At 61.5% G+C, this 56,273-nt stretch carries 58 protein-coding genes (1 of these 58 only partly in view); 11 read left to right on the top strand and 47 right to left on the bottom strand.

Translation table 11 applies throughout. The features are described from left to right. A protein-coding gene (locus tag FHS54_RS01995) for a glycosyltransferase family 2 protein (RefSeq protein WP_167302110.1) crosses the window boundary here: on the bottom strand, positions 1-822 show its start. The gene continues 828 nt to the left of window position 1, outside the view; only the first 822 of its 1,650 coding nucleotides appear in the window; its start codon is at positions 820-822; its stop codon lies beyond the left edge, outside the window. A 572-nt stretch (positions 823-1,394) separates the two neighbouring features. On the opposite strand from FHS54_RS01995, the gene FHS54_RS02000 reads away from it, so the two are divergent. Both FHS54_RS02000 and FHS54_RS02005 read left to right on the top strand, forming a co-directional pair. Beyond that, the gene (locus tag FHS54_RS02000; RefSeq protein ID WP_167302111.1) at positions 1,395-2,408 is read left to right on the top strand and encodes a right-handed parallel beta-helix repeat-containing protein; all 1,014 of its coding nucleotides are present in this window, start codon (positions 1,395-1,397) and stop codon (positions 2,406-2,408) included. Between the two features lie 502 nt (positions 2,409-2,910). Then, the gene (locus FHS54_RS02005; RefSeq protein ID WP_167302112.1) at positions 2,911-4,842 is read left to right on the top strand and encodes an FkbM family methyltransferase; all 1,932 of its coding nucleotides are present in this window, start codon (positions 2,911-2,913) and stop codon (positions 4,840-4,842) included. Between the two features lie 117 nt (positions 4,843-4,959). Here the strand turns inward: FHS54_RS02005 and FHS54_RS02010 are convergent, their stop codons facing one another. The 12 genes from FHS54_RS02010 to petA form a co-directional block, all read right to left on the bottom strand. Continuing rightward, a complete protein-coding gene (locus FHS54_RS02010; RefSeq protein ID WP_167302113.1) occupies positions 4,960-6,780 on the bottom strand; it encodes a glycosyltransferase family 2 protein in 1,821 nt (606 codons plus the stop codon). A gap of 1 nt (position 6,781) precedes the next feature. Next, complete coding sequence (locus tag FHS54_RS02015) at positions 6,782-7,942, bottom strand: polysaccharide biosynthesis/export family protein (protein ID WP_167302114.1); 1,161 nt, start codon at positions 7,940-7,942, stop codon at positions 6,782-6,784. Then, complete coding sequence (locus FHS54_RS02020; RefSeq protein ID WP_167302115.1) at positions 7,915-9,594, bottom strand: glycosyltransferase family 2 protein; 1,680 nt, start codon at positions 9,592-9,594, stop codon at positions 7,915-7,917. Before FHS54_RS02020 ends, FHS54_RS02015 begins: the two co-directional genes overlap by 28 nt. A gap of 20 nt (positions 9,595-9,614) precedes the next feature. Beyond that, complete coding sequence (gene glf / locus FHS54_RS02025) at positions 9,615-10,733, bottom strand: UDP-galactopyranose mutase (protein ID WP_167302116.1); 1,119 nt, start codon at positions 10,731-10,733, stop codon at positions 9,615-9,617. Positions 10,734-10,750: 17 nt separating this feature from the next. After that, on the bottom strand, positions 10,751-11,404 hold the full coding sequence (locus tag FHS54_RS02030; protein ID WP_167302117.1) for an ABC transporter ATP-binding protein: 654 nt from the start codon (positions 11,402-11,404) through the stop codon (positions 10,751-10,753). Next, positions 11,404-12,213, bottom strand: coding sequence for an ABC transporter permease (locus FHS54_RS02035; RefSeq protein WP_167302118.1), 810 nt, complete (start codon positions 12,211-12,213; stop codon positions 11,404-11,406). The genes FHS54_RS02030 and FHS54_RS02035 overlap by 1 nt, the downstream gene beginning before the upstream one ends. After that, complete coding sequence (locus FHS54_RS02040) at positions 12,213-13,355, bottom strand: KpsE/RkpR family capsule polysaccharide export protein (RefSeq protein WP_341785921.1); 1,143 nt, start codon at positions 13,353-13,355, stop codon at positions 12,213-12,215. The genes FHS54_RS02035 and FHS54_RS02040 overlap by 1 nt, the downstream gene beginning before the upstream one ends. 535 nt (positions 13,356-13,890) lie before the next feature. Further along, a complete protein-coding gene (locus FHS54_RS02045; RefSeq protein WP_167302119.1) occupies positions 13,891-14,541 on the bottom strand; it encodes a 5'-methylthioadenosine/S-adenosylhomocysteine nucleosidase in 651 nt (216 codons plus the stop codon). A gap of 8 nt (positions 14,542-14,549) precedes the next feature. Continuing rightward, complete coding sequence (locus tag FHS54_RS02050) at positions 14,550-15,086, bottom strand: adenine phosphoribosyltransferase (RefSeq protein WP_167302120.1); 537 nt, start codon at positions 15,084-15,086, stop codon at positions 14,550-14,552. An 85-nt stretch (positions 15,087-15,171) separates the two neighbouring features. Then, the gene (locus FHS54_RS02055; RefSeq protein WP_167302121.1) at positions 15,172-16,020 is read right to left on the bottom strand and encodes a cytochrome c1; all 849 of its coding nucleotides are present in this window, start codon (positions 16,018-16,020) and stop codon (positions 15,172-15,174) included. An 18-nt stretch (positions 16,021-16,038) separates the two neighbouring features. Continuing rightward, positions 16,039-17,358 (bottom strand): cytochrome b, encoded by a 1,320-nt coding sequence (locus FHS54_RS02060; RefSeq protein ID WP_167302122.1) that lies wholly within the window; start codon positions 17,356-17,358, stop codon positions 16,039-16,041. Between the two features lie 11 nt (positions 17,359-17,369). After that, positions 17,370-17,936, bottom strand: a complete 567-nt coding sequence (petA, locus tag FHS54_RS02065) for a ubiquinol-cytochrome c reductase iron-sulfur subunit (RefSeq protein ID WP_167302123.1) — start codon at positions 17,934-17,936, stop codon at positions 17,370-17,372. 204 nt (positions 17,937-18,140) lie between these two features. Here petA and FHS54_RS02070 point away from each other — a divergent pair, with 204 nt between their 5' ends. Genes FHS54_RS02070 through FHS54_RS02080 form a run of 3 tightly spaced genes read left to right on the top strand, consistent with a single transcriptional unit; the run spans position 18,141 to position 20,052 of the window. Continuing rightward, positions 18,141-18,599 (top strand): tRNA (cytidine(34)-2'-O)-methyltransferase, encoded by a 459-nt coding sequence (locus tag FHS54_RS02070; RefSeq protein WP_167302124.1) that lies wholly within the window; start codon positions 18,141-18,143, stop codon positions 18,597-18,599. Then, positions 18,596-19,447: an oxygen-dependent coproporphyrinogen oxidase gene (gene hemF / locus FHS54_RS02075; protein ID WP_167302125.1), complete on the top strand. Its 852-nt coding sequence runs from the start codon at positions 18,596-18,598 to the stop codon at positions 19,445-19,447. The genes FHS54_RS02070 and hemF overlap by 4 nt, the downstream gene beginning before the upstream one ends. A 5-nt stretch (positions 19,448-19,452) precedes the next feature. Beyond that, the gene (locus FHS54_RS02080; RefSeq protein WP_167302126.1) at positions 19,453-20,052 is read left to right on the top strand and encodes a GNAT family N-acetyltransferase; all 600 of its coding nucleotides are present in this window, start codon (positions 19,453-19,455) and stop codon (positions 20,050-20,052) included. Here the strand turns inward: FHS54_RS02080 and FHS54_RS02085 are convergent. Further along, positions 20,034-20,819: a DUF7847 domain-containing protein gene (locus FHS54_RS02085; protein ID WP_167302127.1), complete on the bottom strand. Its 786-nt coding sequence runs from the start codon at positions 20,817-20,819 to the stop codon at positions 20,034-20,036. The genes FHS54_RS02080 and FHS54_RS02085 overlap by 19 nt on opposite strands. A 77-nt stretch (positions 20,820-20,896) precedes the next feature. On the opposite strand from FHS54_RS02085, the gene lipB reads away from it, so the two are divergent. The 3 genes from lipB to FHS54_RS02100 all read left to right on the top strand — a co-directional run bounded on the left by lipB (position 20,897) and on the right by FHS54_RS02100 (position 22,748). After that, on the top strand, positions 20,897-21,607 hold the full coding sequence (lipB, locus tag FHS54_RS02090) for a lipoyl(octanoyl) transferase LipB (protein WP_167302128.1): 711 nt from the start codon (positions 20,897-20,899) through the stop codon (positions 21,605-21,607). Between the two features lie 58 nt (positions 21,608-21,665). Then, entirely contained in the window at positions 21,666-21,956 is a 291-nt protein-coding gene (locus FHS54_RS02095) for a hypothetical protein (RefSeq protein ID WP_167302129.1), read from the top strand. A gap of 102 nt (positions 21,957-22,058) precedes the next feature. Continuing rightward, positions 22,059-22,748, top strand: coding sequence for a hypothetical protein (locus FHS54_RS02100; protein WP_167302130.1), 690 nt, complete (start codon positions 22,059-22,061; stop codon positions 22,746-22,748). Positions 22,749-22,781: 33 nt separating this feature from the next. On the opposite strand, the gene queE is transcribed toward FHS54_RS02100, so the two are convergent. The 25 genes from queE to FHS54_RS02225 all read right to left on the bottom strand — a co-directional run bounded on the left by queE (position 22,782) and on the right by FHS54_RS02225 (position 44,725). Next, positions 22,782-23,429 carry a 7-carboxy-7-deazaguanine synthase gene (gene queE / locus FHS54_RS02105; protein ID WP_167302131.1) on the bottom strand — a complete coding sequence of 216 codons (648 nt, stop codon included), beginning with the start codon at positions 23,427-23,429 and terminating at the stop codon, positions 22,782-22,784. 4 nt (positions 23,430-23,433) lie between these two features. Then, positions 23,434-24,126: a 7-cyano-7-deazaguanine synthase QueC gene (queC, locus tag FHS54_RS02110; protein ID WP_167302132.1), complete on the bottom strand. Its 693-nt coding sequence runs from the start codon at positions 24,124-24,126 to the stop codon at positions 23,434-23,436. A gap of 39 nt (positions 24,127-24,165) precedes the next feature. Next, a complete protein-coding gene (locus tag FHS54_RS02115) occupies positions 24,166-24,576 on the bottom strand; it encodes a DUF3617 domain-containing protein (RefSeq protein WP_167302133.1) in 411 nt (136 codons plus the stop codon). A 158-nt stretch (positions 24,577-24,734) separates the two neighbouring features. Further along, positions 24,735-25,643, bottom strand: coding sequence for an Hsp33 family molecular chaperone HslO (gene hslO / locus FHS54_RS02120; protein ID WP_167302134.1), 909 nt, complete (start codon positions 25,641-25,643; stop codon positions 24,735-24,737). Between the two features lie 266 nt (positions 25,644-25,909). Beyond that, a complete protein-coding gene (argF, locus tag FHS54_RS02125) occupies positions 25,910-26,839 on the bottom strand; it encodes an ornithine carbamoyltransferase (RefSeq protein ID WP_167302135.1) in 930 nt (309 codons plus the stop codon). 98 nt (positions 26,840-26,937) lie between these two features. Next, positions 26,938-28,131, bottom strand: coding sequence for an aspartate aminotransferase family protein (locus tag FHS54_RS02130; RefSeq protein WP_167302136.1), 1,194 nt, complete (start codon positions 28,129-28,131; stop codon positions 26,938-26,940). 130 nt (positions 28,132-28,261) lie between these two features. Continuing rightward, on the bottom strand, positions 28,262-28,657 hold the full coding sequence (locus FHS54_RS02135; protein WP_167302137.1) for a flagellar export chaperone FliS: 396 nt from the start codon (positions 28,655-28,657) through the stop codon (positions 28,262-28,264). Positions 28,658-28,675: 18 nt separating this feature from the next. After that, positions 28,676-30,076 (bottom strand): flagellar filament capping protein FliD, encoded by a 1,401-nt coding sequence (gene fliD, locus FHS54_RS02140; protein WP_167302138.1) that lies wholly within the window; start codon positions 30,074-30,076, stop codon positions 28,676-28,678. Positions 30,077-30,186: 110 nt separating this feature from the next. Beyond that, positions 30,187-30,546, bottom strand: coding sequence for a hypothetical protein (locus FHS54_RS02145; RefSeq protein WP_243855570.1), 360 nt, complete (start codon positions 30,544-30,546; stop codon positions 30,187-30,189). Between the two features lie 186 nt (positions 30,547-30,732). Beyond that, the gene (gene flhB, locus FHS54_RS02150) at positions 30,733-31,872 is read right to left on the bottom strand and encodes a flagellar type III secretion system protein FlhB (RefSeq protein ID WP_167302140.1); all 1,140 of its coding nucleotides are present in this window, start codon (positions 31,870-31,872) and stop codon (positions 30,733-30,735) included. 1 nt (position 31,873) lies between these two features. After that, entirely contained in the window at positions 31,874-32,656 is a 783-nt protein-coding gene (gene fliR, locus FHS54_RS02155) for a flagellar biosynthetic protein FliR (protein ID WP_167302141.1), read from the bottom strand. Continuing rightward, on the bottom strand, positions 32,653-32,925 hold the full coding sequence (fliQ, locus tag FHS54_RS02160) for a flagellar biosynthesis protein FliQ (protein WP_167302142.1): 273 nt from the start codon (positions 32,923-32,925) through the stop codon (positions 32,653-32,655). The genes fliR and fliQ overlap by 4 nt, the downstream gene beginning before the upstream one ends. A gap of 106 nt (positions 32,926-33,031) precedes the next feature. Then, entirely contained in the window at positions 33,032-33,826 is a 795-nt protein-coding gene (fliP, locus tag FHS54_RS02165; RefSeq protein ID WP_167302143.1) for a flagellar type III secretion system pore protein FliP, read from the bottom strand. After that, positions 33,816-34,079, bottom strand: a complete 264-nt coding sequence (locus FHS54_RS02170) for a FliO/MopB family protein (protein ID WP_167302144.1) — start codon at positions 34,077-34,079, stop codon at positions 33,816-33,818. Before FHS54_RS02170 ends, fliP begins: the two co-directional genes overlap by 11 nt. An 84-nt stretch (positions 34,080-34,163) precedes the next feature. Beyond that, entirely contained in the window at positions 34,164-34,502 is a 339-nt protein-coding gene (gene fliN / locus FHS54_RS02175) for a flagellar motor switch protein FliN (RefSeq protein ID WP_167302145.1), read from the bottom strand. Beyond that, positions 34,499-35,383, bottom strand: a complete 885-nt coding sequence (locus tag FHS54_RS02180; protein ID WP_167302146.1) for a flagellar motor switch protein FliM — start codon at positions 35,381-35,383, stop codon at positions 34,499-34,501. Before FHS54_RS02180 ends, fliN begins: the two co-directional genes overlap by 4 nt. 51 nt (positions 35,384-35,434) lie before the next feature. Then, positions 35,435-36,073, bottom strand: a complete 639-nt coding sequence (locus FHS54_RS02185; RefSeq protein WP_167302147.1) for a flagellar basal body-associated FliL family protein — start codon at positions 36,071-36,073, stop codon at positions 35,435-35,437. 27 nt (positions 36,074-36,100) lie between these two features. Further along, on the bottom strand, positions 36,101-37,972 hold the full coding sequence (gene fliK, locus FHS54_RS02190) for a flagellar hook-length control protein FliK (protein WP_243855572.1): 1,872 nt from the start codon (positions 37,970-37,972) through the stop codon (positions 36,101-36,103). 1 nt (position 37,973) lies between these two features. Next, positions 37,974-38,399, bottom strand: a complete 426-nt coding sequence (locus FHS54_RS02195) for a hypothetical protein (protein ID WP_167302149.1) — start codon at positions 38,397-38,399, stop codon at positions 37,974-37,976. Continuing rightward, the gene (locus FHS54_RS02200) at positions 38,396-39,724 is read right to left on the bottom strand and encodes a FliI/YscN family ATPase (protein ID WP_167302150.1); all 1,329 of its coding nucleotides are present in this window, start codon (positions 39,722-39,724) and stop codon (positions 38,396-38,398) included. Before FHS54_RS02200 ends, FHS54_RS02195 begins: the two co-directional genes overlap by 4 nt. A gap of 13 nt (positions 39,725-39,737) precedes the next feature. Then, the gene (locus tag FHS54_RS02205) at positions 39,738-40,316 is read right to left on the bottom strand and encodes a FliH/SctL family protein (protein WP_167302665.1); all 579 of its coding nucleotides are present in this window, start codon (positions 40,314-40,316) and stop codon (positions 39,738-39,740) included. 52 nt (positions 40,317-40,368) lie between these two features. Then, the gene (gene fliG, locus FHS54_RS02210) at positions 40,369-41,382 is read right to left on the bottom strand and encodes a flagellar motor switch protein FliG (protein WP_167302151.1); all 1,014 of its coding nucleotides are present in this window, start codon (positions 41,380-41,382) and stop codon (positions 40,369-40,371) included. Continuing rightward, positions 41,375-43,108 (bottom strand): flagellar basal-body MS-ring/collar protein FliF, encoded by a 1,734-nt coding sequence (fliF, locus tag FHS54_RS02215; RefSeq protein ID WP_167302152.1) that lies wholly within the window; start codon positions 43,106-43,108, stop codon positions 41,375-41,377. The genes fliG and fliF overlap by 8 nt, the downstream gene beginning before the upstream one ends. 3 nt (positions 43,109-43,111) lie before the next feature. Further along, positions 43,112-43,471, bottom strand: a complete 360-nt coding sequence (gene fliE, locus FHS54_RS02220) for a flagellar hook-basal body complex protein FliE (RefSeq protein ID WP_066526982.1) — start codon at positions 43,469-43,471, stop codon at positions 43,112-43,114. Between the two features lie 12 nt (positions 43,472-43,483). Continuing rightward, on the bottom strand, positions 43,484-44,725 hold the full coding sequence (locus tag FHS54_RS02225) for a sigma-54 interaction domain-containing protein (protein WP_167302153.1): 1,242 nt from the start codon (positions 44,723-44,725) through the stop codon (positions 43,484-43,486). A 330-nt stretch (positions 44,726-45,055) separates the two neighbouring features. Between FHS54_RS02225 and FHS54_RS02230 the strand changes: the two genes are divergently transcribed. The 3 genes from FHS54_RS02230 to mdoH all read left to right on the top strand — a co-directional run bounded on the left by FHS54_RS02230 (position 45,056) and on the right by mdoH (position 49,532). Next, positions 45,056-45,877, top strand: a complete 822-nt coding sequence (locus FHS54_RS02230) for a flagellin N-terminal helical domain-containing protein (RefSeq protein ID WP_167302154.1) — start codon at positions 45,056-45,058, stop codon at positions 45,875-45,877. Between the two features lie 212 nt (positions 45,878-46,089). After that, complete coding sequence (locus tag FHS54_RS02235) at positions 46,090-47,577, top strand: OpgD/OpgG family glucan biosynthesis protein (protein ID WP_167302155.1); 1,488 nt, start codon at positions 46,090-46,092, stop codon at positions 47,575-47,577. A gap of 56 nt (positions 47,578-47,633) precedes the next feature. Continuing rightward, positions 47,634-49,532: a glucans biosynthesis glucosyltransferase MdoH gene (mdoH, locus tag FHS54_RS02240; protein WP_167302156.1), complete on the top strand. Its 1,899-nt coding sequence runs from the start codon at positions 47,634-47,636 to the stop codon at positions 49,530-49,532. A gap of 65 nt (positions 49,533-49,597) precedes the next feature. Here the strand turns inward: mdoH and FHS54_RS02245 are convergent, their stop codons facing one another. From FHS54_RS02245 to FHS54_RS02280, 8 genes are all read right to left on the bottom strand, one after another. After that, positions 49,598-50,329 (bottom strand): FliA/WhiG family RNA polymerase sigma factor, encoded by a 732-nt coding sequence (locus FHS54_RS02245; protein ID WP_167302157.1) that lies wholly within the window; start codon positions 50,327-50,329, stop codon positions 49,598-49,600. Between the two features lie 102 nt (positions 50,330-50,431). Further along, positions 50,432-52,567: a flagellar biosynthesis protein FlhA gene (gene flhA, locus FHS54_RS02250; RefSeq protein ID WP_167302158.1), complete on the bottom strand. Its 2,136-nt coding sequence runs from the start codon at positions 52,565-52,567 to the stop codon at positions 50,432-50,434. 9 nt (positions 52,568-52,576) lie between these two features. Beyond that, the gene (locus FHS54_RS02255) at positions 52,577-53,410 is read right to left on the bottom strand and encodes a lytic transglycosylase domain-containing protein (RefSeq protein ID WP_167302159.1); all 834 of its coding nucleotides are present in this window, start codon (positions 53,408-53,410) and stop codon (positions 52,577-52,579) included. 238 nt (positions 53,411-53,648) lie between these two features. Next, positions 53,649-53,957, bottom strand: coding sequence for a hypothetical protein (locus FHS54_RS02260; RefSeq protein WP_167302160.1), 309 nt, complete (start codon positions 53,955-53,957; stop codon positions 53,649-53,651). Between the two features lie 8 nt (positions 53,958-53,965). Next, positions 53,966-54,244, bottom strand: a complete 279-nt coding sequence (gene flgM, locus FHS54_RS02265) for a flagellar biosynthesis anti-sigma factor FlgM (RefSeq protein WP_167302161.1) — start codon at positions 54,242-54,244, stop codon at positions 53,966-53,968. Between the two features lie 46 nt (positions 54,245-54,290). Next, positions 54,291-54,833, bottom strand: coding sequence for a flagella basal body P-ring formation protein FlgA (locus FHS54_RS02270; protein WP_341785922.1), 543 nt, complete (start codon positions 54,831-54,833; stop codon positions 54,291-54,293). A gap of 65 nt (positions 54,834-54,898) precedes the next feature. Further along, positions 54,899-55,390, bottom strand: coding sequence for a flagellar motor protein MotB (locus FHS54_RS02275; RefSeq protein WP_167302162.1), 492 nt, complete (start codon positions 55,388-55,390; stop codon positions 54,899-54,901). After that, positions 55,387-56,055 (bottom strand): MotA/TolQ/ExbB proton channel family protein, encoded by a 669-nt coding sequence (locus FHS54_RS02280; protein WP_167302163.1) that lies wholly within the window; start codon positions 56,053-56,055, stop codon positions 55,387-55,389. The genes FHS54_RS02275 and FHS54_RS02280 overlap by 4 nt, the downstream gene beginning before the upstream one ends. Positions 56,056-56,273 lie beyond the last annotated feature (218 nt).

The raw sequence follows: 56,273 nt of genomic DNA on the forward strand, positions 1-56,273 counted from the left end.
GGGGGTCGCCAGCATATCCAGATGATCGAACAGCTTGAAATTCAGATTATGGCGAAGGAGACGCGGCGCAAGGTTTGTTCGGCGCGACCGCTTTTCCGCATCCAGAAAACGGCCCCAAAAGGCACCATCTTCCCACATCTTGCGGGGGTCGCTCTTTGTGAAGACCGGCAGCGTGAAAATAGTCCTGTCGGTGCGGAAAAGCGTCGATGCCCAGTGACGGTAAAGCGACTCCATCGACAGATGAAGGTCATCGTCCAGCAGCAACAACTCGTCCGGCTCCACGCCCGAATCTTGGGACGCCGCCTCCAATAGCCGCATGATCTGGCTCATATTGCCGCCGCCGCCCAGATTTGCGCCCCTGATGACGTGGAACTGAATGTCGGGAAACCGCTTCAATAGGTCGTAATCGTCATCTTCCAGCCCGGCACTGGTGTCGAGGATGAGGAAGAAAGTGTTTTTCAACATCCGCGCATAATGGGACTGGCCGGATTTTGACGCGCTGTCCTGAAACTGTTCGATCAGCGTCAATATATCCTGCGTTCGGCCGAACGTGCGAAGCGCCACCATCATTTTGGCATCGACCTTTTTGGGCGCATATGTGCCCCAGGCCGCGTTGTTCAGGTCGACGCCGTCCGAAAGGGCGCGAGCAACCCAGAATAGCCGCGAAGATTCCCCCACCACGCTACGGAAGTTGACCGGAATTTCTACCTCGCGGACTTGGTCAGCTTGGTCGGCCTCCGATAAAAGTTCCTTTTCCACCAGCAATTTGACGGGCTCGCCTTGGCGTCCGACGCCGACCTGCAAAGCCAACGGCCCCTTCACCGACATCCTCAGCGCCAGCTTGTTGATCGCGCTGTGCTGCAGAAATAGTTCCGGATAAAGGGAATTTCTCAGCGTTCCGCTGTTCACCTGACTGTAGCAGTCCAGATTGGAAAACCCGCCATCGAACCGATGTGCGTGCCCTGGCAGATCTGCAAAGAAGAGGTCAGTGATAGAGCTGTCATCAGCATTGCTATCTAACCCGGAAAGAACGACCCATTCGCCTTTTTTTACCGGCGTGGCATTCTTCCCCCAATTCGCCAAGGATTGTGACAGCTGCAATATAATGCTTTCCACCAAGACCACCTGTTTACCGTAACTTAAGTTGCACCTGCCCCTAACGAAGGAGAGAATGGTTCGCAAGTGCGGCAAGGCGTGCCTGAGGCGATCCGTCATCTCGATCTGAAGGAGCAAATTGACGCACACTGACTGACAGCAACGAGGTGATCGCATCCTCGAGCGTAGGAATAGTGCTATCTGCCATCTTCTTCCTTACCAATCCCAGGTCGAGACTAGCTTGACGTCTTGTCAAAAAGCCGGCGCCGCTTCAGGCGCAAAAGCCATGATGCTAATGAATGATTTTCATTTCAGTCTGGTGGAGGTCGCCGATGAAAAAATTTTGCCTTTATGCTGTAGCCGTCGTTTTGATCCCGGTGCAGGCCAACGCTGCTCCAGCATTCCAGTGTGATGGCGCGACTGACATTTCTCCCCAACTGAATCAGGCGATCAATAGCCTACCGAGCGGCGGATCGGTCTTGCTTCCTCGCGGTAAGGTTTGTGCTCTGCGATCACGAGTGAATGTGAAGAGATCTGGAATCAAATTGCGCGGGGCCAGCACGACATTCTTGCGTTTAGGTGAGTCATCGGGGCTAATGGTGACCGGCAACAATAACAGCTTTTCTGGTTTCACTATCGACGGGGCGAAAGCATGCAATATTCCGGAGAAAGCATGCAAAGGTTCAGGGATCGCCGTTCTGGGTAGTGGCAATCAATTCGATAATGTCGCAGCCATCAACAATCAGGGCCATGGCATTATGTTCGATGGCCAGCGATCGCGATGTTCACACAACGTACTGCGCAGCAGTCGTTTCTCGAACAATAGATTGATCGGCATTTCCCAGCATACGTGTACTTATAACCGCATTCTCAACAATCGCTCCACCGGCAACGGGGCGGAGGGAATAACGGCAGATCACAAGTCTGATCATGCGACCATCAGCGGTAACATCCTTTCGGGCAACGTCACGCGGGGTGGCGTCGGTGCAATCGGCATTGACTATGTCGACGGCGTAACAGTGACGGGGAATAGGATCGGTCCAAATGTGAAAGCCGTTCCTGCCATTCGCACCCAGAACAACGAAGGGCCTTCGCGCAATTTGCGGATTGAGGGCAATGTGGCAGATGCCAATCCGGCGGGCTGTATCGATTTGAAGACCGGGCGTGGCGGACCAACGTCTAAGTCCCAGATCTTAAACAACCGCTGCTCAGGCAGCAGAATAACATTGGGTTCTGGCAGCCAGGGAAACATCGTAAAAGGCAATGACGGTCCGACATTGCATATGGATACAGGACCAGCCAAGCGGCATTAAGGTGCTTGTTCGAAAGGTTGAAGCGACCGATGGCGAGCTATTCCAGGAGTTTGCGGATATCTCAGAGACAAGCAGGCGGTCCCGGTCTCTCGGTGGGCATCCGGGTTTGCCTCCGACGCTGAATCAACTGACCTCGCCCGCAGCGAAGGCCAGCGCGCTTGAGTAGGTGCGACGCCTTTGACAGAAGCGATATCTTCATCATGCTGAACGGGATGGCCGGATTCAGAAACGGCTCACGCATCAGCCCCAGCTATATTCGCATATCTATTTCGTTCACTCTTATCGACCGTTGGAAGCGACGAGCGACGATACGCTTCACCCCGGCCTTCGCCGCGAGGACCGTGCTGCCGCCGCACCCATATTCGAGGTAGGATTAACACTTTAAAAGATGCTCTGTCAGCCTCTAGCCCTTCCGGATCAGATTGACGATATCGCCATCTCTAGATTAGCTGGCCGTCGCTAGACATGCGGATTGACCCGCAAGCGAAAGGCTAAACAAAATATGAGACCAATAGACACCGTAAGAAGATTTTTCGCACGCGACGAAGAGGCTGATTCTCCAGCGCGAACACCAAGGGATTATCTGACAGGCGCCCAGTACGAAACCATCAACGTCATGACCTCCTGCTCCAATGAGCGCGCGGAAGTCATTCAGGTGCTGATTTGCTCGCTTTCGGAAACACATCGAAATCAGCGCATCAATTTCTGGTTGTTTCATACCTCAATAAATGACGAAAAGCTGTCTGAGTTCGACCGATATTGCCGGTCTTTACCTAACGTGGATTTCTTCGAGGTGCGGGTTGGCGACAAGCACCTGCCACATTTCGAGGAGATGAAGCGGATTGGTGGAAAGCCGGATAGCGAGCGGTTCCTCTGGTTTGTGGCCCACGAATATCTGCCGCAAGACCTTGACCGGGTTGTATACCTCGACGCACTCGATACCGCCGTTGTGGATGATCTGACCGCGTTCTACCAGGCGGACTTTGATGGCAAATATCTGCTCGTCTGTCGCGAGTTAAACAAATGGACGAATGAGCCGCAACTCTACGTGGAACCTGCGCGGGAGTTTTTCGATCGGACACAGGATAAGGAAACCGTTGTCCGTATTTCGCAGGGCATCTTCAATAGCGGTTCGATCGTAATCAACCTGAATAAATTCAGGGCGGAATCGCTGAGCCTGACCCATTATTGCGAGGTTGCTCAATGGGCGAAGGATACCGTGGGCGCGGGATTTGGCGATCAGGGGCTTTGGTCTCTGACCCATGGCAGCAATTTCAAGTTGATGGACGATCGCTACAACTATCGCTTCTTTAGCTATGGCCCGAAAAGCGAGGTGAGTAACCCGAGTGTGATTCACTTTGCCGGGTTCGCAAAGAAGCCATTTCATCTGTTCTTTACGCCGAAGCAGACCAAGGATCTGATCGAACATATCGCCAAGGCGGGCAAAGGGCCGATCATGATGGGCAACTTCCACCGGCTAGATTCTCACTATTTCGCGCATTATGAAAAATGGTGGGATTACTGCAAGAAGACGCCGGTCTTCTCCCGCATCATCTCTTCTGCGATCGATGAGACGAACGACAAAGTGATTGCGCCCTTGTGGGGGGCCAACCATGGAGATGTGGTGCTTTCTCCCGCAGGCACCGGGGCGGCAGCAAAGCCCAAGGGGAAATCGCTGGATAATGTCGTTAATCCTCAGGGCATCCGCGTCTATGTCGATGAGAACGACACGCGCGGGCAAAAGCTGGTGGCGGCGGGCGGACACCTCAACCCGGAAACAATGCGGGCATGGAAGCTCTTGATACTGGAGAAGCGCTGGACCCACCTTCTCGATGTCGGCGCCAACTATGGTGAGATGCTGGTTCACACCCCTCTCCCGATCGGAGCCAAGGTGTTTGCCTTCGAGCCCAACCCCACCATCCTGCGCCGCCTGCGCCGAACCATTCGTGAGTCAGGCTTGGCAAATATCAACATCATCGGTTCGGCAATGTCAGACCATGAAGGGGTTCAGACATTATATGTCGATCCTAAATGGTCTGGGACAACCCGGTTCTCGCGCGATGGCGACACGCCAAAAAACTACAAACCTGTGGAGGTCAACACAACCACGCTTGGCACGGTACTTTCGCGCATCGCCGATCGGCCGCAGGACATTTCCCTGCTGCTTAAGATTGACGTAGAAGGACATGAGGTGCCCGTCTTGAAGGGGCTGATTCCGGTCCTGCCATCGCTCGCTGATTTTGAATGCTTGATCGAGGTGGTGCACCTGCCTGATGGTGATCTAGATTTCCTCATTCAGCATTTCGCCTTGCGCGGATACAACAAGGCGCAAAAGAAGCTGGTGCCGCTTTCTGCTCGAAATGCAAAGGAGCTGCGAGAGGCGATGAAGGCGCCCGAGATTTACGGGCAAGATGCGGTACTGAGTCGTAAGTGAAATCGGGCGGGCGGGGCTTAGGCCCTGCCCCTCATCCTTGTCCGGATATTTTTATTAGGCCTAGATCAAAAAGTGTAACCCCAGCCGCCGTCTTTCTCGAAAGCACTGATCCATCCGTTATCTGCGACGGTGAACGAGGCCCAACCGCCTTTCCCAAGCGTCGCGCGTCGTCATCGTCTCCCCGTGATGGCGATAGGCCGTCTTGAGCGCATCATAGTTGTCCAGCAGCCGACGCATCGCCACCCTGAACCGCCGACGATTGACAAAGTAGCGGTCCTTGTCGATGCGGCAAATATAGCCGGTGCGCGTACTCGCATCGAATGTCACCGTCCAACGCCGACGGAAGGTGTCCCGTGCGTTCGCCCGCACATCGAGCGGGAACAGCACGCCCTTCGAATAGAAGAAGCGGTCCGGCAGCAAATGCCCGTTGAAGCTGAGCTTGCGCCACAAGGCACGCCACTTTCCACGGTGCCGTTTGGACGAATGAGCGGCAGTCTCGCCACTGGCGAACTGCAGGGGCGTTATCAGCTTTTCATTCACGGTCAGTCGGCTCAAGTCAGACCGGCGCTGCGCCATGTCCAAGTTGCCTTCCCAAAAGCGCTCTCCTTCCATCACATCATCCATCGCCATCAGCAGAGCTTCAGCCGATTCATAATGATAGGAATCGTTGAACCGATCGAAATAGCTTCGCATCATCGCCTTGATGCCGGGCCGATCCAGTTCCAGTCGCTCAAACATAAGATGAGCAGCCAGATGATAACGCATATCGAGATAGACCGTCATGGGCGACTGCTTAGCGAAGAAATCGTCCTGATGGCTCGCAATGCCTGGGACATTCAGAATGTTGAATGCGTTCGCCAACGAAAAACAGATGTCATCACCCCGTACGAAGAAAGGGAAAGGCCAAGTCTTCACCGCCGCAATAGGGAAACAGAAATACCACCATCCACCGTAGCGATTCCAACTCGAATCGATTTGGATAGTTGCGACCACCTCGTCGAATTTGCGCAGGTCACGCCCGTTGTGCAGCGGCCGACAACGCTCATTGAAGGTTGCGCTAGCTTCCCACAGACGCCATTTGCGCGACTCCGTGATCATCGAACCGCTGATCGCCAGCGCCGGGTCAGCGGAATAGCGCAGTATCGCCATGGTTCGTCTTAAGGTTTCAGGAAAGAAGACTGCGTCATCATCCATGAACAACACGTGGGAGGATGTCCCATCTCTCACCGTTTCCAGTAATCCGCGCGTAAAACCACCCGCGCCACCATAATTGCTGCTCTTGATCACCCGACCCCTGGCGAAAGCGCTTCTGTCGGTCTCCCCCCCATTGTCGATCACCAACAACTCGAAATCGCCGCTTATATCGGGATTAGCCGTGAAATAATCCTGTAACCGTTCCATTGTCTTCTGCACGGCAGCATCGCGCCTAAACGTCGTGATGACCCCTGTCAGCCGCACATGGTTCCGCACTGCCCCCGCGACCACGTAATCAACTGCGTGAATCGTTAGATCGTCTATCGCCACGAACCGTGCGAATATCATCCCATTGAGCGAAATTTGCGGGATCTCGATGACCCTGGTCACGCCATCACCGTCAATAACGGTGTGATAGAGATTTTGATGACTCTTGTCTGGGCGAACCAAAACCAGTTCGAAAATAAATCGCCCCTTTGCCGTGACATGCACTTCCAATCGGTTGGCTGATGCGAAGTCGAAGGCGTAGGCTGGGAACGAGTTGAAATAGCTATCGAATTTAAGCCTCGCTCCCTTAAAAGCGTAGAATGTGGCGGAACTCAAATCGTAGCCCGCCAAACCAATGCTGTGAAAAAATAGCGCCTGCTCGCAATTGACTTCTTGGTTTGGAGCTATCAACCGCTGGACGATCGGGCTGTGCTGAGCCAAAACAGCGGGGCATTCGGAATTAATTTTACCCACCATGTTATAGCGCTCGGTTAACTGCCAAAACCGGAAGCACGGTCGATGCGATTATACCAAAAAAGCGCTGGAATTCGGCCACAGGAGAGTTGGAGACGTAGAGCACGTCCTTGTCCTGCATTGTAAAGCTCTGCATGGCGAAATAGGTCGCTGGATCCTTCATGTCGATGCGGTAGATGACGGGGACGCGGCCCTGCCCGTCTTGTCCGGCGTTCATCGCGCCGCCTGGAATCGCGCGTGGGTCGGCCCAGCGGAACAGGAACACGCCCTTTGGATCGGCGCGCCGGTCTTCTAGTCCTACAACGCGGCCCAACGCTTGCGATAGGGTGATGCCTCGCGCCTCGAAATTGACTTCCTGATTGCGGCCGATCGCCCCTAGCGCGGTGAAGCTGAACGGCTGGAACAAGGCGGTCACGATATCGCCCGCTTGCATGACAATATTTTCTTGAGGATTGGCAATGATATCCGACAGCGGCATGCTTTCCACGCGATCTCCGCGGGTGAGCTGGATCATCATCTTATCTACCGGCTGTCGGGTGCCGCCAGCACGAGCAATAGCGTCCAGAAGCCTTTCACCCTTGGGTGTCAAAGGCACCAGCGCATTCGAAGCCACTTCTCCGACAACCGTAACCTGGGAGGATGCGTTGTGTATGAGGCGCACGGCAACCTGCGGCAAATGCGCCTTGCCAGACAAACGGCGAACGATCTCACGCTCAATCTCGGGTAGACTACGCCCTTGAACGAGGATGCGTCCCGCATAGGGCACTGTAATGTCCCCGGCAGGCCCAACCTGCATCTCGGGAAGTGCGGTAGTATTCGCCGCTCCCATAACCGTGGTACTTCCCAGACTAGAGCCGCCGAACAGCGCAGCTGGCGGCGCTTCCCAAATCAGCACGGACAGCACATCGCCTTTCCCGATCCTCTGGCCGGTGGGCTGCGCCTGAGGCAGATCTTTTGCGAAACTCGCGTGCATCTCCTGAGCTTGGATCTGTCGCGCCACCTGATCGGTGACGTCGATTACGCGCACCCCCTGGACAGTGCCGGCACGTTCGATTCTAGAAATATGCCCCTTGCTGGGGCCAACCGAGGTGTCGAAACCCCCGCAGCCCGACAGCACCGCTATCGATGCGGTGGCTGTCAGGACTTTGGAATATTGGGATCGCATGAATTCACACTCTTGGTTTTGACCGATAAAGAAGGAGCAATGCCGTCATCGGGGCAATTTGCAAAGCCCTTGTTGCATGACGATGAGGCATTAGCTGTTTTAGCGGGCAAATATACCCGCCAGAAATCCGTTGTTGTTAGGCGTAACACGGTCCGAGGGTCAGGGCGCGGCTGTAAACGCAGCCGAATGAGGGATGAAACTGCGCGCAACCACAACGACGCGACGCGGACCCAGCCGAACCGTACATGGTGCTGTGCTGCACGCTTCACCAGTGCGTCGTGGTTAGCTCCCGACCAATGTTCGAGTTGCACCACCCCACCGTTGAAGGCCTGCACGCCGGCAATGACAGCATCCGCGCGGGCATAGTCGCGGACCTTGAGTGCGTTGCGAAAGCTACCCCAAGCGGACCGAACTTCACGACGGCGGGGATAAAGCCGATGCAACGCATTCAGAAACAGCATGTTTCGGCGGTCGTAAAAGGCCTGCCAAGCCCGGGCCTTTAGGTAAAACGGGGCATGCCACACCGCGATACCCGGCCAAGGCAGGGTCGAGAATCCGGCGTGGGTCAAACGTAGTCCGAATTCGACGTCGTCGCCCCGGATAAAGAGCGGCAAAGGCAGGCCGCATCGCCGGACTGCCGCCACGGGAAAGGCGAAGCACCACCACCCGTTGAAGTCAACTCTATGCTGCCGCGCCACGAAATCGCGCCCCGCATTGGTCGCTATATCATCATCATCTTTGTCCGGCGCGATATTGATGATGGTAGGGCGGGTCGGATGCATTTGGTCGCCACAAGTGAACAGCCTGCCGGGCTCTTGGATGTCCAACATCGCGCCGCCAACACAATGTCGTTCTGCTGCATACGCGAGGACGGCGACGATCCGGGCCAACAGTGCCGGCTGAGCGTCGATGTCATCGTCCATCAACAGGAAGTGCGTCGCCTCCGGGTCATCCAGCCCTTCAACTATCCCTCGGGTAAATCCGCCGGCACCACCCAGATTGGGTTGGTCGACAAACATGATCGGCGTTGACGACTTGTCCAATACCGTCATGCGGTCAGCTATACCCGGGTCGCCCTGATTAACGACGATCAACCGATGTAAAAAAGCTACTTCTGCCGCAAATTGCGCCAGATTGCCGGCTAGCATTTCCTCACGATTGAAGGTGCATATGATGCCCGTTAAACGCACGTCCCGCACTGGCGGAACTGCGGCACACCAGCGCAGTTCGCTCAACACACTGCCCTCGGCCAGATGCAGCTTCGCGAACAAGCAGCTTGCATGCTCCTCATCGCAAGCCAGGTGCAAGGTAACAGACGCCGCAAAAGCCTGCCCGTTTCCTTCCATTTGGATAGAGACTACAGCTTCCTCCAACCCACTCAGAGAATCTCGGCGCCATATTTCGATTTGCGCCCTGCCCATTAGCCTACCGGTCAGCGCGACTTCAGTAAGTCCCGCATGCCGAGTCCAGTAGCTTTCGAAGAAGATATCGAACAGACGGTCCAGTCGTACGGTGGACGCGCCATGTGCGACCACCTGTCCGCGGTCGACCTTGGCATCACCCGTGGGTCCGGCAGGGAGCTTTTCTAACCCCTCCAGCAAAGTAAAGAGGGTAAAGGCGAAGCGGCCAGTCGTGAGCAGCGGCGCGTTCATTCCGACTCTTTTGCTGCCTGTCAGTGTGCGGCACGTTGTTTCAGATAAGCTTGGGCAACATCCAGCGCACGATCAATGGTCACGTCCATGTCGAGATACTGAAATGTTCCGAGTCGTCCGACGAAAGTCACATCCTTCAACTCCGATGCTCGGTCCTGATAGGTTTTCAGCAAATCGACGCCTCCTACCAGATTTACAGGATAATAGGGAATGTCATCTGGGCCGCAAGCACGGCTATATTCCCGGAAGGCGACAGTTTCTTCGAGGTGGCCAGCTTCCCACGGTGCAAAATGCTTGTGCTCGGCGATGCGAGTGAAAGGCACGTCGCTGTCAGGATAGTTCATCACGGCCGTGCCTTGAAAATCCCCTTCAGCACGAATCATCTGAAAATCCAGCGTGCGATAGGCAAGGCGGCCGAGGTCGAAGTTGAAGTAGCGGTCAATCGGCCCAGAATAGAAAAGATGCTGGAAAGATTCATCCAAATCCTCGAAACGGACTTGTCTGCGCAACTCGATCAGCGGGTGATCGAGAATGGTTTCTACGATCTTGCTGTATCCTTCCCGAGGCATGCCTTGGAACCGATGGTTGAAATAATTATCGTCGTAGTTGAAGCGCAAGGGCAAGCGCTTGAGGATTGAGGCCGGCAGTTCGGACGGCTCTATGCCCCATTGTTTACGGGTATAGCCTGCGAAAAAAGCCTCATATAACTCTTCGCCGACGAATTTCATCCCCTGTTCCTCGAAGGTCTGGGGATCCTGTATGTCATTCCGCGCTTTTGAAGCTATGAATGCGCGGGCTTCGGCCGGCGACATGGAAGTGCCAAAAAACTGATTAATGGTATGCAGGTTGACGGGCAAAGAATAAATTTTGCCTTTAACAGTCGCCTTGACTCGGTTCACATACGGCTCGAATTCCCCGAAGCAGCGGATATAATTCCATACACGCTCGCTGTCGGTATGGAAGATATGAGGGCCATAGCGGTGGATCATCACCCCTGACTCGGCATCCCGTTCCGTATGGCAATTGCCCGCGACATGGGGCCGTTCGTCGATAATCAGCGAAGGAATGCCGGCCTCAGCCAGTTCGCGACCGATCACGGCGCCGGTAAAGCCCGCACCTACTATGCATAATCTAGACAAAGCTGTTCTCCGGTCCTTTACGCCATCATTGCCTTGTGGGTGGCGATCGCTTCCTCCACGTCGTCAAAACGCTGGAGCTTACCATCGTTCATTAAATAGGCACGGCTGCAATTTTGTTGTATATATTTCATATTGTGCGACACGATAATCATCGCCTTATGAGCGCGCTTGACGAACAGTTCCTCACGACTCTTGGCATTGAACTTCGCATCTCCGACGGCCATGACCTCATCGATCAAAAGACAATCAAAGTCGATCGCCATTGAAATAGCAAATGCCAAACGCGCCTTCATTCCCGACGAGTAAATGCGGATGGGCTGATCCAAAAATTCGCCCAGTTCAGAAAATTCCTGAACAAAAGACAGTTTCTCAGCCGGATCCTGTCCATAGATACGGCAGATGAATCGCAGATTATCACGTCCAGTCAATCCTGACTGGAACCCTCCCGAAAAGGCGATTGGCCAAGAGATACTCATAGTCCGGCTGATGTCGCCCGTGGTAGGCTTCTCCCCCCCTCCGATCAGGCGGATCAAAGTCGATTTACCTGCACCGTTGCGGCCGATGACGCCAACCTTCTCCCCCATTTCGACAGTCATATCGACACCCTTGAGGACCTGCACTGGCCCCCTTAACGTGGGATATCTTTTCGTCACCTGGTCTAGGACGATCATCAGCTCAGCCTGTGCTCCACGGTCATACGACTAAGGCCCAGGCCAAACACGCAAAGACCCAAGCACCAGCCGATAAGATAGGATATGTCGTAATGAGCCGTGAAATGAGATCCGAAAAAGCCGTGACGCAACATCTCATTAGCATGGACCATGGGGATGTACGCGACGAACTCGCGCATCCCGTGCGGCAATATATCGACCAGAAACATCGCGCCCGACAACGGATAAAAGATATAAATGAAGGGCGGCCAGAATTTGTTCACCAACGGCGTCAGTTCCGAAAGGGCGCCCAATGATATTGACATGCCCATCGAGAACCATGCGAACAGCCCCCAGGCATAAGCCACCTCCAATATGTCCTCAGGCGGTGTGATCTGGTCGGAAAACATAAGGAACATGACGCACAGCAGGGCAAAGGAAGTGGTCGTACCCGCGACCTCCAGCAACATGCGGGCCAGATAGATATCAAGCATCTTGACCGGGCGATGACGCAGCAGCGCTCTGTTCGGTTCGATAGCGTCAATGCATCGCCGTGACATGTTGCGCCACAGCTGGATCCCGGAATAACCAGTGATCGCGAAAGCCGCGATCGGGATATCGGAATATTGGTGAAGCCCGCGCGTTGTCCACAACGCCGTAACAATCAGCGTCACCATCATAGGCTCAGCGAACAACCAAAGGAAACCGATGTTGCGCCGACCATAGCGCGTCAACATCTCGCGCATCAGCAGCGCGCCGATCACGCGCCGCTGAACGAGCAACTGCTCGAAGAAGGTGTGACCCAGACCCGGTGGAGCAGGGACAGCCATCAGCTCTGATGTTCCCTGACGCCGGCAAGCAGCAACGAGAGGATGCCCCAAGCGATTAGCCCAACTACGAAGGTTGCGAAGATGCCGCGTAGCCGCCGTGGCTCCAGTGCGGTATCAGGCCGATTGGGATTGACAATCCGCTCGACATACACCTGCTTGCGACGCGCCTCGTTCTGCGCTTCCTGCAAGGATGCCATCGCCCCGGCGAGCTGCCGTTCGGCAAAGCCATTCTCCAGCTGCAGCCGCTGAAATTCAACCGTCGCCGCGGCTAACGACTTGTTCGCGTCACCCGCGACCAGTCCGGTCTGCTCGTCTATTTCCTGACTCAGAATACGCACCCGCTTTTCCAGAACCGGGATTTGCGGGTTTTCCGGTGTAAAGGCGCGCAGTTGGATCAGCTGGCTTTTCACGGTGATCAGTTCGTCCTGCAACTTTGAAACCATCTGCAGCTGGATTGCGGCCTGCTGCTGTGGATCAACCACCCCCCACCTGTTGCGATAGGCCGCAAGCGCCTGCGATGCCACGCGCGCTTGCTGCTTGGCGTGCTCCACTTCGGCACGCGCATATTTGATCAGGTCCTCCCGTCCGCGCGCATTCAAACGGTTCACCATGTCCTCCGCGAGTTCAAGCAATCGACTGTTGAGCTTCACAGCGTCTTGGCTGCTATAGGCACGGACCACCAAAGTGCTGATCGCAGAGCGAGAATCCGAGGTAATTGCGATTCGACCAGAATAATATTTGAATAATCTTTCGAACGACCCATTCCCGCCCAGCGGATTAAACCGATCGAAAATAGAAATGCCCGGCGCCGTATAGGCCGACGTAACCGCCCCATCCCTGTTCAGCTGCTGCAGCGCCGATCGCGAAATTATATAATCGTTAGTGGCGTAGACTTCTTCATTGGCATTGTTGAAACCTGCCGACTGAAGCAGCAGTCCTACACCATCGCTTACACTCTGTTTAGTAGCCTTCACCACAAAACGCGATTCCGATATATAAACATCAGACGCGAATATGCCGAAATAAAGAATTGATATTATCGTAGGGAGAACCACTACTGCAAGAAACAAAGAATTTTTCTTGCGGAGCACATTACGCATAATTTCTACTTGCTTTGCATCTTTGGTGGCACGCCGCTTCACGTAAAGCTGCGCTCATACGCTGTCTACTGATATTTTTTCATGAACCGACGCGGCGGATGCGGCTTGAGGGCAGGGAACCGCCGCATCAGTTTATCGCGCTCTTGCCGTCTGACGCGAAGTAGCTGTGCCGTAGCTCTCGCGCAGTGACTATAGAAGAAGTGCCGTCTCCCACCCAACTCGCCTTTGCTTATCAGAGACGACAGAGAGCAACGCATCGCGGCTCCATCAGGTTTGATGCGGCAGAGATGTCATCCACCGCCTTACGCATCAGATCGCGGCGAAGTGGAATTAGTGGCCCACATCTACTATCTTCCTAGCTGACACATTTTGTTGCCGCACGTACGGACCCTATGAGAATTGAAGCTGATGCTGCATTTTCGCAAATGTTGGGCGATCAGCTCGGATGGACTTCATAAGATTATATACAACAACAAAATTAAATCATCTCGCCGCCTTGACGTCGCAGGGGTCGCAAGTTCAATCCTTGCCACGCCCACCATGATAAGGCCTTGGAGATCTTCGGATTTCTGAGGCCTTATTTGTTTTGGGCCGACAGCGCCGTGGGTCGGGCCAGCAGGTCCACCGCTTCGGCCAATCGTTCGTCGAGATGGGCGAGCAGGCCGGTCCACCCCAGCATGTCGACCAGATCGCCGGGGCCGTCGGATATGCCGCGAAGGCCCATCAGCGGTACGCCGAACCGCTGGCAGGCGCGGGCGATAGCGAAGGTTTCCATATCGACCATGTCGGCGTCGATCATCGCATAGTCATCGCCGCCGACGATGTTCGCGCCGGTCGATAGCCGCGCCGTCGGGAGCGTAAGGGGCGCGTGGAGCGGAATGTCGACGGGGTGGTCTGTGAAAGGAGTTACGCCCCTGGTGAAGCCAAGTCGCGAGGCGTCCATGTCCCGCCACGATACGGTCGAGACCTGATAGACCTGCCCCAGTTCACATCGGCGCGACCCTGCCGATCCGAGCGAGACGACCAGGTCGGGCAGGTCATGATCCTGATCCATGCGGTGCAGGACGAGGCTGGTGGCGATCGCCGCTTCCACCGGGCCGACGCCGATCAGCGCGGGGGTGAAGCGTTGCCGCAGATGGGGGCCATATTCGTCCTCCACCGCCATGAGGAAGAGGATGCGCTTTCCCGCGAATGTGGCGCAGCTGGCTGTGGGCGACGGAGCAGGCATGTGGCGGGTCAGTGCCCTTCAAACGCGATGATGGCAGAGGCGGCGACGCCGTCGGCCTCCAGCGCCGCCATGCCGCCAAGGTCGGGCAGGTCAACGGCGAAGAGAGCCATCAGGACAATGGCCCCCTGTTCCCGCAGAAGCTGCGCGGCGGCCAAGGCGGTCCCTCCGGTCGCGATCAGGTCATCCACCAGCACGACACGCGCACCAGCCGGAATCTGTCCTTCATGCAGTTCAAGCCGGTCGGTGCCATATTCCAGCACATAATCGATGCCGACCGTCCTGCCGGGAAGTTTGCCAGCCTTGCGCACCGGGACGAAGCCTGCCCCCATGGCGTGGGCCAGCGCCGCGCCGAGGATGAAGCCGCGCGCTTCGATACCGACGATGAATTGCGGATCGAGCGGCTGGGCAAGCTGCGCCATGCGCCCGACAAGGTCGGCAAAGCCATGCGGGTCAGCGAGCAATGTGGTGACGTCCCGGAACTGGATGCCGGGCTTGGGGAAATCGGGGATGGTGCGGACCAGAGCCGCGAGTTCATCAATTTTCATGATCCCCCCACGATGCAAAGAAAAAGGGGCCGGATTCCGCGAAGAACCCTGCCCCCTCTTGTCTTGCACTGCCTGCGCCTGCCGGTCAGGCGGCCTTTTTCTTGTCCGCCCAAATATTCTGGTAGGACATATAGGCCAGAGCCGTCGCGATCAGCAGGAAGACGATGGTCGCCAGACCCGCCCGGCGACGGTTTTCCAGCTTCGGCTCGGCGGTCCAGGTCAGGAACGCGGACACATCCTTCGACATCTGGTCAACGGACGACTTGGTCCCGTCGCCATAGGTCACCTGACCATCAGCCGTCAGCGGCGGTGCCATGGCGAGGTTCAGGTTGGGGAAATAGGGGTTATAGTGCAGACCTTCCGGCGTCTTGGCGTCGGGGAAATGCTTGATCAGGTCAGCCGGCTGGTTCTGGTAACCCGTCAGCAGCGAATAGACATAGGCCGTGCCGTCGTGGCGCGCCTTGGTCATCAGCGACAGATCTGGCGGGATCGCATTGTTGTTCGCCGCAGCCGCCGCGACATTGTTCGCGAAGGGCTTGGGGAAATAATCCGCCGGAACCGGCTCACGCGTCGACATCTCGCCCGTCTTGGGATCGACATCGGGGGTCTTGATGGCCCACTGCTTGGCGATCGCCTTAATCTCAGCCTCATTATAACCAATGCCGGCGAGGTCGCGGAACGCCACGAACTTCAGGCTGTGACAGGCCGAGCAGACTTCCTTGAACACCTGGAAGCCGCGCTGCAACTGCGCCCGGTCGAACTTGCCCAACGGACCATCGAACGAGAATTCCACATCCTTGGGATGTTTGTGGAATTCATGCTCGACCGTCTTGGCAGGCGGTTCGGAGACATAGGCCACCGCGCCTACCAGGAAGGAGATCAGCAGCCAGCCAGCAAAGAAGAGGCCGACGAGGAATGCGCCGATGCGAACCATGTTACTCTTATCCCCCTCTTAACCGGCGTTCGAAGGCTGCGGATCTGCGCCCATGCCGGGAAGCGCGTCCTGTTCGCCCTTGATGTTATGGCGGTTGAGCACGGATTCAGTGATCGAGCCCGGCAGCGGCAACGGCTTTTCAAAGCGCGAGATCAGCGGCAGGATGATCAGGAAGTGCGCGAAATAATAAGCCGAAGCGATCTGCGAAATCATCACATAGGGTTCTTCCGCCGGAGCACCGCCGCAATAGCCCAGGACAACAACGTCCGCGATCAGTATCCACCAGAACTTCTTGAAAGTCGGGCGATAATTGCCCGAACGCACTGGCGAGGTGTCAAGCCAGGGAAGGAAGAAGAGCAGCAGGATCGATGCGAACATCGCCAGCACGCCCAGCAGCTTCGCCGGAATGAAGAAGAAGTCGACGGTGAAGGCGCGCAGGATCGCGTAGAAGGGCCAGAAATACCATTCCGGAACGATATGCGCAGGCGTCGAAAGCGGGTTCGCTTCGATATAATTGTCCGCGTGGCCCAGATAGTTGGGCGCGAAGAACAGCAGGATCGAGAAGAGGATCAGGAACACGCCCGCCCCGAAACCGTCCTTCGCCGTATAATAGGGATGGAACGGCACAGTGTCCTGCGGTCCCTTCACTTCCACGCCGGTCGGGTTTGACGAACCGGGGATGTGCAGCGCCCAGATGTGCAGGATGATGACACCCGCAATCACGAAGGGCAGCAGGAAGTGCAGCGAGAAGAAACGGTTCAGCGACGCATTGCCGGGGGCAAAGCCGCCCAGCAGCCAGGTCTGGATCGGTTCGCCCACGACCGGGATCGCGCCGAACAGGCCGGTGATCACCTTCGCGCCCCAATAGGACATCTGCCCCCAGGGAAGCACATAGCCCATGAAGGCGGTCGCCATCATGAGGAGGAAGATGACGAGGCCGAGCAGCCAGACCATTTCGCGCGGTGCCTTGTAGGAACCGTAGAAAAGGCCGCGGAAGATGTGGAGATACACGACGATGAAGAAGAAGCTGGCACCGTTGGCGTGCGCATAACGCATCAACCAGCCCGAATTCACGTCGCGCATCGTCTGTTCGATGCTGCTGAAAGCGACCAGGGTGTTGGCACCATAGTGCATCGCCATGATCACGCCGGTGACGATCTGAATCATCAGCGCAAGACCGGCGAGGACACCGAAGTTCCAGAAATAATTGAGATTGCGCGGCACCGGATAACCAGCGCCGACCGCATTATAGACGAGGCGCGGAAGCGGCAGCTTTTCGTCAATCCACTGCGTCAGCGGGTGCTTCGGCGTGTAATGTTCAGCCCAGGGAAAGCTCATGGTTTCTTACCTCAGCCTACAAGAATGGCAGTGTCGGAAGTGAAGGCGAACTTCGGAACTTCCAGATTCTTGGGCGCGGGGCCCTTACGGATACGGGCCGCCGTGTCATAGTGCGAACCATGGCAGGGGCAGAAATAGCCGCCGAACTCACCCTTGTTCTCACCTTCGCCAGCGCCGAGCGGCACGCAACCCAGATGGGTGCAAACGCCCATGGTGACGAGCCACTGCTTCTTGCCGTCGACGGTGCGTTCCGCCAGCGTCTGAGGATCACGCAGGCCACCTGCGTCGACCTTGTCGGCTTCGGCGATTTCCTTTTCGGTCAGGTGACGCACGAACAGCGGCTGCGCGCGGAAGGTGGTCTTGATCGCCTGCCCCGGCTGGATCGCCGTCAGGTCGACTTCCGTCGAAGCGAGCGCCAGCACGTCCGCGCTGGGGTTCATCTGATCGACCAGCGGGATGACGACGGCGACCGCCCCCACACCTGCAAAACTGACCGCGGCAATGTTGATGAAGTCGCGGCGGCGCACCCCATCTTCGCCAGCTAAACCTTGGCTATCCGTATGTTCAACGCTCGCCATGCATATCAACCCTTGCAAAGACGTCCCTGTCACCCACCCATTGTCGTTGCCGACCATGATTATCGGGAAGTGGCACCCATGGTAACGGGCCCCGCCTTCCCCCTTGGCGTGGTTCGCGGGCCTGATAGCCGCAGGATGCCGTCTTTGCCAACATCAATTTGGCCAAGCCTATGACAATTTGCCCTGCTGCATTATGGGCGGGGCATGCGTATTGCCCTTTATCAACCCGAAATTGCCGGAAATGTCGGCGCGATATTGCGCCTGGCGGCCTGCTTTACCGTGCCTGTGGACATCATCATGCCGATGGGATTCGCCTTTTCCGACGCGCGGCTCAAGCGGGCCGCCATGGACTATGGCGCGGCAGCCGAGGTGACTCGCCACGCCAATTTCGAGGCATTTGACGAGGAGCGCCGGGCCAAGGGACGCCGATTGGTGCTGATGAGCAGCCATGCGTCCGAGCCGCTGCCCAGCATGCGGTTCCAACCCGACGACGTGCTGTTGATGGGATCAGAAGGCGCGGGCGTGCCGGATGCGGTGCGCGACATGGCCGATGTGCGCGTGCGCATTCCGATGGCACCGGGCTTTCGATCCTTGAACATCGCCGTTTCCACGGGCATCGCGGTTGCCGAAGCCCTTCGCCAGACTGGACAGTTTCCGCAATGACCATCACCCTTGATCCCCAGCAGCAGGCCGCCCGCGACTGGTTCGAATCGCTTCGCACGCGCATCTGCGCTGAGTTCGAGGCGATCGAGCGGGAGGCGGGAAGCGATGCGTCCTTCACATTCACCCCATGGGATCGGGAAGCGCCGGGCCTGACGCCGGGCGAAGGCGGCGGCGGCGTGCGCGGCGTCATGAAGGGCAAGATATTCGAGAAGGTCGGCGTCAACGTATCGACGGTGTCGGGCGAATTCGCGCCCGACTTCGCCAGGACCATCCATGGGGCCGACGAGAATCCCGCCTTTTTCGCCACGGGAATCAGCCTGGTCGCCCATATGGCCAATCCGCATGTCCCGGCGGTGCATATGAATACGCGCTACCTGCGCACCTCCAAAAGCTGGTTCGGGGGCGGTGCGGACCTTAACCCGCCGCTGCCGCGCGACGACGATACGGCGGAGTTCCATGCGGTGCTGAAGGGTGCCTGCGACGCACACGATCCCGACTATTACCCCCGGTTCAAAGCGTGGGCGGACGATTATTTCTACATCCCCCACCGGCAGGTCCATCGCGGCGTCGGCGGCATATTCTACGACCATCTGGAAGGAGAGTTCGATGCGGACTTTGCCTTCACTCGCGCCGTGGGCGACGCATTTTTGGCGGCATTCCCGCCGATTGTTCGCCGCAGGATGCACGACAGCTGGTCAGAGGCGGATTATCGCCAAATGCTGGAGTGGCGCGGACGCTATGCCGAATTCAACCTGGTGCATGACCGGGGCACATTGTTCGGGCTGAAGACCGGCGGCAATGTCGATGCGATCCTGATGAGCCTGCCGCCAATGGCGAGTTGGAGCTGACATCCATGCCGCTGACGCCCGTCGCCAATGACCAGATCGCGACGATCGTGACTCATCTGGAGATGCGGGCAAGGCCGATGCCCGCCCCGATTCCGCCCGCGCCATTGCGATTGAAGCCTTGGAAGATACCGCCGCCCGATGCCTATCGCACCCTGTTTCGCCGGGTGGGTGAGCGGTGGCTATGGTTTTCGCGGCTGGCGATGAGCGACGCGGAACTGACCGCAATCATCCACGATCCAGCAGTGGAGGTCTATGCCGTCACCGACCCGCGCGGGGTGGAGGTGGGTTTGCTGGAGCTGGACTTTCGGTCGATGCCCGACTGCGAACTGGCGTATCTGGGCCTGATTCCCGAACTGACCGGCAAGGGGCTGGGCAAATGGCTGATGGCGCAGGCCAAGTCGCTCGCCTGGCGCAAGGGGGTCGAGCGCTTCTGGGTGCATAGTTGCACGTTGGACAGCCCGGCGGCCCTGCCCTTCTACATCAAGTCGGGCTTTGTGCCGTTCGCGCGGGAGATCGAAACCTTCGCCGATCCGCGACTGGCGGGATTGTTGCGGCCCGACGCCGCGCCGCAGGTCCCTGTGCTGGGTCAGGCCCCTTCGGCCTGACGGTAGAGGCGGGCGAGCATTACCAGCATATAGACCTGCAACAGGGTCGATACGGCGGCACCGGCAATGCCGCCCGTCAGGCGCGCGCTATCCGGTCCCCCGACCAGCCCGCCGATGACGCCGAAGATCGCCTGCGCGGCGGACCCCACAATCGCCGACAGCAGGGCGAGGATGAGGATGAAGCCCAGCAGCCGCCAGAAATGGCCACGGGTCAAGGCCCAGCTGTGGCGGAGCGAATCCATTACCCCTGCATTGCCGTCGATCACGACTGGATTGAGCAGCAGCAGCCGCACGCTGGCAAACAGCATCATGCCGCCCACGGCGACACCCAGCAGCATCGCCAGCGCGGCGGCCAGGGGCTTTGCCACCAGCGTCAACAGGACAATGACGATGGCCGCAGCGACGATCGCCGCGCCCAGCAGGCCGACGACCGTCAACGCGGTGCCGAGCAGCACCGGCAGGCGCGCCAGGCTGAGCCGCAGGGCTTCCCGCACGCTGATGCCGGGGCGCAACGCGAGCGCGAACAGGGTCAGCGACCCGAACCAGATGAGGATGACGCCCAGCAGCATCGCCACCCAGAAGCTGAACGGGACATCGGGAAAGGCTTCCTTCATGGTCCAGCCGGCAAGTTCAGGCGGCGTCATTTCCTGGACGATAAGGCCCGGCAGCGCGACGAAGAGCAGCGCGACCGGGAACAGCAGACTGCGTTCGCGGGCGACAAAGGCGACGGTTTCTTCCCATGCCTTGCCAATCGACATCACTGCCATATCTTCATGCCCTGTTCTTTACCGGAAAATCGGGGAGGAGACTTGATCGCTCGCTTCGCCCAAGTCAAGGAAACGCCATGGCATTGCCCCCTCCCCCCACCGCCGCATCGGGCGCGACAGACATCGAATGGCGGGTGGATCGCGACCCGGTCGACTATCCCGTGGCGTTGCACGACATGGAAGAGCGGGCGGCGGCGATCTTCGCGGGTGAAGCGGGCGAGCGCGTCTGGCTGCTGGAGCATCCGCCGCTTTACACGGCGGGGACGAGCGCCGACCCGGCGGAACTGATCGATCCGCGCTTTCCGGTGCATGATGCGGGGCGCGGCGGGCGTTATACCTATCACGGGCCGGGACAGCGCATCGGATATCTCAACATCGACCTGCGCGATCGCGGCAGGGATGTGCGCAACTTCGTCCATCATCTGGAAGGATGGATGATCGACGCGCTGGCCGAGCTTAACATTGCAGCGCGGCGGGCCGAAGGGCGCATCGGCATATGGACGGACGACGCGCAGGGCCGCGAAGCCAAGATCGGGGCGCTGGGCATCCGGGTGCGGCGCTGGGTGACGCTGCACGGCTTTTCGATCAACGTCGACCCCGACCTGTCGCATTTCGGAGGCATCGTGCCGTGCGGGCTGGCCGAATATCCGGTGACCAGCATTGCGGCGCTGGGAAAGCCCGCCTCCATGGCCGCGCTGGATGCGGCATTAAAGGCGCATTTCCCTGCCTTTATCGGCAGATTGCGGCGCTGCGGGGCGGGGGTTGAGCAATGTGGTGACGGCGGCTAGGGTCTGCGCCTTCGCCGGGTGGGGGGCCGCCAGGCGCCATATGCTTTAGGAGACCTGGATGCGCGGGGACGCACGGACGATCTTGACTGCTTTGCTGCTGGGCGGATGCACGATGCTGGCGGCATGCGGCCGGGATGAAAAGAGCAGCAACACGGTGCAGATGAAGGATCTGGAAGTGGTGGACGGCACCACGACGGACGCGATGACCGACCTGGACGGGGTGCAGAGCGAGGCGCCATCGCCCATATCCTCCACCGCGCCAGGCGCCAATGCCACAGCGCCCGCCGCGAAGGATGAGCCAGCGGCCAACGCGACGCAGGCTGACACCGAACTTCTGTCGGATCAATAATATCGCAGCGGCGTTCAGGCGCGATATAGGCGCGCGTCTGCAGAAATCAGAATATGGGACACGGGCCGTGCGGGCCGGTCGTTCCTGCCAAAAGGGGAAGTCATGACAAGCTGTTCCACATTGCGTTATATCGGTTCGGCCCTGGCCCTGTCCGCCGCGACGATGATCGCGCAACCGGCGGCAGCGCAATTTTTCTGGTCGCCGCCTGACTTTTCCGCGCCGCCGCTGACCGACGCCGCAGCCGCCACGGCGCTGGGCCTGCCGGGCGCGACGGCGGATGAGATCCGCGCGGGGCTGGTGTGGAACCTGCGGGCGGCGCTCAATGTCGCGGCGCTCCAGTGCCAGTTCGAACCGACGCTGCTGTCGATCAGCAACTATAACGCGATGATCGCGCATCACGACCGGGAAATGGATTCGGCGCAGACGGGCCTGCTCGGTTATTTCCAGCGTACCGTGGGCAAGGGCAAGCCGGGACAGGTCGCGTCCGACCAATATGGGACCCGCATCTATTCGGGCTATTCCACCGTGCAGGCGCAGCGCGGTTTCTGTCAGGCGGCGGCGCTGGTGGGGCGGCAGGCGATCTTCGCCGATCGCGGATCACTGCACGAGGTCGCGCGCACCGGGCTGGGTTCGATCAAAAAATCGCTGATCCTGGCGGGCGAGCAATATTATGGCGACCCTGGCCGCAGCTATTCATTGAAGCTGCCGTCGCAGGACAAGAAATGCTGGAGGAAGAACCAGCTGCGTCCCAACTGCCAGGTTGCCTATAATCAGCAGATCGGGGCGCAGTAACAGCGCAATCGCAGCCGCGCTGGCCGCCAGCTTTTAGCGCAGACCCAGATATTTGTGGGTCTGCAGGCTGAGCCGCCAGCGGGGGCGCGCCATGACCAGGTCGATGGCGGCCTGCATATTGGCGGCGGCGTTGGGGTCATCGAGCGGCTGGACCAGCAGATGGTCGAACGCCCAGCCTTCCATCGCTTCGACATCGGCCAGGCTGTGGCCCGCGCCGGGTTGCGGCCAGACCAGCTTCAGTTCATTTCCGCTGCGCTGCACGACATCGCTGCCTGCCTTCGGGCTGATGCAGATCCAGTCGATCGCGGGATGCGCCGGAATCGTGCCGTTGCTTTCGATCGCGATGGTGAAGCCCCGCGCATGCAGCGCGTCGATGAGGGCGTCGTCGATCTGGAGCATGGGTTCGCCGCCGGTGATGACGATATAGCGCCCCTCCCCATCTTCGCCCCAAAAGGCCAGGGCAGCGTCGGCGAGCGCGGCGGCGTCAGCGAACTTGCCGCCGCCATCGCCATCGGTGCCGACAAAGTCCGTGTCGCAAAACTGGCAAACCGCCTTGCGCCGATCCTCTTCCCGACCAGTCCACAGGTTGCACCCGGCGAAACGGAGGAAGACGGCGCGGCGACCGCTATGCACGCCTTCGCCCTGCAGCGTCAGAAACATTTCCTTGACGGCATAGGTCATCGCGTCACGGCTTTGCGGCGTAATCGGTGGGATCAGGCAGGCCCGCTTCCTCAAAACCCTTGGACCGCAGGCGGCAGCTGTCGCACAGACCGCAATGCCGGTTGCCGGGCCCAGGATCATAGCAGGACCAGGTCAGCCCGGCGTCCAGGCCCAGCCGCTGCGCCTCTCGCACGATGTCGGCCTTGCTCATATGCTGGAGCGGTGCGTTGATGCGGAGCGGATGTCCTTCCACGCCCGCCTTGGTCGCGAGCGCCGCCATCTTCTGAAAAGCGTCGATAAATTCGGGGCGGCAGTCGGGATAGCCCGAATAATCGAGCGCGTTGACGCCGATGAAGATGTCGCTGGCACCCGAAACCTCTGCAAGGCCCAGCGTCAGCGACAGGAAAATGGTGTTGCGCGCCGGGACATAGGTGATCGGAATGCTGGACCCCACGCCGCTTTTTGGAACGGCGAGGTCGGCGGTCAGCGCGGAACCACCAAAGGCGGTAAGGTCAAGCGGCAGGACGATATGGGACATGGCGTTGAGCGCCGTCGCGACCCTGGCCGCTGCCTGCAGTTCGACACGATGGCGTTGATTATAATCGATGGTGAGCGCCAGCACATGATAGCCAGCCTCCCGCGCGAGCCCGCCCGCGACCATGGAGTCCAGCCCGCCCGAAAGCAGGACGACAGCGAATTTTCCCTTATTGGCGACCATGGCCACGCGCTAACAATCCGGGCGGCTATGTGCAAGCGATCAGCGGCAGACGCCCATCCGCCGTGCTTCCATATCGACGGCAAAGGGCGCGCCGTCGGCAATGCCCTGGGAACGGACCTGCGCCAGCCGGGGTGTTTCGACGCGAAGGTCGGTCCGACCGCCGCCCGCGCCACCGCAATCATAGCTGACGGAAAGGCGCGTCGCGCTGTGTTCAAGCGTCAGCTGTTTGCAGCTGGCGCGCGGGTGGCGAAGCTGGACCAGCTGGCGCAGATGGGACAGGCAGAGCCTGCGCGGGCGGTTGCTTTCGCGTTCGCTGCCCCTTTCCCGCAATTCCCATTCGCCCGGCTCCACATTGGCAGTGGCCGGGGCGGGCAGGGCCAACACGGCTGAGGGCGACGCCGGGACCAGCATCGCAAACGCGCATGTCATGGCGCGCAGTCCAATCGTCATTCCTTTAGCCCTTATCGTCAGCAAAGCGCATTGGGTTTGCCGGAACATCATCCGGCGTTGCGCCATGATGCACCTAAAATGCGGCCATTTGATGCCCAGCCCTTGCCTGACCCTCAACCCCGCTGCCGCACCCGTTGCAAAATCGCCGGAATTTGGCGTCAACCTTCTGCAAAACTGTCCAGCAGAACCGGGAAAATCCGCGAGCAGAAAGCACAATCGACCCCGATCACGCCCTGATCATCCGCCATTTCCAGACGCTCACTGGCGGGGAAGCGGCCTATCACGCTGCGGATATGGTCGATGTCGCACCGGCATCCCTTGGTCAATTCCACCGGGTCGGTCACGCGCACCACTTCCTCTTCATGGAACAATCGCCAGACGATGTCTGTCAAAGGCAGCGCCGGATTCGTCAGTTCATCGTCCTGAAGCGTTACCGCGAGGGCCTGCACATGTTCCCATTCGGGGTGGTCGTGGCGGGTGTGCAGACGGTCCCGCCCCACCTCGCCCTCCGGCAAATGCTGGAGCAGCATGCCAGCGGCCAGGCACCCCTCGCCCGCTTCATGCCGGGTGGCGATATGGACGACGCTGGGGATCTGTTCGGACTGGAAGAAATAATGTTCGGCTGCGCTGGCCAGCGAATCCCCATCGAGCGGGACGATGCCCTGATAGCGCTCACCGGTCACTGCCTGGTCGAAGGTGATGGCGAGATAGCCTTTGCCGAACAAGCCGAACAGCGTCGGATCGGGACCGAGTTCCGCCAGGCGATCCGCGTCGAACTTGGCATAGCCGCGCACTTCGCCATTCTTATAATCGGCGACCAGCAAGCTGACGACGCCGCTTTCCGTCTGCGCTTGCAAGGTAAGTTGCCCCCCCGCATGCTTGAGCGTGCTGCCCAGCAGCGCCGCCAGCACCAGCGCGGAAGCGAGCAGCCGTTCGATCGCCGGTGGATAGGCGTGCGCGGCCAGCACATCGTCCAGCACCGGCCCCAGCCGCAATATGCGCCCGCGCGCATTGCGGGACGGGATGGTGAAGCCCAGGGCGTGGTCGATATGGGCGGATGAGGTCAAGGCAAGCTCCGTTTGTCCCGCATGATGAGCGGGGAATATGCAGCGTCCGCCGCTTTAGCGCCGGGCAGGTTCGCTGCTAGTGGATTGATTTTGACATTTGCATCCCGCTAGCCGGATAGGAAGGTCGCAAATGTCAAAATCGTAAAATCCACTAGATTCATATAGTTGCTAGTGGTCCGAAAAGATTCTGACATTTGCGCACCGCCTAGCCGATAGGGATGCAAATGTCAGAATCGGACCACTAGATAGGAACATGTCCCGCGAACTCAACCGAGGCGGCCAGCAGCCCAAAGCAGCACCGACTTTTGCCCATGGATGCGATTTTCCGCCTCGTCCCAGATGAGCGACTGCGGGCCGTCGATCACTTCGGGGACCACTTCTTCGCCGCGATGGGCGGGCAGGCAGTGCAGGAAGCGGGCATCGGGGCGGGCATGCGCCATCAGGGCGGGCGTGACCTGATAGGGCATCATCGCCTTCAGCTTTTCTTCGGCATGCGCCTGCCCCATGGAAATCCAGGTATCGGTGACGACGACATCCGCGCCCGCAACAGCGGCCACCGGATCGCGCGTCAGCGTGACGCGCGCACCCGCCGCCTTCGCTTCATCGGCAAAGGCAGCGTCCGGCTCATAGCCTTCGGGCACGGCAACGCGGACGTCGAACTTCAGCAGCCCGGCGGCCTCTATGATGGAATGGAGGACATTATTGCCATCGCCCAGCCATGCCCATTGGCTGCCGGGCAGCGCGAGGCCATGTTCCACCACCGTCAGCAGGTCCGCCACGATCTGACAGGGATGGGACAGGTCGGTCAGGCCGTTGATCACCGGGACAGTCGCGTGGTGCGCCATCTCTTCAATCTTGGCATGGTCGTCGGTGCGGATCATGATCATGTCGCACATGCGGCTGAGCACGCGGGCGGTATCGGCAACGGTTTCGCCCCGGCCCAGCTGGCTGGTCGCGCCGTCCAGGATCAGCGACGACCCGCCCAGCTGGCGAATGGCCATGTCGAAGCTGACGCGGGTGCGGGTGGAGTTTTTCTCGAAAATCATCGCGAGCGTGTGCCCGGCGAGGGGCGCGTCGGCATCGACCCGCCCCTTGGGCTGGCCCCGGCGCGCGGCCTTGCGGTCGATGGCGTCGGCCAGCATCGCGGCGATGGCTTCGCCGCCTGCGTCGGTGAGATTCAGGAAATGTCTGGTCATGGAATTTCCCCTGGTCCGTTCGGACTGAGCGAAAGCGAAGGAGCCTCGCTACGCTTGGCTGAACCCTTCGGCATCGCTCAGGGCGAACGGTTTTGGACTTAAGCCGCCTCTACCTGAGCAAAGTCGCGCGCTCCGGCTGACAGTTTTTCGATGCACTCGGCGATATGGCTTTCCCCGATCACCAGCGGCGGTAGGATGCGCACGACATTCTGCCCAGCCGAAACGGTCAGCAGACCATGATGATCGCGCAGGTGCGCCACGAAATTGCGAGCGTCGAAGCTGTCCTTCAGCTTGACGCCCAGCATCAGGCCCATGCCGCGCACGTCTTCGAACATGTCGTGGTTGGGGATCAGCTGTTCAAGCGCCGAGCGCAGGCGCGCGCCCATCGCCTTCACATGGTCGAGGAAACCGTCGCCCAGCACTTCGTCCAGCACCGCCATGCCAACCGCCATGGCGAGCGGATTGCCGCCATAGGTGGAGCCGTGGGTGCCAAAGACCATGCCCTTCGCCGCTTCCTCTGTCGCGAGGCAGGCACCCAGCGGGAAGCCCGCGCCGATCCCCTTGGCCACCGCCATGATGTCGGGCGTCAGGCCATATTGTTCATGCGCGGAAAAAGTGCCGGTGCGGGCATAGCCGCATTGAACTTCGTCCAGGATCAGCAGCAGCCCCTGTTCATCGCACAGCTTGCGCAGGCCCGACAGAAACGCCTGCGTCGCTGGAGTGACGCCGCCTTCGCCCTGCACCGGTTCCAGCAGGAAACCGGCGGTATCGCCATCGACCGCAGCCGTGGCCGCTTCCAGATCGTTGAACGGCACCACGGTGAAGCCGGGCAGCAAGGGTTCGAAGCCATCGCGCATCTTGGGCTGGCTGGTCGCGGAGATCGTGCCCAGCGTCCGACCATGGAAGGCGTTGTCGAACGTGATGATCCGGTGCCGATGTGCCTGCCCATTGGCGTAATGATAGCGGCGCGCGGTCTTGATCGCGCACTCCACTGCTTCCGCACCCGAATTGGTGAAGAAAACCGTGTCGGCGAAGGTCGTGTCGACCAGCCGCTGCGCGAACTTTTCGCCCAGTGGCATGCCATAGAGGTTCGACGTGTGCATCAGCGTCGCGGCCTGATCGGCAATCGCCTTGACCAGCCGCGGATGGCCATGGCCAAGGATGTTGACCGCGATGCCGCTGGCGAAGTCGAGATAACGCTCGCCACGTTCGCCGATCAGATAGCAGCCTTCGCCTCGCACCGGGCGGACGTCGCACCGGGGGTAAACGGGCATGAGCGGCGTGATCGACATGAGGCCCTCCCTTGGCTGGGCTGATTTAAAAAAAGTCCAAAACGCAAAAAGGCGGCCCCGCCGGGCCGCCCTATGCGAGCGATGCCTATACCCAAGCCGCCGGAGCGGTGCAAGTGTCGCTAAAGCGCCCTCAGCCGATCTGGCCCCAGGCGTCGGCGATCTCCGCAATCATGTCGCGCGCCTGTTCGGCGGGCTGTGGGTCGCGTTCCTTTGCGCTGAGCAGCAGCAGGCGGCGCGCTTCCCGGTAGATCTGGGCAAGGCCCATGGCGACGTCTCCCCCGCGATCGAAATCCAGGCTGGATTCGAGCGCGATCAGGATCGACATGGCGCGCGCCTGCTTGTCGGACACTTTGAGCCGATCATTGTTGCGTTCGGCGAGGGCGGTCGCTTCCAGAGCGATCAGCAGTTCGTCGAACAGCACCTTGACCAGTGCATGGGGGGTCGCGCCTTCGATACGGCTGCCCGAATGAACGGCCGCATAGCCGCGCGCCGCGCGATTGCCTGCATAGCCCTGACTATAGAACATGATTGAAGACCCCTGTTATCAATTGTCGCTCTTGTTCCACATGGCGACCTGTTGTTCGAGATAGCTCTGCGTGGCCTTGAGCGAAGCGAGGCGCTTGTCCATCGCGCTGTAAACCTTGGAAAGCTGTTCCTGGTAATCGGCCATCTGGTCGTTCAGCTTTTCCAGCTGATCGGCCAGCGACTTGCCCAGCTTTTCATATTTGCTGCTGGCCGAGGCCAGCGGACCGTCCTTTTGCAGGATCGCATCGCGCACACCGTCCATCAATCCGGCAAGACCCGGCATCGTAGCCGACTTGACCGTCGGATTGAGCATCTGGGTGATCGCCGCCGCGTCGGTAGACAGCGCCTTGTCGAGCACAGCCGTATCCAGCTTGAGCGTGCCATCCCGGTTCGTGCTGACGCCGATGGACGACAGCGTGCCGTAGGTGCCCGTGGGCGACAGCACCGCCGACGTCATCTGCGAAAGCTGGCGCTTCATGTCGCGAATCGACGTTTCGCCGTTGAGCACGCCCGCGCTGGACGAATCCGCGCCGGTGGAAGTCGCAGTGTTCAGCGCCTTCATCAGCGTGTTGTAGGCGTCCACAAATTCGACCATCAGGTCGCGCATGGTCGTGGTCGGTTCGGTCGTGGCCAGCGTAACGCTGGTCCCCGGCGCGGCCTTGTTCAGGTCAATGCGCAGATGGGCGATCGCGGTGTCGATCGTGTTGCTGCTATAATATTGTTCGACCCCATCCAGGCTGATGATCGAATCCTGCGCCTGCACCTGGCGCGTCATGCCACCGCTGGCCCCGTCCCAGGTGAAGGCATCAAGCGCCGTGTTGGCCGATGTATTGGTGAAGGTGAAGCTGTTCGCCGCCCCCGTCGCACCCTTCATGACCAGGCGCGTGCCCTGATTGTCGGTGATGACGCTGGCGGTTACGCCGGTCCCCGCCGCGTTGATCGCGGTGGCGAGGTCGGCATAGGTGGCATTGGCCGCGAGCGTGATGGGCACGGCGGCGGCGCTGCCGACCTGGAGCGAAAAGCTGCCATCGCCGATCACCGTTGCGGCGGTCGCGCCCACGGCCGGGGCGGACGCGATGGTCTGCGCGGCGGCGAGCTGGCGCACCTCCAGCTGGGCGGGCAGCCGGGGCGTGCCGCCGGGCAGCAGGCTGACGGCGGCAATGCTGGGATCATTGGAGGCAGGCGTTCCGGCATAGCCAGTGCCCGCGAGCAAGCTGTTCAGCGCGTCAGCAAAGCTGTTCAGCGAACTGGAGGCCGAAGCCAGCGCGGAAATGCGCGCATTGTTCAGGCTCTGGCGGTCGGTGATCACCTTCTGCTTGGGATCGCGCGCTGCGCTCACCAGGCTGGAAACCAGCGCCGATGTGTCGATACCTGAGCCAATGCCCAGAGCCGTCGAAATGCTGCCGCTTACCGAGGTCATCCACCGTCCTTTCAGAAGTGAGAACGGCGATAGGAGGAAGACCTTTAGGAATGATTTTCACGGCGTGCGAAAGTTCGTCCGCAGAGGCATCTTTTCAGTATGCCGCCTTCTCAATATCCCGACGACAGGATCTGATCGACCGCGCCGCGCTTCAGATGCGCCTGTGCCGCATGGGCATAGCCTGCCTGCTGCGCGATACGCTTGCCCAGCATGACGGCGCTTTCGACGGCTTCCTTCGATGCGGGGGGCAGTGGCACGAGGATGATCGGCGCGGGCAACATGGTTTGAATGGCCGCGTCCGCCGCCTCGACCGAGGTTTCGCCTCCTTCAGCCCTGAGGTCGGCAAGAATATCGGCGACGCGCGCGTGCATCTTTGCATATTCCGCCGCGCTGGCGAGATCGTCATCGGAGCCTGAAGTCGCCGGTTTGCCGGATGGGTGCTGTCTGCCGCTACCCTGGCCATCCGACATGACGGGTCGCTGGTTGGCAGATACAGGCTGTATTGCGGACACAGGTGAGGTCGCACGGGGGGAGACCCGATCGGCAGACAATTCGTTCCGCGACATATATTCGTTCATGACGCACCATCCTAATGCGTCCCCATGAACAGAGTACGGCAATCAATGCCTAAGATTTAGTTCACCCTGAGAATATTTTCAGAGCTTGCGGCCATCCGCGTCGAAACGCAGGTCGTCGGGCACATTGATGAAGGGCCGGTCCATCTCGCTCGCCATCCGGTTTTCCACGCGGAAGACGAAGGCAAGCACCGTGGCGACCGCCATATAGAGCCCTTCATTGACGACATGACCAGCGCGCGAGGTGAAGTAGATGGCGCGGGCGAGATCGGGATATTGCAGCACCGTCACGCCATTCTGGTCGGCCAGTTCACGAATGGCAGCGGCGATTGCGTCGCACCCCTTGGCAACGACGACGGGCGCGGCGTCCTGCCCCGGTTTGTAGCGCAGCGCCACGGCGAAATGGGTGGGATTGGTGATGATGACGCTGGATTCGGCCACGGCCTGGCGCGCCGATCCGCTGAGCACTTCAAACTGGCGGCGGCGGATCTGGCCTTTCAGCTCTGGCGAGCCTTCACTTTCCTTATGTTCGTCCTTGATATCCTGCTTGCTCATGCCCAGCCGTTTGGACCGCTGCATGATCTGGCTCGGCACGTCGATGCCCGCGATCACGAACAGGCCGCCCGCCATGATGAGGCAGGTCATGATGAACATGTTGCCTAGGTCCGACATGGCAGGGGCGATCCCCGCCTTGCCCAGGCCGATGATGGCGGTCAGCCGGTCCCAGATTACCCAGACGCCGATCGATCCCAGCAAGCCGACCTTCGCAATCGATTTGAGCAGTTCGATCAGCCCCTGCATGCCGAACATGCGTTTGAGGCCAGCGGCGGGGTTGAGTTTCGACGCCTTGGGCGCGAAAGCCCCCGGACGGAAACCCAGCGAACCCAGGATCGCAGGACCGGCGATTGCGGCAAGGGTGGTCGCCAGCAATATGCCGCCCACCGGCAGGGCGATGCCGGTCAGCAGGCTCATGCCGCGCGCGGCGGGCGCGAAGTCGGTGATATCCTCCCGCCGGAAGCGCAGCGCCTCAACCAGCATCTGCGACAGCGAATCGACAACCGAGGGTCCGGTGATTGCGATCCAGCCGATGCCCGCCATCACCACCAGAGCGGTCGCCAGTTCCTTGGACTGGAGGATGTCGCCCTTCTTGGCGGCGTCCTGCAATTTCTTCGGGGTTGGCTTCTCGGTCTTTTCGCCGCCGCCGTTGCTGTTCCCCGACATGTCAGCGGCCCTCCGCGATGGACTGGGCCTGATCCAGCCCGGCCTTGAGCGACGCTGTCAGCCCTTCGCCCATGACGGGCGCGGCGACGGCGAGAAGGATGAGGCCCGCCATCAGCGCGACGGGCATGCCGACCGCGAAGAGGTTGAGCGACGGCGCGCTGCGCGCCAGCATGCCCATGACGATCTGAACCAGCACCAGCGCAAAGCCGACCGGCAGTGCGACCGTGACCCCGGCACCCAAAAGCGCTCCGCCGAACTGGACGAGACTCCACACCGCATCATTGCTGAGCATCGCGCCGCCAGGGGGCAGCGCCTGATAGCTTTGCACCACGAAGCTGGCGAGCATCAGGTGGCCGTCCATGCCGAGCAGCAGGAAGGTGGCGAGGATCGACAGGAAGGTTCCGACCGCCTGCGTCGTCTGGCCTGAGGATGGGTCGACCATGGCGGCGAAGTTCAGCCCCATGGCATTGCCGATCGTTTCGCCAGCGACGAAGGCGGCGGCATAGCCGATCTGGACCGCGAACCCCATGGCAAGGCCCGCGAGCACTTCGCCCGCGACGAGCATCACACCCTGAAAACTGGCCACGCCATCGGTGGGCAGCTGGATCGTGACGCTGTTGAGCGCAGCCATTCCAAGCGCGAGCGAAAGGATGAAGCGCAGCGGCAGCGGCACGGCGGGCGCGCCGAAGACCGGGGCCGCGATGAACGCCGCGCCGGGCCGGATCATGGCGATGAGCCAGACCCACAGCTGCGTTTCAACGTTCGCGAAGCCCGGCGCGATCATTGGAGGAGGTCCGGGATCCGTTCGAAGATTTCGCGGGTAAAATCGGCGATCAGCACCATGATCGACCCGCCGAACAGTGCGAGCATGCCGCCGACCACGATGATCTTGGGAATGAAGCTGAGCGTCTGTTCGTTGACCGAGGTCGCGGCCTGCACCATGCCGATGAGCACGCCCGCGATCAGCGCGGGGATCAGCACCGGCGCGGCGGCCAGCGCGGTGATCCAGAGCGCCTGCTGGGCAAGGCCCATGAAGAAATCGGCGTTTTCCACGCCTACCTCCGTTCGCCCTGAGCCTGTCGAAGGGCCATTCTTTTTGCAAGGAAAGGAAAGGGCTTCGACAAGCTCAGCCCGAACGGTGAGGAGAGTTTGGCTTCAATCATGTCGCGAACGACCCCGCCAGGCTGCCCATGGTCAGCGCCCATCCATCCACCAGCACGAACAGCAACAGCTTGAAGGGCATGGAGATGATGGTCGGCGACAACATCATCATGCCGAGCGCCATCAGCGTGGAGGCGACCACAAGGTCGATGATGAGGAAGGGCAGGAAGATCATGAAGCCGATCTGGAACGCGGTCTTGAGTTCCGAGGTCACGAAGGCCGGCAGCAGGATGGAAAAGGGAATGTCGGCAGGCGACCGGAAAGCGGGTGCTTCGGCGAGGTTGGCGAATAGCTTGAGGTCGGTTTCGCGCGTCTGTTTCGACATGAAGCCGTGCAGCACCTTGGCAGAACGGCCCACGGCTTCCTCTATGCTGATCTGACCCTTGCCATAGGGGTCGAACGCCTGGGCGTTGATCGTGTCGATCGCCGGGCGCATCACGAAGAGCGAGAGAAAGAGCGACAGGCCGACCAGCACCTGATTGGGCGGGGTCTGTTGAAGACCGAGCGCCTGGCGCAGCAGCGACAGGACGATGATGATGCGGGTGAAGCTGGTCATCATGAGCACGAGCGACGGCAGCACCGTCAGCAGGCTCATGAGGATGAGGATTTGCAGCGATAGCGACAGCGGGCGGCCATCGCCCGAAATCGCGCCCATCGCGCGGGTCAGCGCGCCGCCATTGTCGACCGGCGCTGCGGGGACGGCCTGCGCGGCGGCTTGTGCAAGCGCAGGTTCCGCCAGCAACAGACCGGCGGCCAGCGCAAGCCCGCCGATCAGCAGCGCCTTAGCGCGCACGATATGGGTCGCCTTCCGCGATCTTCTCTATCCGGCCACGGGTCACGGACAGCAGAATCTTCTTACCTTCAAATTCGACGACGGCGAGCTTGCCGAAGGTGCCGAGCGGCAGCGCTTCGAGCATTTTCAGCGACCGGCCATCCTGCCCGACCATCAGGCCGGGCTGATATTTGCGCCACAGCCACAGCGCCCCGAAGGCCATGCCACCGACCAGCGGCAATAGGATCAGCAGTTTGACGAAATACCAGAACATGGGGCGGATCCGCGATTATGGTTAACTCGCCCTTCCGAATCAGAAAGATCGGCGCGCAGCAAGGGAAAAGCGTGTGCGGCGCGATCAGCCGCGCCGTTCGACCCCCGCAAGGCGGTTTTCGGCGTTAGCGATATCGACGATGCGGATGCCATAGCGACCGTTCACCGTCACCACCTCACCCTTGGCGATCAGTGCGCCGTTGACCATGATGTCGAGCAGGTCGTCGGCCTGGCGATCCAGTTCCACGATGCTGCCTTCGGCCAGGTCCATGACCTCCGCCAGGCGCAGCGAGGTAGAGCCGACCTCTACCGACATGCGGACGGGAATGTCGGCCAGCAGGCGGAATTGCGGGTTGCTGACCATGCGGCTCAACCCCGTGTCACCCATGCCGTCGATCCGCGGCGCTTCGCTCATGTCACTCATTTGGCTGATCCCTGTGCAAGCTTTTCAATCTGGAAGGCGGCGCGGCCATCCTGTTCGCCGATCGAGCCATGGGCGACGATGCGGTCTCCCACGATCAGCGGCAAGCTGCGGCTGATCGTGACGGGAATGATATCGCCGGCCTTCAATTGCATGAGGTCGGCGAGGGAAAGGTTGGGGCGCGCCAGCACCGTGCGGGCAGGCAGGCGGATGTCGCGCATGCGGTTGGCGATGCGGGCCTGCCATATGGGATCGGTGCGATCTTCGTCCACCGTGGCCTTCGCGCCCATCAGCGGCTCCACCGCGCGTAGCGACGACAGCGGGAACAACAGGTCGATCGGCCATTCCTGGTCGCGCGTGATGCTGAGGTTGAAGCGTTGCAGCACCATCTGTTCATCGGATGGTGCCGCCGAAGCAAAGCCGACGCCGGTTTCCCGGACGATAAGGCTGACGTCGAGCGGCAGGATGTCGGTCCAGCTTTCCACCATCCGCGCGATCAACGCTTCGGAAATGCGGCTGATCAGACGATCTTCGGTGGGCGTGAATTCGCCCCGCGCGGGCAGCGGGCGATTGCCGATGCCGCCGTAGAAACAATCCACCAGCGTCGAGATCATGGTGGCGTCCATGCGCAGCAGCATCTGCCCCTTGAGCGGAGCGACGCGGTAGACGCCGATGCTGGAAAAGCTGGGCACCTGAGCGGACCAGGCGGCAAAGTCGATCAGTTGCGCATCCTGCACCCCGACATGGGGCCGCACGCCGGAAATCGGTTCGACCAGGGTACGCAAACGCCGGCCGAGCTTTTCGCCCAGCCGGTCGAGCCCGGACAGCATCTGTGGTGTCTGCGATTCCCCCCGCCCGAAGGCGTAGGTCTGAACGTCGTTCATCTTAGTCCCCTGCCCGGCGGATCAGGGGACTTCCCGACCTTTCAGACACCCCTATTGAATAACGAAATTGGTAAAATAAACGTTATCGATGCCGCCATAGCCCGTTTTTTGCTTCAAAATATCGTTTATTATGATCTTTATCTTGCCCTGAAGCTGTCGCTTGCCTTCCGGCGTTCCCAGCATCATTTCAGGCTGCTGGGCGAGCATCATCAGCACCTGGCTGCGAATCGCCATCTCATGGGTCTTGATCGCTTCGATCACGCGCATGTCGTAATAGGTCGAAACGGCGATCGAAATCTGGGCGAAGGCGTCGGTGTCCGACATGTTGGACGTGAAGGGTGCCTGCAGCTGGAAATAGGTCGCCTGATAGGCGGACGGGTTGACCGGCGTCGGCAAATCGATGCCCTTGCCCGGCTTTTGCGCGGACCCGTGGCCTGCAACAGCAGCGCCGTCATGACCCTCGCCGCCCATGCCGTGCGCCTTTGCAATCTCTTCGGCATTTTCACCGGCCAGGACGAGCACGGGCTTGTTCGGGTCCGTCTTGGGTCCTTCTTCCTTCGCGCCAAAGAAACCGGCGGCATAGAGACCGCCCGCAGCGCCCACGCCGCCCAGCACCATGGCGATGACGATCAGGAGGATCATTTTCATGCCTCCCCCCTTCTTTTTCTTCGCCTTCGCCTCGTCGCTCATGTGCCGGTCCCCCGAAAATCCTGTTGATCAAGCGTAGCGCGCGCGCCCAGCACTACTGGCGTCCTGGCGCGCTTCTGCATGGTTAAGAACGGCAGGGTCGCCGGAGGATTTAGGGGCGAAACCGCTATTTTCACGCGATTGCCAGCGGCCCTGCTGTCCTTGCGACTGACCCATATTCTGACTGTTATTCTGTTGCCAAGCCGATGCGGTCTGGGACCCTTGCTGCTGCGATGACTGACGTTGCGAGGTGTCGCCGCCCATGTCGGAACGGGCGGATTCCCCCACGGGTGCTCGTTCGATCCTGACTTCGGAGATGCGGACAGCGGAAAGGGCCGAGTCCAGTTTGAGCCGGTCGCTATCCTGCCGCAGTGCCCACTCCGCTGCTTCGCTGGCGACCGTCAGGCTGACCGCTGCGCCGTCAGCGCCATGGCGAATATCCACCTGCACCGCGCCCAGATGGCCGGTGTTGACCTGGAACCGGCCCTGCGCACCATTGGCGGACAGTCCGGCGATGTCGCGGGCAAGCCCGTCGATCCACTGGCCCGATACGCCCATGTCGACGACCTGCGCGCCAAGGCTGGCGGAAAGGTCCACGGCGGGAACGGCAGGCGTGGCAACCGGACTGGTTGCGAGCGGGGGTGCGGCGGCGGTGGCCAGCGGCGTGATATCGGCGGGCGTCGCGGTAAGGGAGGGATTGGGCGCGGCGTCCGCGACGGGCGCGGGCGGGCTATTCTTGATGCGCGCGGCGGCGGAAACCTGCTCTCCGACAGGCGCGGACGATGTGCCAGATTGGCGGGCGGCAACCTGTTCGCGGACCAGTTGCAGCAAGGCCAGTGCCTCCGCCTTTACGGGCTTGCCGTTCAGGATGGGGGCGGCTGGTGCCGTGTCGCTGGCGACTGAGGCGCTCTGATCGGCTGCGGGCCGCGGCGTTTGATCGGGGTTGGATTCCGGTATCTTCGCGTCGTTTCTGGCCCCAGGCTTGGCTGTATCGCCTGCCGGTGCGGACTTGCCGCCACGAGCCACTGGCGTTGGTTCGGCCATGGGCGCGAGCGGCGCGACCGTCTGGGCGACCGGCGCGGTGTCGGTGGCGGGGGCGGACTGCTCTGCGGCCTGGACTGGTGTCGGCTCCTTCGGCGTCGGGCCGGGAGTTGGCTCCACCGCGATTTGGGGCGTAGCAATGGCCGGGGCAGTGGGCGTGGGCGTGGGCGTGATGGAGGCGGCCTCCGCTGGTGCGGTCCCGTTCGTCGAAAGAACGGGGGCAGGCTCCACCGGGATCGCAGGCGTAGCGATGGGCTGCGCGGCGGGCGCACTTGCTGGCGCGCTGTCCTTCGGCTGGTCAGCCTTTGCCTTTTCCTTGCGCGCGGGCTTGGGTTCAACGGGCGCGGCTTCCGCGTCTGTCGCTGCCGGTGCTTCGGGCGATGCCTTTGCCCTGTGAGGAGGGGCATCCGCCTTGATCGGGAGGGCAGCGTCTGCAGCTTGCTCCGTTGTTTGAGGCGGGGACGTGGGTGCATCACCCGGTGCTGCTGCCTCGACCTGTAGATCGGCTTGCTTGACGAGGCCGATGGCATGTCCGGGCGGCATTGTGTCGGGCGCGTCTTTGCCCGCAGCGACTGCGATGGCCAGGCCGGGCGGGACATGGTCGTGCGGGGGCTTGGCGGCGGGCTGGCCGACATCCAGTGAAAGGTCTGGGGTGATGACAGGGATCGCCTGCCCTTCGGCCTGTGGCAGGGACGGGGCGGCGGGCAAAGCGATTGGCTCTGCAGGAGCGCCCTCCCCCATCGATCCGTTCAGCATCGCCGCGAAATCCGGCGTTTCCCCTGACGCAGCAGGCGGGGTGGCCCCCGTGCCGCGAGAGGTGGAGGAAAAAAGCAGTGTCTTGAGGCTGGCAAGCATGTTCATGTCAGACATCTCCCGTCCGCTGCATCCGGCGATAGCGCGGCAAGGCCGCCAGCTTGTTCTCTCGCCATTCCTCAAGGTTTGCGCGGGCGCGATCCTTGAGCTTTTCGGCGATTTCGCGATCACGATTGGCCACGAGGCTGAGGCCTTCCTTGACCTCTACCTTGCGGCGCGCATCGTAAAGCGCACCATCCAGCTGACGGCCAGCCTGCTCCAGCCGACCAGCAAGTTCCTGCATGGATGCAAAAGTCGCGCCATTTTCGACGCCTTGTCCCGTGAAGAGGTCTCCGCGCACCTTGCGCAGCCGGTCGGCGTTGCGGGCGATGCCTTCGGCTTCGTCACGAGCGCGCGCGGTTTCAGCGGCAGCCAGGGCATGTTGCACATGGCGGACGCGCAGGACGCGCTGGCGGCGGGCGACCGTTCCCTTCATGCGCCAAACTCGGCGACCAACGCGTCGGCGCTGGTGGAAAGGTCGATGCGGCTCTTCTGATCCTGGCGGATGAATTCCAGTATTTCCTGGCGGCGCTGCACGGCTTCGTCGATCACCGGATCGTTGCCGGGGCGATAGGCGCCCATCAGGATGAGGTCGCGATTTTCTTCATAAGCAGCCCAGAGGCGGCGATAGGAGGCGGCGGCCATGCGATGTTCGTCGGACACGACATCGGCCATGACGCGCGAGAGCGATTTGCCGATGTCGATGGCCGGGAAGATCGCCTGTTCCGACAAATGGCGCGAGAGGACGAAATGGCCGTCCACGATGGCGCGGGCGGCATCGACGATCGGGTCGTCGGTGTCGTCGCCATCGGCCAGCACAGTGTAGAGCGCGGTGATCGATCCGCCGGTGCGGCTATCGACGCCTGCGCGCTCGACCAGGCGGGGGATGAGTGCCAGCGCGGAGGGCGGATAGCCCTTCATTGCGGGGGGTTCGCCAAGGGCCAGGCCGATTTCGCGCTGGGCATGGGCGCAGCGGGTCAGGCTGTCGATCAGCAGCAGCACCTTCTTGCCCCGCGCCCGGAAATATTCGGCAATGGCGGTGGCGCGGGCGGCGGCGCGCAGGCGCAGCACCGGGGGATGGTCAGCCGGAACGGCGACGACGATGCTCTTGTGCATCGAATTTTTGAGCTTGGTTTCAAGGAAGTCGCTGACTTCGCGGCCTCGTTCGCCGATCAGGCCGACGACGACGATGTCGGCTTCCGCCCCCGCGATCATCTGGCCCATCAGCACCGACTTGCCGACGCCCGACCCTGCGATAATGGCGATGCGCTGACCGCGCCCGGCGGTGAGCAGCGCGTTGACCGCGCGCACGCCAAGGTCGAAGGGTTCAGTGACCCGGCCTCGGTCGAGGACATTGCCCTTTACGCCGTTGAGCGGCCAGCTGCCGCCTGCGATGATCGGTCCCTTGCGGTCGAGCGGCTGGCCCATGGCGTCGATGACGCGGCCGATCAGCCCTTCGCCCACCTGCACCATGTTCGCCTGGCTATCCGGTTCGACGCGCGCGCCATTTTCGAGTGGTGCGTCATTGTCGAGCGGCACCAGTAACGTCTTGTCGCCGCGAAAGCCGACGACTTCAGCGCGGCAGACGGTGTCATCCGACGCGATCACGCGCGCGCCTGCACCAATGGGTTTGCGGAAGCCGGTGACCTCCAGCATGCCCGCGTCGTGGCTGACCAGGCGTCCCACATGGCGGGGCTGGCGGTTCTGCACCTGGAGATGGTCGAACAGGCTTTCCGCCTGCTTGAGCGCGGCCTTGATCATGCCCAAATCCCCTTCATGAACGGCCTTCCATGTCGTCCATCAGCGCGCGCAGGCGCGACAGGCGCACATCGGGGCCGTCCTCTACCCAGCCATCGGCGGTTTCCAGCCGCACGCAGCCGCGATGCATGGCGGGGTCGGCGATCAGCTTCAGGCCGATTGCTTCGCCTTCCAGCATCGCCACGTCTTCGGGATGCAGATGGAGCGCGCCTTTATCGTCATTATCCTCGATAAAGGCGGCGACCGTGTCGCAGCGCTGGAACAGACGTTCCAGGTCGATCTCTACCTCACCGACAATCTGTTCGACCAGCCGGACAACGGTTGCGGACAACATGGTGGACAACATGCCGCTGGGCGCGGGGGTGAGCAGTTCCAGCGCGTCGGCCAGGCGTGCGCGGGACTCCGCATCGGCGGCGGCGGCGTCGCCGACCACCCGGCATCCTTCGTCGAAGCCCTGCGCGAAAGCTTCCATCCGCGCCTGTTCGATCAGGTCCTCATCCGTCATTACGGGCTTGCCGTCGTGCATGCCCGTGCCGCGCGAAGCTGGCGCTTGCGAATAAAGGCTGCGGAAACCCCCGCTCCTTACCTGCCCCATGCCGCCCAGCGGAATGCTGGCGGCGTCAAGATTGCTGCTGGCGTCCCAAACCTTAAACAAAGTCGTTCCCCTTGCCGCCCAGCATGATGGTGCCAGCGTCGGCCATGCGGCGCGCGGTGGCGATGATCAGCTTTTGCGCCTCGATCACTTCGGCAAGGCGGATCGGCCCGCGTTCCTCGATCTCGTCCGCGATGGACTCTGCCGCGCGAGCGGACATGGAGCCGAAGATCTTGCCCTTGAGCATCTCATTCGCGCCCTTCAGCGCGACGACCAGTATGGAGGCGTCGATGGTGCGCATCAGCGTGCCCATATTCTTGTCGTCCATGTCGATGAGGTTATCGAAGACGAACATCTCCTCCTCGATCGTCTGGGCGACCATCTTGTCGCGCTTTGCGACGGCCTTCATGATCCGCTGTTCATTGTCCTTGCGGACGTTGTTCATGATCGCAGCCGCTTCAAGCGTGCCGCCACGTTGCGAGGCCGCGCCCTGCTTCTTGGACGTGGAACCGCGCAGCAGCAGTTGCTCCAGGTCATCAAGCGCTTCGTTCGACACAGGGCCGAGCGTGGCGATGCGATAGACGATTTCTTCCTGATATTCAGCGGGAAGCAGTTGCAGGACATCCGCCGCGATCGGCGCTTCCAGATGGGCGAGCACGATGGCCATGATCTGCGGATGTTCCGCCTCTATCAGGGACGCGACTTCCTTGGCGTCCATCCATTTCAGCATTTCCAGCTGGGTCGAACGGGTCGGCGGCGTAATGCGCGCCAATATGGTTTCGGCGCGCTCTTCACCCAAAGCCTTGGTCATCGCGCCGCGAATGTGGCGGGTCGCGCCATAGCCGATCGTGGTGCGCTTCTTCGCCTTGGTGACGAAATGGTCGAGTGCTTCGTTGACTTCCTCGACCGCGACGTCGGCGACGTCGTACATGGCATAGCCAAGCTGGCGGACTTCGTCGGGTTCCAGGCGCGAGAGGATCTGCGCGGCCTCATCCTCATCGAAGAGCATCAGCAGGACGGCGGCGGCGGCGCTGCCCTTGATGGCGGCGGCTTGGGCGGCTTCAGCCATTGTCCTTCTTCCCTTCCTTCAGAAGGTCGCGGACGACAAGCGCGGCGCGATCAGGGTCCTGCTTCACGAAGTTGCGAATGAGGTCGGCGCGCTGCGCATAGTCATAGGTGGACGATATCATGTCGAGCGTCACCGTCCCGGCGGGATCAGCGACCGTCGGCGACTGACGACCGATTTCCGTCGAGATTTCGCGACCGATCTTCTGCCCATTGGCGGCCATGTTGCTGGCGGCGGCGTCCTGAGCGGCGGCGCGACGCTTTAGCAGCGGGCGGCCGATGCCGAATACGACCAGCAGCGCGACGGCCAGGGCCGACAGGTTGCGCACCAGCGGAGAAACCCAGTCGGCTTCGTACCAGGGTGCCTTCACTTCCTCCGCCTTGATGAAGCTGCGCGAGGACAAGGCGACCACGTCGCCGCGTGCCTGATCGAAGCCGACCGCGCCCTTCACCAGAGCTTCCAGAGCGGCGATTTCCTGTGCGCTGCGCGGCTTGCCATCCGCGCCATTGTCGAGCGCGACGGCGACCGACAGGCGCTTCACCGTGCCGACGGCTTCGCGGGTGACCGACACTTCGCGGCCAAGTTCAAAGCTGCGGTTGAAGGTTTCTTCGGTCTTCAGCGGCGCGCTTTCCGGGGTTGCGGGCTGATTGGTTTCCGTGCCCTGGCTGACGGCCTGACCATTGGGATTGGTCTGGGTCACAGTGGGATTGACCGGGGCCTGATTTGTGAGCGCGCCGGGGATGCCGCCTGCCTCGCCGCCAGCGCCCTGACCGCGCGGGTCGGACGCCCAGCTGCCGGTTTCAGCACGCAGGCGCGCTTCGTCCTGCGGATAGGTTTCACGGGTCGCCTGACGTTCGGCGAAGTTCAGTTCGGCGCGGACTTCAGTCGAGAAATTCTCCGCGCCCAGGATCGGGGTCAGGAGAGCGATCACGGACTGACGGTAACGGTCCTCGATCTTGCCCTGGACAGCGAGCTGGCGGTCATCGGCGGCATTGCCGTCATTATTGCTGAGCAGGCGGCCATTCTGATCGACCAGCGAAATCTGGTCCGGGCTGAGTTCCGGCACCGACGAAGCGACAAGGTGAACGATCGCGCTGACCTGCGCATCGGTCAGCGTGCGCCCTGACGCAAGGCGGAGCATGATCGACGCCGACGGCTTTGCCCGTTCCCGCAGAAAAACGCTGCGCGGTTCAACGGCAAGGTGCACCTTGGCGCTTTCGACGCTGTCGATCGCCTCAATCGTGCGGGCGAGGTCCATTTCGCGGGCCGAGCGGAGCTTTTCGCCTTCTACGGCACGCGATGCACCCATCGGCATGCTGTCGATCATGCTGTTGCCGTCGGGCGCGCTCTTGGGCAGGCCCTGCGCGGCGAGCATCATCTTCGCCTTGAAATAATCATCCTCGGCAACGGTCATTGCGCCGGAGCTGGTGAAGTCATAGGCGAGGCCATTTTGGTCCAGCACCTGCGCGACAGCCGACTTGTCGGCATCGGGCAGGCCGCGGAACAGGTCACGCTGCGGCGGTTCGCGCAGGGCGAGCCAGGCGGCCCCTGCGATGGCGACGACGCCCAGCAGGCCCAGCAGCGGCAGGCTTTTGGCCACCGCAGGCTGACGCATGAAGCCGGTGAAGCGCGCTTTCAGCGCATCGGCACCCTTCGCGCCGCCAAAGGCGGGGCTGGGGGCGGGAAGAGCGGCAGCGCCGCTATCGAGGGTGAGTGCGTTCTGGCTCATCGTTTATACCGGCATGCTCATAATGTCCTTATAGGCGGACAGGAGTTTGTTGCGGACCTGGAGGGTCGCTTCGAAGCTGACCGATGCCTGCTGCTTGGCCAGCATGACGGCGGCGATGTCGGTCGTTTCACCGCGTTCGAAGGCGGAGGCCGCTTCGCCAGCCTGGCTTTGCAGGCCGTTGACCTGCTGGAGCGCGGAGTTGAGCGCTTCGGTAAAGCCGCCGGGCTTGGTGCCTTCGGCTCCGCCGATGCCCGCGCCGCCGCCGACCGTGCCGGTCTGGGCAACGTCGCGCAGGGCGGCGTTCTTTTGGAGGATGGCGTTGCGGATCGCCATCACGCTGTCAGTCGGGGAAATGCCGGTCATGCCCTACCTCCCTCAAGCCGCTGCAAGTTCGCGCATTTCGGCGAGCCGGTAGCGAAGAGTGCGTTCTGAAATGCCCAGCTTGCGCGCGGCGGCGGCGCGGTGGCCGTCCGTCTCGCGCAGGGCGGCGCGAACCGCTTCCAGTTTCGACTGGTGGGCAACATCGCGCAGGCGGACCGGCTCGGTCGGAGCGGGCGCGGCACCAACGACGCGCAGCTGCGGCGCACCGACGATATGCAGGTCATCCGCATCGATCCGATCCCCGTCGCGCAGCACGATGGCACGCTGAAGGACGTTGCCCAGTTCACGGGCGTTGCCGGGCCAGACATGGGCGGCGAGCTTGTCGAGCGCGGCCACGGTCGGCCACACGAAATCCTGATGGCGCAGCAGCATGGCGGCGGCGATCGCGGTCACGTCGCCCGCGCGCTCGACCAGCGGGCGCAGTTCCAGCGGCATGACGTTGAGGCGCCAGTAAAGGTCTTCGCGGAAACGCCCGGCGGCGACTTCGGCGGCAAGGTCGCGGTTGCAGGCGGCGATGATGCGGACGTTGACCGGCACCGGATGGGTCGCGCCGACGGGCAGGACTTCGCCTTCCTGCAACGCGCGGAGCAGCTTGGCCTGAAGCGGCAGCGGCAGTTCAGCGATTTCGTCGAGGAACAGCGTGCCGCCATCAGCGGCAAGGAACAGGCCGTCCGACGCGTTGGCCGCGCCGGTGAAGCTGCCCTTCTTATGACCGAACAGCATCGCTTCCATCATGGTCTCAGGAAGTGCGGCGCAGTTGACGGCGATGAAGTCGTGGGAAATGCGCCCGGACTGGGCGTGGAGGAAGCGCGCCATGCCTTCCTTGCCGGTGCCGGTGTCGCCCTGGATCAGGACGGTGGCGTCGCTGCGAGCGACCCGGCCCGCCAGCGTCATCAGGCGGGCGCTGGCCGCGTCCCCAACCGCCGGGACACTTGCCGGACGCGCCAGCTCCGCGATCAGCGCGAAAGCAAAGCCCATATCTTCAAGCCCGAAGGCCACGCGGGCAGGCAGGCCGTTGGCAGCAGGCACCAGCGAAGGCATGCCGTCGATCAGGTTAATCAATATGTCGCGATGGGTGGCATGGCCGATCTCGGTCGCCAGAAGGACGCGGCGCTCGTCCCGCTCACGCGGGCTCTGCGCATCGACAATGCGCACCATGTAAAAGGCATTTTCCAGCCAGTGCTGCAAGCCCGGAACGAGCGCGCAGACTCCTCGGCTGACGTCTAGCGATGCCATGAAAGTCCCCAATCCATTTTGGCCGGTTTGTGCCCCCGCACGCTCCAGCCCCCTTCGATGTCCGACAAGTGCCCTTCGCATGGTTATCATCTGGTTAATGCGGCAATAACCTTGCCGCCTGACGGCAATTTTATTCCGCTTTGCCGCGGTCCTAAAGCGGCTTCTGTATGATGCGCGCGCGTGAAGGCCCCGGATTTACAGGACTTTTCCAACTTTTCTCAAAAAAAACGCGGCGAGCCCTAAAAGCTTCTTTCGCCCCGCCGTTATCCCCTTTCGAGGCCGCAAGCAGCCTGATGGCAGCGACCTGATAGGACACAGAAAGGGAATATCATGACTGTTATTGGAACCAACTCTTCTGCTCTGCGCGCCATGAACGCTTCGGCTTCGTCCAGCAAAGCGCTCGGCGTTGCGATGGAACGCCTGTCGACCGGCAAGCGCATCAACAGCGCCAAGGACGACGCCGCCGGCCTCGCCATCGCCGCAACCATGACTTCGCAGATCAAGGGCATGACCCAGGGCATCCGCAACGCCAACGACGGCATTTCGATGGCGCAGACGGCGGAAGGCGCGCTGCAGGAAGTCACCAACATGCTGCAGCGTATGCGTGAACTGACGGTTCAGGCTGTCAACGGCACCAACGACGACGATGCGAAAGCCAACATTAAAACCGAAGTGGATGCTTTGTCCGCTCAGATCACTAGCACTCTGACCAACACTGAATTCAATGGTCAGAAGCTGTTCGATGGTACGGCTGGCGATGGTGCCGGTACGGTAACTATCCAGGCTGGTGCCAACAGCAGCGACACTGTCGACATCCAATTCGACGATCTGGCCACAGACCTTGCTACGGTTTTGGGTCTCGACGTGACGACCGCGACCTCGACCGACCTCGATGACTTCGGCACCGCGATCCAGGGCATCGCCACGGCCCGCGCCACGCTGGGTTCGGTTCAGAACCAGCTGGAATCAGTGGTCAACAACCTGACCGCGAACGTCACCAACCTGTCTGACGCCCGCAGCCGCATCGAAGACGCCGATTTCTCGTCGGAAACGACCGCTCTCGCCAAGTCGCAGATCCTGAGCCAGGCTTCGACCGCGATGCTCGCCCAGGCGAACCAGAGCCAGCAGAACGTTCTGAAGCTGATCCAGTAATCACCGGATCACGACCTGAATTGACCGGCTGAGGTATTGGTCACCGCCAGCCAGTCATGCAAACCCGGCGCTTCACAGTCCCCACCGCGCCGGGCAAGCACCTTCGATCGAACGACCAGGCAAGAAGCCTCCGTTCCCCCGGGCGGAGGCTTCATCGCGTTTCGGGCAGGCCAAGGCTTGCAATGTGGCGACGCGCGCCCATCATGGGCCGCATGACGAAAATCAACCGTCGCGCCATGATCGCCGCATCCGGGGCTGCGCTGCTCCTCCCCCGCCCCCTGCTGGCTCAAGCCGGAGCCGAACGCTTTTCCTGGGAAGCGCTGGTGGCAAGGGCCGGTCGGCTGGCCCGCGCGCCTTATCGGGAAACGCCACATCATCCCGGTGCGCGGCGGGTCGATTATGACGCACTCTATCAGGCGCGCTTTCGCGAGGACCGCACCATCTGGGGCGATCTGCCCGGCGATACCGGCGTTCAGCTGTTTCCCTTGAGCGCTTCGGCGGAACAGCCGGTGGAAATCGCCCTGGTGGAAAAGGGCCGCGCTATCCCGCTGCGTTACGACCCCGCCATGTTCGACGCGCCTGCGGACAATGCCGTCCGCCAGCTTGGCCCCGATGCTGGCTATGCCGGTTTTCGCGTCATGAACGCCGCCCGCGACGGCGACTGGCTGTCCTTTCTGGGGGCCAGCTATTTCCGGTCGCCCGGCGCGACCAAGCAATTCGGCCTGTCCGCCCGCGCCATCGCGATCAACACCAGCATAGCGGGCACGGAGGAATTTCCCCGCTTCACCCATTTCTGGCTGGAGCGCACCGGGCGAAGCAGCCTGGTCATCTACGCGCTGCTCGATGGCGCATCGATCACGGGTGCTTATCGCTTTGCCAGCGAATTGACGCCGCAGGGGGTACGGCAGGATGTCGATACAGCGCTGTTCCCACGCCGGCCCATCGCCGAACTGGGCCTGATGCCGATGACCAGCATGTTCTGGTATGATCAGGCGAGTCGAGCGGCGCGCACCGACTGGCGACCGGAAATTCATGATTCCGACCTGTTTTCGTTCTTGAGCGCGGATGGAACCGCCCATGGCCGCCCGCTCATAAACCCGACCGCCCCGCGCGTCAGCGTCTTTGCAGAGCGCAATCCGAAGGGATTCGGCCTGATACAGCGCGACCGGAATTTCGATCATTATCAGGATGACGGGGTTTTTTACGAGCGCCGTCCGTCATTATGGGCAGCGCCGCGCAAGCCATTCGGAGCCGGGCAAATGCGCCTCTACGAGTTTCCGACGACCAGCGAATATGTGGACAATATCTGCGCTTATTGGACACCGTCTGCCCCTGTCCGCGCGGGTCGGCGGATCGATGCCAGCTATCGGCTGGACTGGTCGTCGGCGCGATCACCAGCGACGGGCGGACTTCCCCTGCTGGAAAATATCTGGTCGGGCCAAGCGGGCGAAGCGGGGGTTGACCGGCTGATCCTGGATTTTTCCGGGGTCCCGCAGGATGTCCGTCCCGATATCTGGGTCGATGTCGCCGATGGCACGCTGGTGAAGAAAGGGGTATATCCGGTACTTCACCAACCCGGCTTGTTCCGTGTCGCGCTGGATGCACGGCGCAATAGCGGCAAGCCGATGGATATTCGGGTGCAACTTCGTAACGGCGGTCGCGCGTTCAGTGAGTATGTGCATTATCCCGTCGGCGCTTGATGGGTCCCGTTAATATGGAATTAGAAGCGCCTGTATCCCCGGCAAATGGATGTGAAATGACGGCAAGCGGTGACACGCACATAGGGGATGGACCCGGCGAGAAGGGCGAAAGCCAAGGGTTTGAGCTGGTGCCCGCCGAAATGCCGCTGGCCATGCCGGTTCAGGATTTCGGCGCGACCCCGCGCGATTTCCCGCGACGACCGTTGAACATCGACCAGGTGGCGCGCCGCATTCTGGTCGTGCTGCTGGCGCTGCTACCCGCGTCCATGGCGGCTCATGAGATGCGACGATCGATCGGCCTCGACGGCATTTCCGCGTGGGAAGGCGTCTACCTGGCCCTGTTCATTCCACTGTTTACCTGGATCGCCTTTGGCTTTGCCACCAGCCTGATCGGCTTTCTGATCCTGACCATGGGCAAAGGCGCGGGCGTGCGCCGCCATCATGTGCAGTTCGCGACGCCGCTGAAAGGGCGGACGGCGGTGCTGTTGCCGGTGTGCAACGAAGATTTTCAGGAGGTGCTGGACCGGCTGTCGTTCATGGAAGGGTCGCTGACGCAGGTGATGGGCGGCGAACGGTTCGAATTTTTCATCCTGAGCGATTCCAACCCGGCCAATGGCGAGATTGAGAAGCGCGCTTATCTGGACATCCGTGAAGGCTTTTCGCGCCCGGTCCACTACCGCCGCCGCGCGCTGAATGTCGGACGCAAGCCCGGCAACATCGCTGAATGGGTGGAGCGGTTCGGCGGCGGTTATGACTATATGATCGTGCTGGACGCGGACAGCGTGATGAGCGGGCAGACCATGGCCCGGCTGGCAGCCGACATGGAACGGCATCCGCATGTCGGCCTGATCCAGACCGTGCCCACCGTCGTGGGCGCATCGACCTTTTTCGCGCGCTGGCAGCAATTCGCCAGCCGCCTGTTCGGCCCGATCTCCGCCGCGGGCATGATCTGGTGGGCGGGATCGGAAGGCATGTTCTGGGGTCATAATGCGATCCTGCGGACCAAGGCCTTTGCACAAAGTTGCGGCCTGCCCGAACTGCCGGGCCGCGCGCCATTTGGCGGTCATATCATGAGCCATGACATGATCGAGGCCGCACTGCTGCGCCGCCGTGGCTGGGACGTCCACATGGTGATGGCCGACGACAGTTTTGAGGAGTTTCCCCCGTCACTTCCCGACCTGGCGACCCGCGACCGGCGCTGGTGCCAGGGTAATATCCAGCATGTGCCGCTGATTTCCAAAATCAAGGCGCTGCATCCGGTCAGCCGTTTTCAACTGCTGGTGGGCGCTTCGGCCTATTGCACGTCGCCCTTGTGGCTGGCGCTGATGCTGGTGGTGCTGGGCGGCGCGCTGGCCGGGGTGTGGCCGCCCAGCGCCATCCTGCCGTCGGGCGGGCTGCTGGCGCTGACGGCGGTTCTGCTGTTCGGGCCAAAGCTGCTGGCGATGCTATGGGCGATGGCAGACCCTGCCAGGCGCATCGGTTTTGGTGGCGCGGCGCGGATGAGCCGGGGGCTGATTACCGACATCATATTGTCCATCCTGATGGCACCGGTGACGATGCTGACGCAGACCATCAACCTGTTTGGCATATTGATGGGCCGCAAGAGTGCGTGGAACGGCCAGACCCGCGACCGCGACGGCATGGCGATGACGAGCGCGATCTGGTTGTTCAAATATCATATCATGCTGGGCGGTGGCTTGACCGTCCTGGCCGTGAAGGCAGGCACATCGGTCGGGTGGATGCTGCCGGTGGTCGCCGGGCTGCTGCTCGCGCCTTTCCTCGCGGCGCTGACCGCGCGCAAGGATCTGGGGCAAAGGGCCGCGCAAAGCGGGCTGTTTCAGGTGGCCGAGCCATGGTGGCGCACGCAAAATTATCAGCCGACCCGTCGTCGCCCGCTGTCGATTGACGATGCGCCGGTCAAGGCGTCGGGCATGATGCCACCGACGAAGAGTTGAAGGGATAGTCCCCATCTTGTCGGGGCGTTGAACTGGGCTCCTGCCTGCGCAGGAGCACAATCGCGTCAGTCCCAGTCGCGCAGCTTTTCCCGCAGCTTTTCAAGCGCCGCTTTCTTGATCTGGCACACGCGGGCCGCGCCGATGTCGAGCGCCTGGCCGATTTCTTCCAGGTTCAGTTCTTCGACAAAATAGAGCTGGAGCACCAGGGCTTCCCGCTGCGGTAGTTCGCCGATGCAGGTGGCGAGAGCCGCCTTTAGCGATTCGCGCTCCATCACATCGTCCGCCCTGTCCTCGACATCGGCGAACCACATGGACTGGTCGGAATAGACTTCGTCCATGCTGGTATGCTGGACCATTTCCGCGCCGTCGGCGAGTTCGCGATAAGCTGCAGCTTCCATCCCCATTTCGGCGGCCATTTCGGCCTCCAGCGGCGCACGGCCCAGCCGCTGTTCCAGTCTGGCGCGGGCAGACGAAAGCTGCTTGCGGTTCGCCATCGCTGACCGCGCAATCGTCGCCTGTCGCCGCAAATGGTCGATCATCGCACCGCGCACCCGCAGCTGCGCGTAGGAAGCAAAGCCTAGGCCGCGATCTTCAAAACTGTTGGCGGACTCTACCAGCGCGACCATGCCGATCTGCAAAAGATCCTCGATCTCAATTGCGGTCGATACGCGGCCATGGACATGCCAGGCGATCTTGCGCACCAGCGGCATGTAGCGCCGGGCGAGCTGTTCAGGACTATTATTCGACCGGCCATAGGTATTGGCATCGGAACCAGCAACGACCTTCTTCATGAACATGGGTCAGGCTCCACAAAGCGATTTCGAGGAAAATGGGTATTTTCCGGCTTGGAAATCGCGGCAACAAATAAGCACATAAGGCCGTTCTTCATCTTCACGGCCTTATGCGACGCGTTCGCGGCCAGAAACGGTTTCGCGGGGCAGCGGATCGTGGCGCGGCGCGGGCCGCTGATCGCCGCCGACGACGGCGACGACTTCCACGCCCTTGCCATCGGGAATTTCCAGGAAGGACAGCACCGGCGTTTCAGGCAGGTGCGGTTTGAACAGGCGGGCGAGCGCGCGACGGGCAACTGGCGAGGTGACAATGGCGAAGTTGCGCGCCTGCCCCATGATCGGGCGAGCGGCCTGCACCACCGCTTCGATAATGCGGTTCGCGAGCGCGGGTTCGATCGGATGCCGGGCATCGCCAGCGACGCGCATCGCCTGGGCGAGCAGTGCTTCCAGGTCGCCGTCCAGCGTGATGACCGGCAACGGCATCTTCACCGGCACAAGGCCCTGGATGATCAGCGCACCGATACGCTGGCGGACGGCTTCGACAAGCTGTTCGTGGTTCATGTCGGGCCGGGCGGCATCGACCATCGCTTCACAGACGCGGCGGAAATCCTTGAGCGCGATGCCTTCGGACAGCAGCGCACGGCACAGCGCGGAAATCTGCGTGAGGCTGAGCGTTCCGGGCGTCAGGCCTTCGACCAGCTGGGGCGCGGCGTCCTTGAGGTTGTCGAGGAGCTTGCGCGCTTCGTCCAGGCCGAACATCTCGCTGGCGTTCATCGCGATCAGCTGGTTGAGGTGAGTGGCGACGACCGTCGGGGGATCGACCACGGTATAGCCCGCGACTACAGCTTCGCTACGCTGGGCGGCAGAAATCCATACGGCGTCAAGGCCGAAGGTCGGGTCCTTGGCTTCGCGGCCCGACACCACGCCTTCCAGCGCGCCACTGTCGAGCGCGAGCAGGTCGTCGGGATAAATCTCATCCTCGCCGACGACGACGCCTGCGATGGTGATGCGATACTGATTGGGCTCCAGCGCCAGATTGTCCTTCACGCGGACCATCGGCACGACAAAGCCCAGCTCCTTCGACAACTGGCGGCGAATGCCGGTGATGCGGGCCATCAGGGGCGCGCCCTTGCGCTCGTCAACCAGGCTGATGAGGCCGTAGCCGATTTCCAGCCCCAGGATCGCGCCGTCCGAAACGTCATTCCATTCGATGAGCGCGGGATTGGCGGGTTCCGGCATCGGCGCGGGTTCGGCTGCCTTGGCCTTTGCACTTTTGCGCAGGTGCCAGGCGATATAGCCCGCAACCGCTGCGGCGGGCAGGATGATCATGTGCGGCATGCCGGGCAGGATGCCCAGGAAGGTCAAGATCGCGGCCACCGGCACCCAGGACTTGCCCGATCCGAACTGGCTGGTGATCTGGTCCGACAGCTCCTGCTCGCTGCCGACGCGGGTCACGATGGCGGCGGCGGCGATGGAAAGCAGCAGCGCGGGAACCTGTGCCACCAGCGCGTCGCCGATGGCCAGGATGATGTAGGTTTGCGCCGCTTCGCCCATGCTGAGGCCATGGCTGACCACGCCCAGGATGATGCCGCCGACGATATTGATGACCAGGATCAGGATGCCCGCAACGGCGTCGCCCTTCACGAATTTCGACGCACCGTCCATGGAGCCGTAGAAATCCGCTTCGGTCGAAACTTCGCGGCGGCGGATTTTGGCTTCTTCGGGCGTCATCAGGCCCGCGTTGAGGTCGGCGTCGATCGCCATCTGCTTGCCGGGCAAAGCGTCCAGGGTGAAGCGCGCGCTGACTTCCGACACGCGGCCCGCGCCCTTGGTGATGACGACCAGGTTGATGATCATCAGGATCGCGAAGACAAAGATGCCCACGACATAGTCGCCGCCGATCAGGAAGTGACCGAAGGCTTCGATGACATGCCCCGCCGCGTCGGAACCCTCGTGCCCGCTGACGAGCACGACGCGGGTCGAGGCGACGTTCAGCGCCAACCGCAGCAAGGTCGCGAACAGCAGCACCGTCGGAAAACTGGAAAAATCAAGCGGCTTGGCGGCATTGAGCGCCACCATCAGGACCGCAAGGCTGATCATGATGTTGGTGATGAACCCCAGGTCCAGCATGAATGCGGGCACCGGCACCATCATGAACAGGACGACCATCAGCGTGGCGACAGGCAGCACCGCTCCCTTGGCGGCGCTCGTCCAGATCTTCGCTTTGACTTGGGCGGGAGTCATAATGGGCCGTTACCTTCCGAGGGTGGCAAGCATGAGATAGGCGAGACGCGCCGTTTGCGGATTGGGCCGGACGCTGACGTCGGCGGCATTCGCAAGGCGCTGGGTTTCGATCCGCACATAGTCGGCGGGCTGCACGGTCTTCGCGCCTTCGGGCAGCGCAGCGTCCGAACCGTTGGCGGCATAACGGATGGGTCCGGTGTCGATCGAATCGACGCCCTTCTGCAGCTTGGCGGCGAAGCGGTCGCGAATTTCGGCGAAGTTGCGGGCATTGCCCGAACGATCGTAGAAGATGGATCGGTTTGCCCGTGCGGCTGCCGGAAACATCGACGCTGCGGGTGCACCGGGCGCGCGATCATGGGCCGACAGAAACTTGCTCGCCCCGCCCACGCCCAGGAAATGGGCGAGGTAGAGATCGACCGGCTCAGCCTCTCGACCGAGGCGCTGTTCCAGATAGGCCTTGTTGTCCGCCGCATGCTGGGCGGCCATGACCGACGCGGTTTCGGGATGGTTGCGCAGATCGAGTATCTGCTGGCGCATTTCAGGATCGGCGACATGATAGCGGCCGTTCGGGGTGCGGCTGATCATGTCAGACGCCCAGCCCAGGCCATATTCGCTGCCATGCTTGTCGACGACGGCGAGCCAGCTTTGATCGATGAATTGATAAAGGCCCCGCGCCGACGACGTGCTGGCGCGCGCAGTGGGATTGAGGCTGCTTTCGACCTTGGCCTGGCCCAGCAGATAGGCGAAGTCCACGCCCGTTCTGCGGCTGGCCATGGCGATCGCGTTGGTCACGCGGTTGCCGGTCGAAGCGCCTGTCGCTGATATGTCTGCAAAAGCCGACAATGAAAAATCCCCTTTGGTACCGGGGATCATTAGAGCAAGGCTTATGCCAAGATTTGGTTAACGCGCGCTCCATAAATATTGATGGCGCGTTCAGCATGAAAAGAAAAAGGCGCCTCTGGGGCGCCTTGTTCATACCAAAAACCGTTCGGGCTGAGCGTGTCGAAGCCATGTCCTTCTTCAGGAAGAAGAGCCCTTCGACGAGCTCAGGGCGAACGGAGGGGAGATAGGATTGAGGGCCTTACCGCCCGTAAACCAGCGGCGCCTGTGTCGATCCATGTGCTGCCAGCAGCGACAGTCGCTGACCGGCATGATCCGTCAGCACATTGATTCGCACTCTTGCGGCTTCGATCAGGGGAAGCAGTGCCGTCACCCGCGCGCGTATGGCGTCATCGGCGCGCCACGCACCGATCGCGCGCACGGCGGCAGCGCAACGGCTCACCCGGCTCGCGGCTGCGTCGATCGTCGTCACGTCGGTGCCGTCGAGCGCCACGCGCAGCTCCTCGAAGGCTGAGAAGAGATCATCCAACGCTGCAACACCGAGCGGCATGGCCAGGATTACCCGTTGATCGGCAGGTCGAGCGCGAGCATCTTGTCCGCGATCACAGCCGGATCGACCGGATAATTGCCCGCAGCGATGGCGGCCTTGATCGCGGCGACGCGGTCCATATCAACCGGCGCGCCTTCGGCGGCCATGCGAGCAGCCGGACTGGCCGATGCTGAAAATGACGACACGATTGACGACCCCTTGTCGGAAAAGCTCCGCGTTTTGCCGCTGTCCCGCAGGCGGGAAGCTTCTATCGCGGCGCTCACATTCTGGCCGACAGATTTGATCATGGCTTGCAATCCTTCATTCGTCCCGCCCAGTCTATAACGGCCAGGTTCAAAAATCATTAAATCCCGGAATTCGCACGGTGCCCATTTCGACCACCTGCGCCAGAACGGGCGCTGACTTTCTGTCTTCACGCACGCGGATGGTATCGCCGACCGCGCCGTCTTCATCCGCGACCATGACGCGCGACACGCTGAAACTGCTGTTGCCCGCGATCAGTTGAACCGGGTCGCCCCGCTTTACCACCATTTCGCGCTGGACCGGGCGAGCGGTCGCGCCATAGCGCGCCGCTGGGGTCGCCGCAGCAGCGCCGCCGCCAAGCGGCACGCGAACGCGCCAGCCAAGCGTGTCGCATTTCACGATCGCCGCGCCGAATACCGGCCCTTCGACGCTGGGAAGGGATGGACAGGCCGCCAGCCGCAGCCGCCGGTCGACCGGAGCCATGGGTCCGCCCGGTTCGCCGATCCCGGCCCCGACGGTCATCGCGACCAGGCCATCGAGACGGTCCAGATTTTCAAACTTCTGCTGTGCCAGCGCAGGCTGGGCACAGGCTGCTGACAGCGCAAAGATGGCGATCAGGGGCAGCTTGGTCACAGGACTTCTCCGAATGCGGGCAGATTCATGCCACGCATTAAGCAGTGACCATGGCTAATAATTCGTTAACGCGACGGCGCGCGCTGCCCGACACGAATGACCTGCCCCTTGCCCGTGTCGCCATCCATTTGGTCAAGACCCCGGATGCGCAGCCGGTCATCGGCCAGCCCCTGCGCCTTCAGTTCACGCGCGACCGCGCCCAGCCTTGCCGCAGCCAGATCCCATGGATCGAACCGCCGCCGCGCAGGGTCGGTGCCCTGGCTGCTGATGTCGATCCTGCCGCCGCTGGACCGCAGGCCAGCCGTTGCCCGTGCGATGGCCGCCCTGCCCTGGTTGGACAGCAGCGCTTCATCCGGCAGGAACAATGTCGCCGCCCGCCATTCGATGACCGAACTGGCCGTGCGTCCGCCAAATTGCTGGCGCACCTGGGCGAGCATGCCGTCGCGCTTTTGCCCGCTCGCCTGCAACAGGATGAAAAAGCCGAGCAGCAGCAGCAGCAGGTCGGCGAAGCTGACGGCCCAGCGGTTGCGCCGGGCCTGCGATGCCATGGCGGTCATGCGACTTCTCGCATCGACGCGCGGCGCAGCGGCACATTTTCGCGCCGGGCGATGGTCAGCATGCGATCCGCAGCCTCTTTCTGCCAGGCCAGTTCGCGTTCAGACAGGTCGGCGAGCCTGCTGGCCACCGGAGCGGCGATCAGATTGGCGATCACCACGCCGTAAAGCGTCGTCAACAGCGCCAGCGCCATGGACGGGCCAAGCGCGGCGGGATCATCCATCGCGGCGAACATGCCGATCAGACCCAGGATCGTGCCAGCCATGCCCAGCGCGGGCGCGGCGTCGGCAATCGACAGCCAGACATTGCGCGCGCTCGCATGACGCCGCGCGCGATCCGACAGGGATTGCGCTGCCCAGATTTCAAACTGTTCGGTGCGGTCGCTGTTGGCGAGGCGGCGTGCCGCTTCAGCGAGGAAAGGATTGGCCGTCTTCACCCGGTCGGTGCACGCCAGGCCGCGCAGCTGCGCAACCTCATCAATCTTTAGCAATGCCGAACGTGCGGCCATCTGGTCCTTGCCGGGATCGGCGCGGAACAGGGGCAGCAGTGCCGCAAGCGCCCTGGCGATTGCCGGGCCGCCATTCTGGAAAAGCGCCACCGCGCCCACGCCGGAAATCATGACCGCCAGCGTCAGGGGATCAATCAGATGCGCCAATGTCCCGATCATCAAATTGTCCCCACTCAACGCCCGATCCCTGGCGGCAAAGCATTGCCAAGGAGCGGCAAAAACTTGCCGTCTTTGCCGCCTCCCCCGCTTTAACCCACGGATTTCCGCCATTTCCGTACCAACCGATGCGTCACCCACGCAAATTGGCACGGCTCTTGCTAATACTCCTCCGGATCACCCACGGTTCACGCCATCAGGCTTCAGAACGGCGGATGAGA

The sequence above is a fragment of the Sphingobium vermicomposti genome (assembly GCF_011762025.1).
Lineage (GTDB): Bacteria > Pseudomonadota > Alphaproteobacteria > Sphingomonadales > Sphingomonadaceae > Sphingobium > Sphingobium vermicomposti.

Bases quoted from the DNA above. Each gene is read 5' to 3' on its own strand.
- petA (WP_167302123.1), bottom strand. From the start codon at position 17,936: ATGGCGAGCGTTGAACATACGGATAGCCAAGGTTTAGCTGGCGAAGAT.
- FHS54_RS02275 (WP_167302162.1), bottom strand. From the start codon at position 55,390: ATGACCGCCATGGCATCGCAGGCCCGGCGCAACCGCTGGGCCGTCAGC.
- FHS54_RS02055 (WP_167302121.1), bottom strand. From the start codon at position 16,020: ATGGTTCGCATCGGCGCATTCCTCGTCGGCCTCTTCTTTGCTGGCTGG.
- FHS54_RS02010 (WP_167302113.1), bottom strand. From the start codon at position 6,780: ATGGTGGGTAAAATTAATTCCGAATGCCCCGCTGTTTTGGCTCAGCAC.
- FHS54_RS02230 (WP_167302154.1), top strand. From the start codon at position 45,056: ATGACTGTTATTGGAACCAACTCTTCTGCTCTGCGCGCCATGAACGCT.
- FHS54_RS02015 (WP_167302114.1), bottom strand. From the start codon at position 7,942: ATGCGATCCCAATATTCCAAAGTCCTGACAGCCACCGCATCGATAGCG.
- FHS54_RS02060 (WP_167302122.1), bottom strand. From the start codon at position 17,358: ATGAGCTTTCCCTGGGCTGAACATTACACGCCGAAGCACCCGCTGACG.
- FHS54_RS02205 (WP_167302665.1), bottom strand. From the start codon at position 40,316: ATGGGGCAGGTAAGGAGCGGGGGTTTCCGCAGCCTTTATTCGCAAGCG.
- FHS54_RS02225 (WP_167302153.1), bottom strand. From the start codon at position 44,725: ATGGCATCGCTAGACGTCAGCCGAGGAGTCTGCGCGCTCGTTCCGGGC.
- FHS54_RS02235 (WP_167302155.1), top strand. From the start codon at position 46,090: ATGACGAAAATCAACCGTCGCGCCATGATCGCCGCATCCGGGGCTGCG.
- FHS54_RS02035 (WP_167302118.1), bottom strand. From the start codon at position 12,213: ATGGCTGTCCCTGCTCCACCGGGTCTGGGTCACACCTTCTTCGAGCAG.
- FHS54_RS02080 (WP_167302126.1), top strand. From the start codon at position 19,453: ATGCCGCTGACGCCCGTCGCCAATGACCAGATCGCGACGATCGTGACT.
- FHS54_RS02100 (WP_167302130.1), top strand. From the start codon at position 22,059: ATGACAAGCTGTTCCACATTGCGTTATATCGGTTCGGCCCTGGCCCTG.
- fliD (WP_167302138.1), bottom strand. From the start codon at position 30,076: ATGACCTCGGTAAGCGGCAGCATTTCGACGGCTCTGGGCATTGGCTCA.
- FHS54_RS02135 (WP_167302137.1), bottom strand. From the start codon at position 28,657: ATGTTCTATAGTCAGGGCTATGCAGGCAATCGCGCGGCGCGCGGCTAT.
- FHS54_RS02095 (WP_167302129.1), top strand. From the start codon at position 21,666: ATGCGCGGGGACGCACGGACGATCTTGACTGCTTTGCTGCTGGGCGGA.
- FHS54_RS02130 (WP_167302136.1), bottom strand. From the start codon at position 28,131: ATGTCGATCACGCCGCTCATGCCCGTTTACCCCCGGTGCGACGTCCGC.
- FHS54_RS02195 (WP_167302149.1), bottom strand. From the start codon at position 38,399: ATGAAGGGAACGGTCGCCCGCCGCCAGCGCGTCCTGCGCGTCCGCCAT.
- queE (WP_167302131.1), bottom strand. From the start codon at position 23,429: ATGACCTATGCCGTCAAGGAAATGTTTCTGACGCTGCAGGGCGAAGGC.
- flgM (WP_167302161.1), bottom strand. From the start codon at position 54,244: ATGATCAAATCTGTCGGCCAGAATGTGAGCGCCGCGATAGAAGCTTCC.
- FHS54_RS02050 (WP_167302120.1), bottom strand. From the start codon at position 15,086: ATGAAAATTGATGAACTCGCGGCTCTGGTCCGCACCATCCCCGATTTC.
- fliF (WP_167302152.1), bottom strand. From the start codon at position 43,108: ATGAGCCAGAACGCACTCACCCTCGATAGCGGCGCTGCCGCTCTTCCC.
- FHS54_RS02245 (WP_167302157.1), bottom strand. From the start codon at position 50,329: ATGTTCATGAAGAAGGTCGTTGCTGGTTCCGATGCCAATACCTATGGC.
- FHS54_RS02005 (WP_167302112.1), top strand. From the start codon at position 2,911: ATGAGACCAATAGACACCGTAAGAAGATTTTTCGCACGCGACGAAGAG.
- flhA (WP_167302158.1), bottom strand. From the start codon at position 52,567: ATGACTCCCGCCCAAGTCAAAGCGAAGATCTGGACGAGCGCCGCCAAG.
- FHS54_RS02030 (WP_167302117.1), bottom strand. From the start codon at position 11,404: ATGATCGTCCTAGACCAGGTGACGAAAAGATATCCCACGTTAAGGGGG.
- FHS54_RS02260 (WP_167302160.1), bottom strand. From the start codon at position 53,957: ATGCCGCTCGGTGTTGCAGCGTTGGATGATCTCTTCTCAGCCTTCGAG.
- FHS54_RS02020 (WP_167302115.1), bottom strand. From the start codon at position 9,594: ATGAACGCGCCGCTGCTCACGACTGGCCGCTTCGCCTTTACCCTCTTT.
- FHS54_RS02145 (WP_243855570.1), bottom strand. From the start codon at position 30,546: ATGTCGGATGGCCAGGGTAGCGGCAGACAGCACCCATCCGGCAAACCG.
- fliE (WP_066526982.1), bottom strand. From the start codon at position 43,471: ATGACCGGCATTTCCCCGACTGACAGCGTGATGGCGATCCGCAACGCC.
- FHS54_RS02280 (WP_167302163.1), bottom strand. From the start codon at position 56,055: ATGATCGGGACATTGGCGCATCTGATTGATCCCCTGACGCTGGCGGTC.
- mdoH (WP_167302156.1), top strand. From the start codon at position 47,634: ATGACGGCAAGCGGTGACACGCACATAGGGGATGGACCCGGCGAGAAG.
- FHS54_RS02085 (WP_167302127.1), bottom strand. From the start codon at position 20,819: ATGGCAGTGATGTCGATTGGCAAGGCATGGGAAGAAACCGTCGCCTTT.
- FHS54_RS02115 (WP_167302133.1), bottom strand. From the start codon at position 24,576: ATGACGATTGGACTGCGCGCCATGACATGCGCGTTTGCGATGCTGGTC.
- FHS54_RS02000 (WP_167302111.1), top strand. From the start codon at position 1,395: ATGATTTTCATTTCAGTCTGGTGGAGGTCGCCGATGAAAAAATTTTGC.
- FHS54_RS02170 (WP_167302144.1), bottom strand. From the start codon at position 34,079: ATGTTCTGGTATTTCGTCAAACTGCTGATCCTATTGCCGCTGGTCGGT.
- argF (WP_167302135.1), bottom strand. From the start codon at position 26,839: ATGACCAGACATTTCCTGAATCTCACCGACGCAGGCGGCGAAGCCATC.
- flhB (WP_167302140.1), bottom strand. From the start codon at position 31,872: ATGTCGGGGAACAGCAACGGCGGCGGCGAAAAGACCGAGAAGCCAACC.
- fliK (WP_243855572.1), bottom strand. From the start codon at position 37,972: ATGAACATGCTTGCCAGCCTCAAGACACTGCTTTTTTCCTCCACCTCT.
- fliN (WP_167302145.1), bottom strand. From the start codon at position 34,502: ATGAGTGACATGAGCGAAGCGCCGCGGATCGACGGCATGGGTGACACG.
- FHS54_RS02180 (WP_167302146.1), bottom strand. From the start codon at position 35,383: ATGAACGACGTTCAGACCTACGCCTTCGGGCGGGGGGAATCGCAGACA.
- lipB (WP_167302128.1), top strand. From the start codon at position 20,897: ATGGCATTGCCCCCTCCCCCCACCGCCGCATCGGGCGCGACAGACATC.
- FHS54_RS02200 (WP_167302150.1), bottom strand. From the start codon at position 39,724: ATGATCAAGGCCGCGCTCAAGCAGGCGGAAAGCCTGTTCGACCATCTC.
- hemF (WP_167302125.1), top strand. From the start codon at position 18,596: ATGACCATCACCCTTGATCCCCAGCAGCAGGCCGCCCGCGACTGGTTC.
- queC (WP_167302132.1), bottom strand. From the start codon at position 24,126: ATGGTCGCCAATAAGGGAAAATTCGCTGTCGTCCTGCTTTCGGGCGGG.
- FHS54_RS02185 (WP_167302147.1), bottom strand. From the start codon at position 36,073: ATGAGCGACGAGGCGAAGGCGAAGAAAAAGAAGGGGGGAGGCATGAAA.
- fliG (WP_167302151.1), bottom strand. From the start codon at position 41,382: ATGGCTGAAGCCGCCCAAGCCGCCGCCATCAAGGGCAGCGCCGCCGCC.
- FHS54_RS02070 (WP_167302124.1), top strand. From the start codon at position 18,141: ATGCGTATTGCCCTTTATCAACCCGAAATTGCCGGAAATGTCGGCGCG.
- fliR (WP_167302141.1), bottom strand. From the start codon at position 32,656: ATGATCGCGCCGGGCTTCGCGAACGTTGAAACGCAGCTGTGGGTCTGG.
- FHS54_RS02045 (WP_167302119.1), bottom strand. From the start codon at position 14,541: ATGCCTGCTCCGTCGCCCACAGCCAGCTGCGCCACATTCGCGGGAAAG.